At 72.4% G+C, this 54,495-nt stretch carries 56 protein-coding genes and 2 pseudogenes (1 of these 58 only partly in view); 29 read left to right on the top strand and 29 right to left on the bottom strand.

The annotated features are described in order from the left end of the window. Positions 1–335: the beginning of an ArsR/SmtB family transcription factor gene (locus tag BLV96_RS46290; RefSeq protein WP_086679851.1), read on the bottom strand. Its footprint begins 625 nt before the window's first position; only the first 335 of its 960 coding nucleotides appear in the window; its start codon is at positions 333–335; its stop codon lies beyond the left edge, outside the window. Between the two features lie 406 nt (positions 336–741). Between BLV96_RS46290 and BLV96_RS46285 the strand changes: the two genes are divergently transcribed. Genes BLV96_RS46285 through BLV96_RS46265 form a run of 5 tightly spaced genes read left to right on the top strand, consistent with a single transcriptional unit; the run spans position 742 to position 5,100 of the window. Beyond that, entirely contained in the window at positions 742–2,952 is a 2,211-nt protein-coding gene (locus BLV96_RS46285; RefSeq protein ID WP_244180973.1) for a HAMP domain-containing sensor histidine kinase, read from the top strand. Positions 2,953–2,957: 5 nt separating this feature from the next. Further along, entirely contained in the window at positions 2,958–3,380 is a 423-nt protein-coding gene (locus BLV96_RS46280) for a roadblock/LC7 domain-containing protein (RefSeq protein WP_167379962.1), read from the top strand. Then, positions 3,377–3,754 carry a DUF742 domain-containing protein gene (locus BLV96_RS46275; protein ID WP_086679849.1) on the top strand — a complete coding sequence of 126 codons (378 nt, stop codon included), beginning with the start codon at positions 3,377–3,379 and terminating at the stop codon, positions 3,752–3,754. The genes BLV96_RS46280 and BLV96_RS46275 overlap by 4 nt, the downstream gene beginning before the upstream one ends. Next, on the top strand, positions 3,735–4,322 hold the full coding sequence (locus tag BLV96_RS46270) for a GTP-binding protein (RefSeq protein ID WP_167379957.1): 588 nt from the start codon (positions 3,735–3,737) through the stop codon (positions 4,320–4,322). Before BLV96_RS46275 ends, BLV96_RS46270 begins: the two co-directional genes overlap by 20 nt. 19 nt (positions 4,323–4,341) lie before the next feature. Then, on the top strand, positions 4,342–5,100 hold the full coding sequence (locus BLV96_RS46265) for an MHYT domain-containing protein (protein ID WP_167379961.1): 759 nt from the start codon (positions 4,342–4,344) through the stop codon (positions 5,098–5,100). Here BLV96_RS46265 and BLV96_RS46260 read toward each other — a convergent pair. Beyond that, positions 5,097–5,705 (bottom strand): PaaI family thioesterase, encoded by a 609-nt coding sequence (locus tag BLV96_RS46260; RefSeq protein WP_086679845.1) that lies wholly within the window; start codon positions 5,703–5,705, stop codon positions 5,097–5,099. The genes BLV96_RS46265 and BLV96_RS46260 overlap by 4 nt on opposite strands. 30 nt (positions 5,706–5,735) lie before the next feature. Continuing rightward, entirely contained in the window at positions 5,736–6,497 is a 762-nt protein-coding gene (locus BLV96_RS46255; RefSeq protein WP_086679843.1) for an SDR family NAD(P)-dependent oxidoreductase, read from the bottom strand. A 69-nt stretch (positions 6,498–6,566) separates the two neighbouring features. Here BLV96_RS46255 and BLV96_RS50175 point away from each other — a divergent pair, with 69 nt between their 5' ends. The 3 genes from BLV96_RS50175 to BLV96_RS46240 all read left to right on the top strand — a co-directional run bounded on the left by BLV96_RS50175 (position 6,567) and on the right by BLV96_RS46240 (position 8,301). Continuing rightward, complete coding sequence (locus tag BLV96_RS50175) at positions 6,567–7,082, top strand: hypothetical protein (RefSeq protein WP_086679841.1); 516 nt, start codon at positions 6,567–6,569, stop codon at positions 7,080–7,082. Between the two features lie 23 nt (positions 7,083–7,105). Continuing rightward, positions 7,106–7,648: a ferritin gene (locus tag BLV96_RS46245; RefSeq protein WP_086679840.1), complete on the top strand. Its 543-nt coding sequence runs from the start codon at positions 7,106–7,108 to the stop codon at positions 7,646–7,648. Positions 7,649–7,746: 98 nt separating this feature from the next. Next, positions 7,747–8,301 (top strand): TetR/AcrR family transcriptional regulator, encoded by a 555-nt coding sequence (locus tag BLV96_RS46240; protein WP_086679838.1) that lies wholly within the window; start codon positions 7,747–7,749, stop codon positions 8,299–8,301. Between the two features lie 65 nt (positions 8,302–8,366). Here the strand turns inward: BLV96_RS46240 and BLV96_RS46235 are convergent, their stop codons facing one another. From BLV96_RS46235 to BLV96_RS46215, 5 genes are all read right to left on the bottom strand, one after another. Further along, positions 8,367–9,479, bottom strand: coding sequence for an alpha/beta hydrolase family protein (locus BLV96_RS46235; protein WP_086679836.1), 1,113 nt, complete (start codon positions 9,477–9,479; stop codon positions 8,367–8,369). Continuing rightward, positions 9,476–10,456: an alpha/beta hydrolase family protein gene (locus BLV96_RS46230; RefSeq protein ID WP_482746383.1), complete on the bottom strand. Its 981-nt coding sequence runs from the start codon at positions 10,454–10,456 to the stop codon at positions 9,476–9,478. The genes BLV96_RS46235 and BLV96_RS46230 overlap by 4 nt, the downstream gene beginning before the upstream one ends. A 151-nt stretch (positions 10,457–10,607) precedes the next feature. Further along, positions 10,608–11,591 (bottom strand): transporter, encoded by a 984-nt coding sequence (locus BLV96_RS46225; RefSeq protein WP_086679832.1) that lies wholly within the window; start codon positions 11,589–11,591, stop codon positions 10,608–10,610. Then, positions 11,588–12,469 carry an ABC transporter ATP-binding protein gene (locus BLV96_RS46220; RefSeq protein WP_086679830.1) on the bottom strand — a complete coding sequence of 294 codons (882 nt, stop codon included), beginning with the start codon at positions 12,467–12,469 and terminating at the stop codon, positions 11,588–11,590. Before BLV96_RS46220 ends, BLV96_RS46225 begins: the two co-directional genes overlap by 4 nt. Next, positions 12,466–12,858, bottom strand: coding sequence for a GntR family transcriptional regulator (locus tag BLV96_RS46215; protein WP_167379956.1), 393 nt, complete (start codon positions 12,856–12,858; stop codon positions 12,466–12,468). The genes BLV96_RS46220 and BLV96_RS46215 overlap by 4 nt, the downstream gene beginning before the upstream one ends. A 279-nt stretch (positions 12,859–13,137) precedes the next feature. Here BLV96_RS46215 and BLV96_RS46210 point away from each other — a divergent pair, with 279 nt between their 5' ends. Both BLV96_RS46210 and BLV96_RS51100 read left to right on the top strand, forming a co-directional pair. Beyond that, positions 13,138–14,355 (top strand): alpha/beta fold hydrolase, encoded by a 1,218-nt coding sequence (locus BLV96_RS46210; RefSeq protein ID WP_244180972.1) that lies wholly within the window; start codon positions 13,138–13,140, stop codon positions 14,353–14,355. Beyond that, positions 14,355–14,660 (top strand): alpha/beta hydrolase, encoded by a 306-nt coding sequence (locus BLV96_RS51100; RefSeq protein WP_244180971.1) that lies wholly within the window; start codon positions 14,355–14,357, stop codon positions 14,658–14,660. The genes BLV96_RS46210 and BLV96_RS51100 overlap by 1 nt, the downstream gene beginning before the upstream one ends. Positions 14,661–14,704: 44 nt before the next feature. Here BLV96_RS51100 and BLV96_RS46205 read toward each other — a convergent pair whose 3' ends face one another. The 4 genes from BLV96_RS46205 to BLV96_RS46190 all read right to left on the bottom strand — a co-directional run bounded on the left by BLV96_RS46205 (position 14,705) and on the right by BLV96_RS46190 (position 19,685). Beyond that, on the bottom strand, positions 14,705–15,910 hold the full coding sequence (locus tag BLV96_RS46205; RefSeq protein ID WP_086679826.1) for a glycosyltransferase: 1,206 nt from the start codon (positions 15,908–15,910) through the stop codon (positions 14,705–14,707). An 87-nt stretch (positions 15,911–15,997) separates the two neighbouring features. After that, the gene (locus tag BLV96_RS46200; protein ID WP_086679824.1) at positions 15,998–17,338 is read right to left on the bottom strand and encodes an NAD(P)/FAD-dependent oxidoreductase; all 1,341 of its coding nucleotides are present in this window, start codon (positions 17,336–17,338) and stop codon (positions 15,998–16,000) included. Positions 17,339–17,357: 19 nt separating this feature from the next. Next, entirely contained in the window at positions 17,358–19,022 is a 1,665-nt protein-coding gene (locus tag BLV96_RS46195; RefSeq protein ID WP_086679821.1) for a chloride channel protein, read from the bottom strand. A gap of 171 nt (positions 19,023–19,193) precedes the next feature. Then, entirely contained in the window at positions 19,194–19,685 is a 492-nt protein-coding gene (locus tag BLV96_RS46190) for a MarR family winged helix-turn-helix transcriptional regulator (protein ID WP_086679868.1), read from the bottom strand. 153 nt (positions 19,686–19,838) lie between these two features. Between BLV96_RS46190 and BLV96_RS46185 the strand changes: the two genes are divergently transcribed. The 7 genes and pseudogenes from BLV96_RS46185 (at position 19,839) to BLV96_RS46150 (ending at position 26,635) form a co-directional block, all read left to right on the top strand. Then, a complete protein-coding gene (locus BLV96_RS46185) occupies positions 19,839–20,519 on the top strand; it encodes a hypothetical protein (RefSeq protein ID WP_086679866.1) in 681 nt (226 codons plus the stop codon). Between the two features lie 152 nt (positions 20,520–20,671). After that, positions 20,672–22,243: a DNA polymerase Y family protein gene (locus tag BLV96_RS46180; RefSeq protein ID WP_167379955.1), complete on the top strand. Its 1,572-nt coding sequence runs from the start codon at positions 20,672–20,674 to the stop codon at positions 22,241–22,243. Between the two features lie 420 nt (positions 22,244–22,663). Then, positions 22,664–23,116, top strand: a pseudogene (locus BLV96_RS46170) (cytochrome P450); the annotation flags it as partial. Positions 23,117–23,121: 5 nt separating this feature from the next. Further along, positions 23,122–23,769 (top strand): TetR/AcrR family transcriptional regulator, encoded by a 648-nt coding sequence (locus BLV96_RS46165; RefSeq protein WP_086679863.1) that lies wholly within the window; start codon positions 23,122–23,124, stop codon positions 23,767–23,769. After that, on the top strand, positions 23,766–23,966 hold the full coding sequence (locus BLV96_RS46160) for a ferredoxin (RefSeq protein WP_086679819.1): 201 nt from the start codon (positions 23,766–23,768) through the stop codon (positions 23,964–23,966). The genes BLV96_RS46165 and BLV96_RS46160 overlap by 4 nt, the downstream gene beginning before the upstream one ends. After that, entirely contained in the window at positions 23,963–25,135 is a 1,173-nt protein-coding gene (locus BLV96_RS46155) for an NAD(P)/FAD-dependent oxidoreductase (RefSeq protein WP_086679817.1), read from the top strand. The genes BLV96_RS46160 and BLV96_RS46155 overlap by 4 nt, the downstream gene beginning before the upstream one ends. Before the next feature lie 81 nt (positions 25,136–25,216). Next, a complete protein-coding gene (locus tag BLV96_RS46150) occupies positions 25,217–26,635 on the top strand; it encodes a BNR repeat-containing protein (protein WP_086679815.1) in 1,419 nt (472 codons plus the stop codon). Here the strand turns inward: BLV96_RS46150 and glmS are convergent. Together glmS and BLV96_RS46140 are read right to left on the bottom strand one after the other, a co-directional pair. Continuing rightward, positions 26,622–28,445 carry a glutamine--fructose-6-phosphate transaminase (isomerizing) gene (gene glmS / locus BLV96_RS46145; RefSeq protein ID WP_086679813.1) on the bottom strand — a complete coding sequence of 608 codons (1,824 nt, stop codon included), beginning with the start codon at positions 28,443–28,445 and terminating at the stop codon, positions 26,622–26,624. The two genes, BLV96_RS46150 and glmS, sit on opposite strands and share 14 nt — an antisense overlap. A gap of 13 nt (positions 28,446–28,458) precedes the next feature. Further along, positions 28,459–28,731, bottom strand: a complete 273-nt coding sequence (locus BLV96_RS46140) for a hypothetical protein (protein WP_086679811.1) — start codon at positions 28,729–28,731, stop codon at positions 28,459–28,461. Positions 28,732–28,887: 156 nt separating this feature from the next. Between BLV96_RS46140 and BLV96_RS46135 the strand changes: the two genes are divergently transcribed. Beyond that, positions 28,888–29,556, top strand: a complete 669-nt coding sequence (locus BLV96_RS46135) for a class I SAM-dependent DNA methyltransferase (protein ID WP_086679861.1) — start codon at positions 28,888–28,890, stop codon at positions 29,554–29,556. Here the strand turns inward: BLV96_RS46135 and dapA are convergent. Further along, a complete protein-coding gene (dapA, locus tag BLV96_RS46130) occupies positions 29,504–30,379 on the bottom strand; it encodes a 4-hydroxy-tetrahydrodipicolinate synthase (RefSeq protein ID WP_086679809.1) in 876 nt (291 codons plus the stop codon). The two genes, BLV96_RS46135 and dapA, sit on opposite strands and share 53 nt — an antisense overlap. Before the next feature lie 73 nt (positions 30,380–30,452). Here dapA and BLV96_RS46125 point away from each other — a divergent pair, with 73 nt between their 5' ends. After that, entirely contained in the window at positions 30,453–31,340 is an 888-nt protein-coding gene (locus tag BLV96_RS46125) for a LysR family transcriptional regulator (protein WP_086679807.1), read from the top strand. Here the strand turns inward: BLV96_RS46125 and BLV96_RS46120 are convergent. The 4 genes from BLV96_RS46120 to BLV96_RS46105 form a co-directional block, all read right to left on the bottom strand. Continuing rightward, a complete protein-coding gene (locus BLV96_RS46120; protein WP_086679805.1) occupies positions 31,324–31,902 on the bottom strand; it encodes a UbiX family flavin prenyltransferase in 579 nt (192 codons plus the stop codon). The two genes, BLV96_RS46125 and BLV96_RS46120, sit on opposite strands and share 17 nt — an antisense overlap. Next, positions 31,899–33,209 (bottom strand): MFS transporter, encoded by a 1,311-nt coding sequence (locus BLV96_RS46115; RefSeq protein ID WP_086679803.1) that lies wholly within the window; start codon positions 33,207–33,209, stop codon positions 31,899–31,901. The genes BLV96_RS46120 and BLV96_RS46115 overlap by 4 nt, the downstream gene beginning before the upstream one ends. Before the next feature lie 21 nt (positions 33,210–33,230). Then, entirely contained in the window at positions 33,231–34,553 is a 1,323-nt protein-coding gene (locus BLV96_RS46110; protein ID WP_244180970.1) for an MFS transporter, read from the bottom strand. A 341-nt stretch (positions 34,554–34,894) separates the two neighbouring features. Continuing rightward, complete coding sequence (locus tag BLV96_RS46105) at positions 34,895–35,659, bottom strand: IclR family transcriptional regulator (RefSeq protein WP_086679799.1); 765 nt, start codon at positions 35,657–35,659, stop codon at positions 34,895–34,897. A gap of 111 nt (positions 35,660–35,770) precedes the next feature. Here BLV96_RS46105 and BLV96_RS46100 point away from each other — a divergent pair, with 111 nt between their 5' ends. From BLV96_RS46100 to BLV96_RS46075, 6 genes are read left to right on the top strand one after another with little or no spacing between them, the layout of a single operon-like run. Continuing rightward, positions 35,771–36,346, top strand: a complete 576-nt coding sequence (locus BLV96_RS46100; protein WP_086679796.1) for an SRPBCC family protein — start codon at positions 35,771–35,773, stop codon at positions 36,344–36,346. Beyond that, complete coding sequence (locus tag BLV96_RS46095; protein ID WP_091390419.1) at positions 36,346–37,230, top strand: FAD binding domain-containing protein; 885 nt, start codon at positions 36,346–36,348, stop codon at positions 37,228–37,230. Before BLV96_RS46100 ends, BLV96_RS46095 begins: the two co-directional genes overlap by 1 nt. Further along, positions 37,187–39,511, top strand: coding sequence for a xanthine dehydrogenase family protein molybdopterin-binding subunit (locus BLV96_RS46090; RefSeq protein ID WP_086683766.1), 2,325 nt, complete (start codon positions 37,187–37,189; stop codon positions 39,509–39,511). Before BLV96_RS46095 ends, BLV96_RS46090 begins: the two co-directional genes overlap by 44 nt. Then, positions 39,508–39,987, top strand: a complete 480-nt coding sequence (locus tag BLV96_RS46085; RefSeq protein ID WP_086683763.1) for a (2Fe-2S)-binding protein — start codon at positions 39,508–39,510, stop codon at positions 39,985–39,987. The genes BLV96_RS46090 and BLV96_RS46085 overlap by 4 nt, the downstream gene beginning before the upstream one ends. Beyond that, the gene (locus BLV96_RS46080; RefSeq protein ID WP_086683761.1) at positions 39,984–40,754 is read left to right on the top strand and encodes an alpha/beta fold hydrolase; all 771 of its coding nucleotides are present in this window, start codon (positions 39,984–39,986) and stop codon (positions 40,752–40,754) included. The genes BLV96_RS46085 and BLV96_RS46080 overlap by 4 nt, the downstream gene beginning before the upstream one ends. Continuing rightward, positions 40,751–42,199 (top strand): UbiD family decarboxylase, encoded by a 1,449-nt coding sequence (locus BLV96_RS46075; RefSeq protein WP_086683759.1) that lies wholly within the window; start codon positions 40,751–40,753, stop codon positions 42,197–42,199. The genes BLV96_RS46080 and BLV96_RS46075 overlap by 4 nt, the downstream gene beginning before the upstream one ends. Here the strand turns inward: BLV96_RS46075 and infA are convergent. From infA to BLV96_RS46055, 4 genes are all read right to left on the bottom strand, one after another. Continuing rightward, positions 42,196–42,417 (bottom strand): translation initiation factor IF-1, encoded by a 222-nt coding sequence (gene infA / locus BLV96_RS46070; protein ID WP_086683757.1) that lies wholly within the window; start codon positions 42,415–42,417, stop codon positions 42,196–42,198. The two genes, BLV96_RS46075 and infA, sit on opposite strands and share 4 nt — an antisense overlap. Next, positions 42,407–43,189: a GNAT family N-acetyltransferase gene (locus BLV96_RS46065; RefSeq protein WP_086683754.1), complete on the bottom strand. Its 783-nt coding sequence runs from the start codon at positions 43,187–43,189 to the stop codon at positions 42,407–42,409. Before BLV96_RS46065 ends, infA begins: the two co-directional genes overlap by 11 nt. Positions 43,190–43,364: 175 nt before the next feature. Beyond that, positions 43,365–43,976: a TMEM175 family protein gene (locus BLV96_RS46060; protein WP_086683752.1), complete on the bottom strand. Its 612-nt coding sequence runs from the start codon at positions 43,974–43,976 to the stop codon at positions 43,365–43,367. 84 nt (positions 43,977–44,060) lie between these two features. Continuing rightward, positions 44,061–45,566 carry a phosphodiester glycosidase family protein gene (locus tag BLV96_RS46055; RefSeq protein ID WP_244180969.1) on the bottom strand — a complete coding sequence of 502 codons (1,506 nt, stop codon included), beginning with the start codon at positions 45,564–45,566 and terminating at the stop codon, positions 44,061–44,063. Positions 45,567–45,810: 244 nt separating this feature from the next. Here BLV96_RS46055 and BLV96_RS46050 point away from each other — a divergent pair, with 244 nt between their 5' ends. Then, positions 45,811–46,476, top strand: a complete 666-nt coding sequence (locus tag BLV96_RS46050; RefSeq protein WP_143051141.1) for a hypothetical protein — start codon at positions 45,811–45,813, stop codon at positions 46,474–46,476. A 13-nt stretch (positions 46,477–46,489) separates the two neighbouring features. Further along, positions 46,490–48,262, top strand: a complete 1,773-nt coding sequence (locus BLV96_RS46045) for a GMC family oxidoreductase N-terminal domain-containing protein (protein ID WP_086683743.1) — start codon at positions 46,490–46,492, stop codon at positions 48,260–48,262. A 66-nt stretch (positions 48,263–48,328) separates the two neighbouring features. Here BLV96_RS46045 and BLV96_RS46040 read toward each other — a convergent pair whose 3' ends face one another. The 3 genes from BLV96_RS46040 to BLV96_RS46030 are packed head-to-tail and all read right to left on the bottom strand — an operon-like array spanning position 48,329 to position 50,150. Continuing rightward, positions 48,329–48,934 carry a DUF3618 domain-containing protein gene (locus tag BLV96_RS46040; protein WP_086683740.1) on the bottom strand — a complete coding sequence of 202 codons (606 nt, stop codon included), beginning with the start codon at positions 48,932–48,934 and terminating at the stop codon, positions 48,329–48,331. Continuing rightward, positions 48,931–49,359: a phage holin family protein gene (locus BLV96_RS46035; RefSeq protein WP_091390416.1), complete on the bottom strand. Its 429-nt coding sequence runs from the start codon at positions 49,357–49,359 to the stop codon at positions 48,931–48,933. The genes BLV96_RS46040 and BLV96_RS46035 overlap by 4 nt, the downstream gene beginning before the upstream one ends. Next, positions 49,359–50,150 carry a hypothetical protein gene (locus tag BLV96_RS46030; RefSeq protein ID WP_086679500.1) on the bottom strand — a complete coding sequence of 264 codons (792 nt, stop codon included), beginning with the start codon at positions 50,148–50,150 and terminating at the stop codon, positions 49,359–49,361. The genes BLV96_RS46035 and BLV96_RS46030 overlap by 1 nt, the downstream gene beginning before the upstream one ends. A gap of 135 nt (positions 50,151–50,285) precedes the next feature. Between BLV96_RS46030 and BLV96_RS46025 the strand changes: the two genes are divergently transcribed. Beyond that, on the top strand, positions 50,286–50,729 hold the full coding sequence (locus BLV96_RS46025; RefSeq protein ID WP_208608516.1) for a DUF2243 domain-containing protein: 444 nt from the start codon (positions 50,286–50,288) through the stop codon (positions 50,727–50,729). Continuing rightward, complete coding sequence (locus BLV96_RS46020) at positions 50,726–51,505, top strand: cytochrome c oxidase assembly protein (protein ID WP_086679496.1); 780 nt, start codon at positions 50,726–50,728, stop codon at positions 51,503–51,505. The genes BLV96_RS46025 and BLV96_RS46020 overlap by 4 nt, the downstream gene beginning before the upstream one ends. On the opposite strand, the gene BLV96_RS46015 is transcribed toward BLV96_RS46020, so the two are convergent. From BLV96_RS46015 to BLV96_RS51095, 3 genes and pseudogenes are all read right to left on the bottom strand, one after another. Continuing rightward, positions 51,447–53,429 carry an APC family permease gene (locus BLV96_RS46015; RefSeq protein ID WP_086679494.1) on the bottom strand — a complete coding sequence of 661 codons (1,983 nt, stop codon included), beginning with the start codon at positions 53,427–53,429 and terminating at the stop codon, positions 51,447–51,449. The genes BLV96_RS46020 and BLV96_RS46015 overlap by 59 nt on opposite strands. Before the next feature lie 108 nt (positions 53,430–53,537). After that, on the bottom strand, positions 53,538–54,362 hold the full coding sequence (locus BLV96_RS46010) for a MerR family transcriptional regulator (protein WP_086679492.1): 825 nt from the start codon (positions 54,360–54,362) through the stop codon (positions 53,538–53,540). Continuing rightward, positions 54,340–54,495: pseudogene (locus BLV96_RS51095) on the bottom strand (SRPBCC family protein); the annotation flags it as partial. The gene BLV96_RS46010 and the pseudogene BLV96_RS51095, both read right to left, overlap by 23 nt.

Genomic DNA, 54,495 nt, shown 5'->3' with positions numbered 1-54,495 from the left:
GTGACGCGCGTGCCCTGCGCCGCCAGCTCCGCGACGTCCCCGGCCAGCGCCTTCGCCGGGGTCGCGAGCACCGACGAGACACCGTCACCGATCGTGGCGTGCCCGGCCGGGGTGAGGAAGTCCGGGCAGTACCCGTACGGCGGGACGGCCGACATCAGCAGCCGGCCGGACTCGGGGACGGCGGTGCGCGACCCCTTGCGCCACCGGCCGAAGAACGGCTCGCCCTCGGGCCGGCGGATCCGGTAACTGCTCATCAGCAGCTCCCACATCGGGTCCGCGTCCTCGGCGATGGTCACCTTCGCCAGGTCCGCGTCCGTGAAGTGGATCTTCAGCATGCCCGCACCGCTCCTTTCCCGGCCGAGAATAGCCGTGGTGACGCGGAGTGACGTTTCACCCAGGCGCGAAAGGTTCGTACGGCTGTTGACGCTGCTCACGCGCCCCTGAGACCGTCGTGCTCGCCTCTCGCCGGATTTCACGGCGAGTGGTGCGGGCCGGCTGGGGGTCGGCCCGGCCCGCGACCGTCCGAAGCGGACGGCCCGGCGGACGGAAATTCACGCACTTCGCGAAGCCGGAATACCGCGTCGCCGACCATTACCCTCCGTAGCTGATGCGTACGGGGGAAACGGCCGCCTTTCCTTGACAGCACCGTGGCCCGCGGAGTTATGTCTCCGGTCTGAATTCCGGAAAAAAGTTCCCGGAAATCGTTCTCGGGTCACCGGTACGAATCGAGCCACGCCACCGATGAAAGAAGATGAACCGCTTCGCCGTCGTTCCGCCGCGTCGTGGAATCCCGGCAGCTGGCGGCTGCGCACCAAGATCTCCGTCGTGTTGCTGCTGCCCGTCCTGGTCGCGCTGCTGCTGGCGGGTGGGCGCGTGCAGGCCGAGCTCGCCCAGGCCGGCGCGCTGAGCGCCGTGCGCGACCAAATGCCGGTCGTGCAAGGGATCGCCGAGCTCACCGGCCTCGTCGACGAGGAGGTGATCCACGACGGCGCGGCCGCGCAGACCGCCGCGGTCGACGCGAAAACCGCCTCGATCCGCCACGACGCCGAATTCGCGCAGCTCGGCCCGGATCTTTCCGGCACGCTGGAAGATCGATTGGGGAAATTGGCCGGACTGCGCCAGCAGGACGGGCCGGCCGGGGACAGAACCGCCGCCTACCACGACTTCGTCGTCGGCTTGAGCGAGCTGATCCCCGCTATCGTCGCCCAAGCCGGGAATGTCGATCTCGACCGGCCGGCCGATATCACGAAAGCATTGACGCAGCTGAGGACGTCGCTGGCCGGTCAGGAAGTGCCGGCCGGGAGATCCGCGGACTCGCTCGCGGCCGCCGTCGCCGAAGAGACGGTGCTCACCGGGCAGATCCGCCGCGCGCTGCCGTCCGGTGCGGTGGCGGCGCGGTTCGCCGCCGCGACCATCCCCGGCGCCGGCGGGCCCGCGGCCAAGCGCGCGGCGCTCGGGACCATCCTCGACGACCAGGTGAAGACGCTTTCGGACGCCGTCGGCGCCCGGACCAACCTCACCCGGTCCGACGCCCTGCGCGACGCCGCGCTCGTGATCGCGTCCCTGCTCGGCGCCCTCGCCATCGCGCTCGCCGTGGCCCGCTCGGTGGTCGCCCCGATCCGGCGGCTGCACGCGGCCGCGCTCGACACCGCGCGCCGCCGGCTGCCCGCCACCATCGAGCGGATCCGGGAGGGCGAGGACGTCGACTGGCAGTCGACCGAGCGGCTGCCCGTCGAGTCCGAGGAGGAGGTCGGCGAGCTGGCCCGCGCCTTCGACGACATGCACCGGCAGGCGGTGCGGCTGGCCGTCGGCGAGCAGGCCGAGATGCGGATCCAGGTCAGCGAGATGTTCATGACACTCTCGCGGCGCAGCCAGTCGCTGGTGGAGCTGCAACTGTCGGTGATCGAGGACCTCGAAGCCGACGAGCAGGACCCGCAGCGGCTGGCCGAGCTCTTCCAGATCGACCACATCGCCACCCGGCTGCGGCGCAACGGCGAGAACCTGCAGGTCCTCGCAGGCGGGCGGCCGGTGCGCCGCGAGGTCGGGCCGGTCGCGACGGTCGAGCTGCTGCGCGCGGCGACGTCGGAGGTCAAGGACTACCAGCGCGTCACGCTCGGCAACGCGCCCCGCGGGTCGGTGCAGTCCGAGGCCGCGGCCGACGTCGTGCACATCCTCGCCGAGCTGCTGGAGAACGCGATCCGCTCGTCCCCGCCCGACGAGCAGGTCGTGCTCACCGCCGACCGCGGCTTCGACGGCGGCGTGCTGATCGAGGTCGTCGACACCGGCCTCGGCATGACCCGCGAGGACCTCGAAGCGGCGAACGCCCGGCTCGCCGCCGGCGCGTCGGTGAGCCCGGAGACCACCCGCCGGATGGGCTTGTTCGTGGTCAGCAGGCTCGCCGCGTCGCACGGGATCACCGTGCGGCTGCGGCCGACGACCACGCGGACCGCGAGCGCCGGGATCACCGCCAGCGTGCACGTGCCCGGGGTGCTGATCCTGGTCGACCTGCCGCCGCGGCCCGGGCTGCCGCCGGCCCTGAACGGCAGCGCGCGGCACGAGCCGGAACCCCGGTGGCCCGTCGAGGAACCCCCGGCCGTCGCGGATCCCGTGCCGCTGCCGACGCCGATCTTCGACCAGATGCTGTCGCACTGGTTCGCCGACCCGCCCGCGCAACCGGCGCGTCCCGGCGAGTGGGCGACCCCGGCCGACGACGTCCGCCACGCCGCCGAGGCCGCGGTCGGCACGCTGGACGACCTCGAGTTCACCGAGTCGGGCCTGCCGACCCGCCAACCCGGCGCCCAGCTCGCCCCCGGCTCGGTCACCCCGCGCAAGCCGCAGCCCGCCGACTCGTCGTTCCGGGACCCGGCCGCGGTGCGGAGCAACCTTTCCCGGCACTACAGCGGCATGCGCGCGGCCCGCCACCGGGTCGCGACCGACCCGAAGGGCCCCTGATGACCATGAGCACCCGGCAGGAAGGAGCGGAAGTGGTCGACCAGTCCCGCAACTGGCTGGTGTCGGCGTTCACGCAGGAGGTGCCCGGCGTCGCGCACGCCGCGCTCGTCTCGGCGGACGGCCTGCTCGTGGCGGCGAACGACGCGATGCCGCGCGACCGGGCGGACCAGCTCTCCGCGATCGCGTCCGGGCTCGCAAGCCTCGCGCTCGGCACCGCGGACCTGTTCACCGCCGGCCGGGTCGTGCAGTCGGTCATCGAAATGGAGCAGGGCTTCCTGCTGCTGATGAACGTCGGCGACGGCTCGAACCTGGTGGTCCTGGCCAACCCGGGCTGCGACATCGGCCTGGTCGGCTACGAGATGACGCTGCTGGTCGACCGGGTCGGGAAGATGGTCGAGACGCCCGCGCGGCCCGGGGCGGCCCGGTGACCGAAGGCCGGCGACGCGAGGGCCGGCGGCACGCGGCGTCGCTGGCCCGCCCGTACGCGTGGACCGCCGGGCGCACCCGGCCGACGGTCGATCTGGCGGTGGAGGCCCTCGTCGAGACGACGGCCGAGGGGCGGACGGCGCCCTACAGCCCGACCAACCCGCTGGCCGCGGTGACGCAGCTGTGCCTGAACCAGCGCTCGGTGGCCGAGGTCGCGCTGCACCTGGGCGTGCCGCTGGGCGTGGCCCGGGTGCTCATCGGCGACCTGCTGGTCGCCGGCCAGGTGTCGATCCGCGACACGCTCACCGCGGACGCCTCCTTCGACGAACGCAACGACCTGCTCGAAAGGGTCCTCAGTGGACTACGCGCACTCTGACAAGCGGATCACCTCGGCCAAGATCGTCGTGGCCGGCGGGTTCGGGGCCGGCAAGACGACGTTCGTCGGCGCCGTCTCCGAGATCGACCCGCTGCGCACCGAAGCCGTGATGACGGCCGCGGCCGTCGGCGTCGACCGGACCGAAGCGGTGCCCGGGAAGTTCGCCACCACGGTGGCGATGGACTTCGGCCGGCTCACGCTGGCCGACGACCTGATCCTCTACGTGTTCGGCACGCCGGGCCAGCACCGGTTCTGGTTCATGTGGGACGACCTCGTCTGCGGCGCGGTCGCGGCGATCGTCCTGGTCGACACGCGCCGGCTGGCGGACAGCTTCGCCTCGATCGACTTCTTCGAGTCGCGCGGGCTGCCGTTCCTGATCGCGGTCAACCAGTTCCAGGACACGCGCCAGCACCCGCCGGAGCAGGTGCGCGAAGCGCTGAAGATCCCGGCGGAGGTCCAGATCACCACCTGCGACGCGCGGTCGCCGGAGTCGACGAAACAGACCCTCATCGCCGCGGCGGAGTACGCACTCGCCGCGTTGCACGCGCCGCGGCAGCGGCAGGCCTGACAGGAGCCCGGACATGCACATGGACCACGACGACTTCGCGATGGGCCACTGGCTCGTGGTGCTCGCGTACCTCACTTCGGTGGTGGGCTGCGCCCTCGGGCTCGCGTGCACGCTGCAGGCGCGCACGACCGACAACGCGCGCACCCGGCTGACCTGGCTCGGGCTCGCCGCGCTGTCGATCGGCGGTGTCGGCATCTGGGTCATGCACTTCATCGCGATGCTCGGGTTTTCGACGCCGGGGCTGCCGGTGCGCTACGACATCCTGCGCACGGCGCTGTCGGCGGTCCTTTCGGTGGCGGCGGTGTTCTGCGGCCTGCTGGTGTTCGGCGTCCGCAACCGGTTCGCCTGGCGGCGGCTGCTGCTCGGCGGGCTGCTGACCGGGCTCGCGGTGAACGTCATGCACTACACGGGGATGTGGGCGGTCGAGATCAAGGGCACGATCGGCTACGACCCGGTGCTGGTGGCGCTGTCGATGGTGATCGCGGTGGTGGCGGCGACGGCGGCGCTGTGGTTCACGGTCGGGCTGGACAAGCTCCTGCCGCGCCTGGCGGCGGGCCTGGTGATGGCGGCGGCGGTGACGGGCATGCACTACACGGGCATGGCGGCGGTCCGGCTGCACCTCGACCCGGGGGCCCCGGACCCGTCGGGCGCGGAGGTGTTCTCGTTCCTGTTCCCGGTGTTCGTGCTGGCGGCGCTGGCGATGGCGGTGCCGATCTGCGCGGTGCTGATGGCGTCGTCCAGTTCGGACGCTCCCCGCCACACGTCGGTCGCGCGCTAGTCCGAAGTGGACACCGGAAAGCGGAAGCGGACCAGGATCGCCTGGGCCGTCGCGCAAACCTCCTCGCCCGCGCGGAGGGTGCCGGTGGCGTGCAGCTTCCGCCCGTCCCGGCGCTCGAGCCGTCCTTCGACGCTCAGCGGGACGGCATAGGGCGTGCCCCGGTGGTAGTCGACCGTCAGCGACGCCGTCATGCCGGGGAAACCGGCCGCGGCGGTGGCGCGGCCGAGCACGTGGTCCAGGACCGCCGCCACCCAGCCGCCGTGGACCCGGCCCGGCGGACCTTCGTGCGCCGCGCCGAGGAGGACCTCCGCGCGGACCTCGTCCGGCCCGACGTGCGTCCACGAAAGCGGTGGGGCCAGCGGGTTCCCCGGTCCTTCCACGGGGTTGTTGACGCTCAGGTGACCGCCGCCTTCCAGGGCCGCCAGGAGCAGTGGTGGCGCGCCGCCGGTCGCCCGCAGCGCGGCGGTGACCGCTTCGACCCGCGTCGCGGCGGCGGCCAGGTCGGCGTCCTCGCCCGCGCACACGGAAGCTTCGATCAGCTCGCGGATCCGGGACCCCAGCAGCGCGCGCCCGGGCGGCACGCCGTCGACGGTCGGGAAGGTCATCGCGCCCCCAGAACTAGAACGTGTTCCAGGCTACCAGGTCGGCCGGGCCGTGACCCCGCCGTCGACGACGAGGTCGTGCCCGGTGATCCAGGAAGCCAGCGGGGAGGCCAGGAAGACGCACGCGTTGCCGACGTCTTCGGGGGTGCCGAGCCGGCCCAGCGGCGCGGCGCGGTGCCAGCGTTCGACGCCCTCGGGCCAGTCCCGCTCGAGCCCGGCGCGCGCGATCAGCCCGGGGGACACGGTGTTGACGCGGATCCCGCGCGGCCCGTACTCCAGCGCGGCGCCGCGGGCGTGCATGACGAGCGCCGCCTTGGCCGCGCTGTAGTGGACGTGCCCGGGCGCGGGCTGCCGGGCTTCGATCGACGCGACGTGCGTGACGCTGCCGCCGTCGCCCAGCAGCCGCGCGGCGGCCTGGGTGCAGGAGAAGGCGCTGGTCAACGTCGCGTCGAACAGGGAACGCCAGTCTTCGACGGTCAGGTCCGCGAGTGGTTCGACCGGCTGGACACCGGCGTTGTTGACGAGCGCGTCGAGCCGGCCACCCCAGTCCGCGACGGCGGCCAGGAGCGCGTGGCAGGCGTCGTCGTCGGTGAGATCGGCGGCGAAGGCGCGGGCCCGGCCGCCCGCGGCTTCGACGGCGGCGACGAGATCGTCAGCCGCGCCGGGACGTCGGTGGTGCACGGCGACCGAGCTGCCGGCTTCGGCGAACCTCAGGGCGATTCCGCGGCCGAGGGTGCCGGACGCGCCGGTGACGCAGGTGACGGTCCCGGAGAGATCGGGAAGGTGGCTCGGCACGCGGGTGATCGTAGCTTCCGGCGGAATTCTTCCGGCGGATTTGCCGCCTTTCCCCGGTATCGTGCCCGCATGCTGCCGCCGGTGCCCGCCGCCCTCGCCCCCGCCGCACCGGGTTCCGCGCCGTGGTGGGGTGTTCCCGCGGTCGCCGGGGGCTTCCTGCTCGCGGGCGCGGTGATCGCGTTCCTCGCGACCTGGCTGAGCGATCGCCGGCGGCTGAACCACGAGGACCGGCGCCAGTGGGACCGCGACCTCCGCGAGTCCTACCTGGAGATCACGCGGTACTTCGGGCGGATCACGGCGTTCCGGTACCAGGTGCTCACCGACGAGGGTGACCGCCGGTCGCGCTACCAGGCCGGCGCCGAGGCGCTCGCGGGCCTGCGGGAGCAGGTCGCGATGCTGGAGGTGATCGGGACGCCGGCGGTGATCGCCCGGGCGCACGAGCTGGAAGACCGCAGCGCCGCCGTCGTTTCCCTGTGGCACGAGCTGATCAACCCCGGCAAGCCCGAGTACCGGGCCCTGAACGCGGCCCGCAACGAGCTGCTCGACGCCGTCAAGGACAGCGTCCGGGGCGCCCGCCGTCCGTAGCCCGCGCGCGTACCTTGTGGGGCATGGCCGATACCCAGCGTTCGAAGTTCTCCGAGCTCCTGCAGGCGCAGATCCGGCACGAGTTCACCGCCGCGCAGCAGTACATCGCCCTCGCCGTCTGGTTCGACGCCCGCGACCTGCCGAGGCTGGCGAAACGCTTCTACCGGCAGTCGATCGAGGAGCGCAACCACGCGCTCGCCATGGTCCAGTACCTGCTCGACCGGGACCAGCCGGTGGCCGTCCCGGGCAGCGGCGACGTCCGGAACGACTTCTCCAGCGCCCACGAGGCCATCGAGCTCGCCCTCGACCAGGAACGCGCGGTGACCGCCGACATCGAGGCCATGGCGAAGGCCGCGCGGCTGGAGGAGGACTACCTCGGCGAGCAGTTCGTGGCCTGGTTCCTCAAGGAGCAGGTCGAAGAGGTGGCCCAGATGTCCACGCTGCTCACGGTCGTCGAGCGCGCCGCGGACAACCTCTTCGAGGTCGAAAACCACCTCTACCGCGAGGCGGCGACGGACGCCGGGGACGCGCCGGACATGCCGCCGGTCGCGGGCGGCAAGCTCTGACGGTTCGCCCGGCCGGTGAAGTGCCCGAACTCGTCTCCCACGGTCAGGAGTACGATCAGGGCAGTCGTACAGGACGACTGCCCTGATCGGAGGTCTCCATGACTTCACCGGCCGCCGCGCGCGGCGAAGCGGTCCGGCAGCGGCTGCTGGCCGCCGCGGCCGAGCTCGTCCCCGAACGCGGCTGGCCCGCGGTCAGCACCCGGGTCATCGCCGACCGCGCGGGCGTCACGCCCAGCGTCGTGCACTACCACTTCGCCTCGGTCCAGGCGCTGCTCGCCGAGGCCGTGCTGGCCGTGATGCGCGCGATGGCCGGCGAAGTCGAACCGGTGCTGGAGCAGGCGCGCACCGCCGAAGAGGTCGTCGACGCGCTGGCCGGCTCGGTCGAGCGGTACACCGGCGCCGATCCCGCGTCGCTGCTCTTCGTCGAGGCCTACCTCGCCGCGACGCGCGACGACGCACTGCGCCGGGGGATCGCGGAAATCCTCGACGGTCTGCGGACGCTGCTGGGCGGCCGGCTGCGCGCCCTCGGTGTCCCGGACGCCGACGCGACCGCGGCCGTGCTCGCCGCCACCGTCGACGGCTTGCTGCTGCACCGGCCGCTGAGCCCGGCACCGGCGCCCACGGCGGTGCTGCGCCGGCTGGTCCGGTCGTGACGGAGGCGCGGCCCGGACGGAACAGCGGAAGCGGCACACCCCCACGGGTGCCGCTTCCGCCGTTCTCAACGGCAGAACGAGACTTCCGGATAAGCCGGCGCGTCGAGCTCCGGCCGTGCCTCACCCCGCAAGTGCCGGTCGAAGAACGCGTTCACGTACGTCCGCGTGATCTCCTGCGCCCCCGCGGCGCTCGTCGTGCCCAGGTCGACGCCGAGCTGTTCCCCGATCAGGCCGACGTCGGTGAAGGACGCGTGCTGCGTGCCCGCCACCTCGACCCAGCGCTTCCAGCCGGTCAGCTGCGCCCAGTCCCGTTCCCAGTCCACGTTCCCCGGACCGCACTTCGGCGTCTGCTCGTGGTTGACGAACATGAACGGCCGCGAGAGCCCCGGTGCGGTGAGCGGGACGTGCGTCGACCCGTCGATGTCGATCCCGGCCCGGATCCGCGTGTCGGCGACCATCGCGGGGATGGCGCTCGCGCCGCCCACGGAATGCCCGGCCATGCCGATCCGGGACGCGTCGACGAGCGGGCCCCACTTCTTCGAGCGGGTCAGGGAATCCAGCACGAACGACACGTCCGCGGCCCGGCCCAGTTCCAGCTTCGTCCAGAACGCGTCGTCGTGCGGCACCTCGCAGGACGCGCACCCGGCGAAGTGCCCGTCGGGGAAGCTCGTGCCGGTGTTCTCGTAGGTGTGGCCGGCGAGCGCGACGACGTACCCGTGGCTCGCCAGGTCCTCGGCCAGCGCGGTGAGCGTGGCGCGGGGCTTGGTGTAGCCGGGCGAGAGCACCACCAGGGGCAGGTGGTGCCCGGCCGGCCGGGCACCGGCCACCGAGCTGGTCACCACGCCGGTCAGCAGGTCCGGCGGCACGTCCAGGCCGCTGTCCTGCAGCAGTGCCGCGGATTCGGCCGACGTCAGGTACTGCGCCTTCGGCCCGTGCGCGGACGCCGCCGGATAGAAGAGCGTGACCATCAGCTCCCGGTAGGGCACCGACGGCACCCACGGGTCCGGCCGCGAAGTGTCCTTCAGGTACACCGGCGTGCTGCCCACCGGCCGGTTCCCGGTCGGCGCGGGCAGGGAGAGCGTCATGGCGGGATCGACCTCCGGAGAGTGCGGCTGAGCCGGAGCCACGGGTGAAGCCAAGGCTAGCGCGGTGACCGCGGTGAGGATCGTCGTTTTCATCCGATGAACGTCACTTCCGGGTAGGCGGGCGACGGCGCGGCCAGCAGCGGCTGGGGCCGGCACCGCAGGTTCCGGTCGAAGAAAGCGCTTACGTAGTTCCGCGTGATCGTCAGCGCCCGGCTCCCGTCGAGCGACGCGCCGATGTCGACACCCAGCTGGTCGGCCAGCACGCCGAGATCGGTGAACGAGCTGTGCACCGTGCCGGACACCATGAGCCAGCGCTTCCACCCGGTGAGGTGCGTCCAGTCCGCTTCCCAGTCGTCGTACGGACCTTGCTGACCCGGCACGTAGTTGTCCATGCTGCCCAGGAACAGGAACGGCCGCGACAGCCCGGAAGCCGGCAGCGGGACGTGGATGCTGCCGTCCATGTCGGCGCCGGCCCGGATGCGCGGGTCGGCCAGCATCGCCTGCGTCGTGATCGCGCCGCCCGCCGAGTGGCCGGTCATGCCGATCCGCGCCGGGTCGATCAGGGTGCCCCACTTCTTCGAGCGCAGGAGTTCGTCGAGCACGAACGACGTGTCCTTGGTGCGGACCTGCGCGAACTTCTCCCAGAACCCGGGCTGGTCGTCGACTTCGCAGGCGGCGCAGCCGGTGACGTGCCCGTCGGGGAAGGTCGTCGCGCGGTTTTCGTAGGTGTGGTCGATCGCCGCGACGGCGTACCCGCGGCTGGCGAGCTCCTCGGCCAGCGCGGTGAGCGTGGCGCGCGGCTGCGTCCAGCCCGGCGACAGCACGACCAGCGGCAGGCCGTGCCACCGCCCGGCCGGTTTCGCGTCGACGACGGCGTTCGTCCGGACGGTGCTCAGGACGTCCAGGGGCAGCCCCGGGATGTTCTCCCGTTCGAGGTTGCGCTCGGACTCCAGCGGTGTCATGTACTGCTTCGTGGGCCCGTGCGCCGAGGTCGCCGGGTAGAAGACGGAGACCATCAGCTCCCGGTAGGGCACGGTCGCCACCCAGGGATCGGGGCGCGATCTGTCCACAAGGGACAGTGTGCTGACACCGACGGGCTCGTGGCCGGTCGGGCGGGACAGGTGGGGTGTCGTGGCCGCCGAAGCGGCCGGCGACGCGGACAGGGTGAGTGTCAATGCGGTGGCTACCGCGAGAGTGCGCATGATTCCCCCAGGAATCGGCTCAGGAAAGGTGACGGACGCGGCGGAAGGAGAACCAGGTGAGCAGGGCGGTCAGTGCGAGGTAGAGCGCGAGCTCGAGCCACTGCAGCGGCCAGAACCGGGAGCCGGGCTGGTAGGTCAGGCGCTGCTGGTAGCCGTGGGCGCCCAGCTGTGCCATGCACTGCTCGAGGCTGCCGCGTTCCGGCGGTCCCTGGCCCGGCCGCGGCAGGCAGTTCTGCACGAAGTCCGGCAGCGGGGAGGCCACGTTCCCGGCCGGGTCGATGGTTTCGTTCGCCAGCACCCACGCGCCGGCCGGGTTCCGCACGCCGATCTCCTGCACGGTGCCGGTTTCGTCGCCGGTGATGTTCGTGATGTCCTTGCTGACGATCGGGACCGTCATGGTCTGCGGCGGCAGCAGGTACGGCCGTACGAAAGTCGTCACCACGAGCAGCACGGCGAGGAGCGCGACGAGCGTGACGGCCATGGCGGCCACGGTCCGCTTCAGCAGCATCCCGACCGCGACGCCGAGCGCGAGCGCGAACGCCGCGTAGCCGATCGGGACGATGCCGCGCGCGCCGAACACCACCGGCATGATGCGCGAAAGCATCCCGCGATCGGTCTGCTGCGCCGCGAGCGCGTCGATCGGGCTCGCCCACCACGACACCGCGACGCTCAGCAGCCCGCCCGCGGCCATCGCGACGAGGAGCCCGAACCCGAGCTTGGTGGTGAGCCACCGCTTGCGCGTGACGGTCTGGTTCCAGACCAGGCTGTGCGTCCCGGTCTCCAGCTCGCGCGTGATCATCGGGACGCCCCAGAAGACGCCGATCACCGCGGGCAGCACGTAGAGCGCCAGGATCGTCCCGCCGAACATCGTGTCCTGGTCGGAGAAACTGGTGCGCCCGACCAGCTCCGGCCCGGTGATCGCGAGGACGACGCAGATCACGATCAGGGCGGCGAACACGGACAACGCGGGAGTGCGGAACTGGCGCCAGGTCAGCCAGGTCATTTCAAGACCTCCAGGGCGGGGCGGGCGGCGGCGGGGTTGCTCATGTACTCGAGGACGAGGTCCTCCAAGCCGATCTGAGCGACCGTCCACGCGGGATCGAGGATCGGCGCTTCGGTGCGCACGAGCACGGTGGTCTGGCGGTCGGTGTGGGTCTCGGAGACGACGAGCTGGTCCGCCGGCAGCGTCCCGACGTCGCGGCGTGGCCCCGACAGCCGGTGGTGCGTGGCGAGCAGCTGTTCGACCTCGCCGATCACCCGGACCTGAGAGTCCACCAGCACGACGAGGTGGTCGCAGACGCGTTCCAGGTCGTTCACGAGGTGCGAGGACATGACGACGGACAGCCCGTGCTCGGCGACGGCTTCCATGAGGTCCTGCAGGAATTCCCGGCGCGCCAACGGGTCCAGCGCGGCGACGGGCTCGTCGAGCAGCAGCAGTTCGGGGCGCTTGGCGATGCCGAGGGTGAGCGCGAGCTGCGCGCGCTGGCCACCGGAGAGCTTCCCGGCGTGCTGCTTCGGGTCGAGCCCCAGCCGTTCGATCCGCTTCGCGGCGAGGGTGGCGTCCCAGCGGGGGTTGAGGTGCGCGCCGAGCCGCAGGTGCTCTTCGATGGTGAGCCCGGTGTAGACGGGCGTGCTCTGGGCGACGTACCCGACTTTCGCCAGCTGGTCCGGCCCGCTGCCGGGCGTGCCACCGCAGACCTCGACGGTGCCGGTGGTCGGCTCCAGCATGCCGGACGCGATGTTCAGCAGGGTGGACTTCCCGGCCCCGTTGGGGCCGACGAGCCCGGTCACGTGGCCGGCTTCGATCTCGAGCGTGCAGCCGGTCAGCGCCCACTTGCGCTTGTACTTCTTGCCCAGTCCCCGGGCGGTCAGGACGGTCACGCTATGTCCTCTCTGGCGGAGTCGCGAAACGTGGACATCAGCAGGGCCTCGATGCTCTCTTCGTCGAGACCGGCCTTGCGGGCTTTGCCGAGCCATCGGCGCAGGTCCTGCCGCAGCGACCCGAGCACGGCGAAGGAGGCGCCGTTGAGGGTGGCGGTGACGAAGGTGCCGACGCCGGGACGGGCCGAGACGAGGCCGTCGTGCTCCAGTTCGCGGTAGGCCTTGAGCACGGTGTTGGGGTTGATCGCGAGCGAGGCGACCACGTCCTTGACCTTCGGGAGCTGGTCCCCTTCGGAGAGCAGGCCCAGGCGGAGGGCGTGCCGCACCTGCTGGACGAGCTGCTGGTACGGCGAGAGACCCGACCGGGCGTCGAGGTGGAATTCGATCATCGGCAACTCCATTTATCTAGTTGCCTAGTACTGTAGCTAAGTGGCGCAAGTGTGCGCCAGTGCCTCCTGCGCGGGTGGCCGGCCGGGATGGTGGCCGGCGGCGCCGAGCCGCGCCGCCGCCGAGCCGGCGCGCCGCCGACAGTCCCACTCGGGAACCCTTTCCGGGCTTCGCGCGAACAACCCCCAAGCGGCCGCGATCTTTTCCCGCGCGGCTGCCAACCCGATCACCCCCTCACCCGTCTGAGGAGGTGATCGTTTCCTCCGACGAAAGGGTTCTTCGTGCGTCGATTTCCTGGGGGAGGCATCGTCCGCGGCGTCGTCGTCGCGCTCGGTGTCTCAATGGCCGTCGTGGCCGGGCCGGCGGTGGCTTCCGCTTCCGTCGACAGCATTCCCGCACCGAAGCTGAGCTGGACCGGCTGTTCAGACGGCTTCCAGTGCGCCACCGCTTCCGTGCCGCTGGACTACGACCGGCCCGCCGGCGCGAAGATCGACCTCGCGCTCATCAAGCTGCCCGCCACCGATCCCACGCACAAGATCGGCACGCTGTTCGTCAACTTCGGCGGCCCCGGCGCGTCCGGCCTGCAACGCCTGCGCGAACGCGGGAAGTGGCCGTGGCTGTTCTCCGACCAGCTGCGCGCGCGGTTCGACGTCGTCTCGTGGGACCCGCGCGGGATCGGCAACAGCACCGCCGTCCGGTGCTTCGACACCCTCGCCGAGCAGGAGTCGTTCTTCGGCTCCTTCCCGGAAATGCCCGGCGACCCGAGCGGCAACGCCGCCTTCTACGCCAAGTCCAAGGAACTGGCCGACCGCTGCCAAGCGAAGGCCGGCCCGATCCTCGAGCACGTCTCGACGGCCAACACCGCGCGGGACCTCGAACTGCTGCGTCGCGCGGTCGGCGACGCGAAGCTGACCTACCACGGCATTTCCTACGGGACCCAGCTCGGCGCCACCTACGCCAACCTGTTCCCGAACCGCATCCGCGCCATGGTGTTCGACGGCACGATGGACTTCGCGGGCAACGCCACCGGCCACGACGGCGCCGGGAAGACCGTCCCGCTGGACACCCGCCAGGACGTCGCCACCGGCATCTCGCAGACGTTCGACCAGTTCCTGCGCCTGTGCACCGAAGCCGGCCCGAAGTGCGCGTTCTCCTCGGGCGACCCGACGGCGAAGTGGACGGCGATCACCGCCCGCGCGAAGCAGGCGCCGATCACCGTGGACGGCGAAACCTGGACCTACTCCGGGATCATCAACGCCGCCGCGGACCTGTCCGACTCCCGCGGCTGGCCGGACATCGCGTCCCTGCTGCAGCGGCTTTACGAGGCCCCGCAGGCGTTCAAGGCCGGTGAGCCCTACACCGCCAACCGCACCGAGGCGTTCAACGCGATCCAGTGCAGCGACAGCGATGTCCCGACCGACCCGGCGATCTACAGCCGGTACGCCGAATCCGAAGACCGGCGCGTGCCGTACTTCGGCCGGATCGCCGTGCTGACATGATGAGCTGCGCGTTCTGGCGGGCGAAGGACACCGACCGCTACACGGGCCCGTGGAACCGTCCGACGTCGGCGGAAATCCTGGTGCTGAACAACCGCTACGACCCGTCGACGCCGCTGGCGGGCGCCCGTGACGGCGCCGCGGAACTGGCGCGGGCCCGGGTGTTCGTCACCGAGGGGTACGGCCACTCGTCGATGTACGTGCCGAGCACCTGCACCGAGCAGGTGAAGCGGGACTACCTGATTTCCGGGGCGTTCCCGGCGGCGGGCAAGACCTGTGCGATCGACGCGAGCCCGTTCGCGGGCTGAGGCGAAGGGGCGGCACTTTCGTAGGGAAAGTGCCGCCCCGGTGCTCACCCGGCCAGTTCGACGAGCTGTTTCGCGGCCACCATCGCGCCATCGGGACGGATTTCGCCGCCCACGGCCTTCGCCCGGCTCTGCGCGGCGAGCGCCGTGTCCAGCGCGGCGGACAGGGACTCGACCGTCGGTACCGGATCCAGGTGGGCCGCGCCGATGCCCAGCTCGGCGACCCGGGCCGCCCAGTGCGGCTGGTCGGCGATCCGCGGCACGACCAGCTGTGCCGCGCCGGCCCGGGCCGCCGTCGTGGTGGTGCCGGCACCGCCGTGGTGCACCACCGCCGCCACCCGGCGGAACAGCGCCTGCTGGTTCACTTCGCCGACGGCGAAGCAGTCGGCACCCTCGTCGATCGGGGCCAGTCCCGCCCAACCGGCGGCCAGCACGATCCGGCGGCCCCGTGAACGGACCGCTTCGATGGCGATCCGCGCGATGCCGTCGGGCGCGTAGGCGGCCATGCTGCCGAAGCCGACGTACACCGGCGGCTCGCCGTCGTCGAGGAACTCCTCGAGCCCGTCCGGCAGCGGCCGGTCGTCGGGCATGATCCACGCGCCCGTCTGCACGATGTCGAGGTCGGTCCGGCCCTCCGACGGGCACAGCAGCGGGTCCGCGGCCAGCCACGGCCGCTCGGTGAAGACGTAGTCGCGGAGGTTGCCCACCGGCGGCAGACCCAGCGCTTCGCGGTGGTTCCGCACGGCCGGCCCGTAGAGGGCGTCGACCCGCTCGGCGTCCTGCTGCCACAGCACCCGGTTGTCGGTCTCGTCCGGCGAGGACGGCGTGCCCGGCCGCGCCCCCGGCGGGAAGTGCCGCGACGGCAGCCCCAGCAGGTGGAAGCACGCGAACACGTACGGCAGGCCCAGGTGGTCGGCCACGTCTCGCGCGCCGGCCGGCATCAGGCCCGTCGCCAGCAGCGCGTCAGCTCCCTCGGCCGCCGCCGCGAGCGTCTCGAACCGCGCGTCGACCAGCTGGGGCGCGAGCTTGAACGCGTCTTCGGCCGTCGGCGGCTTCGGACCGGCCACGACCGAGCGGACCGTCGGGCCCAGCGGCACCAGCGGCACCCCCGCCCGCGCCAGCAACCGGCCGAAGTCGTCGTCCGGCGGCGCGCACACCACCGCGTCCGCGCCCAGTTCCCGCAGGGCCACCGCGAGCCCGGCCAGCGGCTCGACGTCCCCTCGTGAGCCCCACGTCGTCAACACAACACGCATTCCGCAGTCCCCTGTTTTCCCCGGTGATGGCTTACGGCGGGCCATTGTGGGTGATCACCCCGGCCTTGCCGCAAGCCCCGGGTTCGGCTATACCTTGAAGGGGGCGGGGAGTTCTTCCGTCCTTTCCGGACGCGCACCGCCGCTGACGAACGCGTCGCGCGGGTGCTGCACCGAAGCCAGCGACAGGATGTCGCGCCCGAACAGCGCCGCGGTCAGCCACACCGCGAGCACCCGGACCTTGCGTTCCCAGCTCGGCACCGCCAGCACGTGGTAGCCGCGGTGCATGAGCCACGCCGGCCGGCCGGTGAGCACCAGCCGCCGGTACTGGAAGATGCCGCGGCCGAGCCCGAGCGTCGCGATCGACCCGAGGCTGTGGTGGACGTACGGCTTCGGTTCGCGACCGCGCAAGGTGGCGATGATGTTGCGGGCCAACAGCTTTCCCTGCCGGTAGGCGTGCTGCGCGTTGGGCACCGTGCGCGCGCCCGGCACCGGCGAGGCGAGGTCGGGCACCGCGGCGTCGTCGCCGGCCGCCCAGGCGTCGGGCACGCCCTCGACGCGCAGATCCGGCCGCACGACGACCAGGCCGCGCTCGTCCACCGGCAGGTCGGTGTGCTTGCCGATGACGGGGTTCGCGCCGTTGCCGGCGGTCCAGACGATCAGCTCCGAGTCGAACTCTTCGCTGGTCGAGAGCGTCACGTGCCCGCCGGTCGCCGACGTCACCAGCGTGTCGAGGTGGACGTGCGCGCCCCGCCGTTCCAGCTCGCGCACGACCCAGCGCCCGGGCCGGTCGGTGACCTCGGGCAGGATGCGGCCCGACGCCTCGACCAGGTGGAACTCCAGTTCGTCGCGACGCAGTTCGGGGTAGCGCTTGAGCAGCGCGGTGGCCAGCGACAGCAGCTCGCCGAAGCCTTCGACACCCGAGAAGCCGCCGCCGACGAAGGTGACGGTGAGCAGCTTCCGCCGTTGCGGGCCCGCGGGGAGCACGGCGGCGCGGTCGAACGAGGTGAGCAGCCGGTCCCGGATCGCGACCGCCTCTTCGACGTGCTTGAGACCGATCGCCTCCTCGGCGACGCCGGGCACGGGGAGCCTGCGGGTGACGGCCCCGGCCGTCACGACGATGAGGTCGTAGCCGAGCTCGAACGCGTCCCCGTCGGCCGGCCGCACGGTGACGACGCGGTGCGCGTGGTCGACGGCGGTGACGGTCCCGGCGACGATCCGGGTCCGGCGCAGGTGCCGCCGCAGCGACACGGCGGCGTGCCGCGCTTCGACGGCCCCGGCGACGACTTCGGGAAGGAACGGCTGGTAGGTCAGGTAAGGCCGCGGGTCGACGAGGGTGACCTCGGCCTCGTTCCGGCGGAGTTTCTTCTCCAGCTTCCAGGCGGCGTAGAACCCGGCGTAGCCACCGCCGACGATCAGGATCCGGCGCATTTCGTCCTCTTTTCTCGCTTCACCCCCTGGACGAGGTGGCGGGCGAGGACGTGACGGGGACCCGCGTCACAGCGAGCACCCGTTCCCGGTGGTGCTCCTCGTGCAGGTCGCGGCGCCGGGCGTGCAGCAGCTGGGCGAGCGTGATGACCCCGTGGACGTGCGCCGGTTCGGCCCGGTCGACGACCACGGCCTGCGTGACGTCGCCGATCGCCAGCTTGTTCGCCACTTCGCGGAGCGTGTCGTCGGGGTGGCAGATCGCGGGGACCGTCCCGCCGGCGCACGCCAGCAGCGCGTGACCGACTTCCGGGTCCGCCGTCATCACCTCGTGCGCGAAGAACGTCTCCAGCGGGTCGGTCGTGTACTCGCGGGTCAGGTGCAGCCGGCGGCGGGCGATCTTCTCCGTCAGCACCGAGCGCTTGAGCAGCAGCACGGACACCGCGTACGCCGACACCGACGCCACCACCAGGGGCAGCAGGTAGTTCCACGCGTGGGTCAGCTCGAGCGTGAACACGATGCCCGTCAACGGCGAGCGCATGACGCCGCCGACCACCGCGGCCAGGCCGCACACCGCCCAGAACCCGGCCGCCACGTGGGGGAGCAGGCCGCCTTCGGCCGCCCCGAGCGCGGCGCCGATCATGAATACCGGCGCCAGCACCCCGCCGGACGTGCCCGAGCCGAGTGACAGCGACCAGATGAGCGTCTTGACCACCAGGACGCCGATGATCAGCGACGTCGTCGCCTGCCCGGTGAGCAGCTGGTCGATGACGTCGTAGCCGACGCCGAGCGCGCGCGGCTCGACGAGCCCGCCGACGCCGATGACCAGCCCGCCGATCGCCGGCCACCACATCCAGTGGATCGGCAGCCGCGCGAAGCCGTCTTCGGCGAGGTAGACCAGCGCCGTCGCGGCGATCGCGAGCAGGCCGCCGGTGATGCCGGGCACGAGCGCGAGCACGTCGGCGCCCGCGCCCGGCGCCGGCGCGGCGGGCAGGCCGAAGACGGGGTCGGTGCCGAGGAGGAAGCCGCGGCAGAGCGTGCTGGTCAGGACGGCGGCGGCGACCGGGACGAAGCTGCGCGGCCGCCACTCGAACAGCAGCAGCTCGACCGCCAGCAGGATCGACGCCAGCGGGGCGTTGAACGTCGCGGCCATGCCGCCCGCGGCGCCGGCGACCAGCAACGTCTTGCGCTCGTCGGCGGACAGGCGCAGCAGCTGCGCGAGGATCGACCCGACGGCGCCGCCGGTCATGATGATCGGGCCTTCGGCGCCGAACGGCCCGCCGGTGCCGATGCTGACCGCGGCCGACACGGGCTTCAGCACGGCGACGTGCGGCGCGACCTTGCTCTCGCCGGTCAGGATGGCCTCGATCGCCTCCGGCATGCCGTGGCCGCGGATCTTCTCGGACCCGAACCGGGCCATCAGGCCGATCACGAGCGCCCCGGCGACGGGCGCGGTCAGCACCAGCCACCACGGGTGCGCGGTGGCACCGGGCGCGACGAGCGCGGTGTCGAACCGTTGGTAGAACACGAGGTTCGTGATGAGGCCGATGAGTTTCAGCAACGCCAGCGCGGCGAGCGCGGCGGCGCCCCCGACGGGCACGGCGAGCAGGGCGATCAGCAGCATTCGCGGCCGCACCTGGAAGTCGCCCAGGTGCGCGGCGCGGGGCTGCGCTGGGGTGCCGCCGCTCATCGGGCCTCCGTTCCTATGTATTGCAGTTGGCAATACTTGTAGTGGCAAACGGTCGGGGTCAAGTTGAGCCGCGGTGGAGTGGCCGGGTTCACGGCGCGCTGAAGGGCACCTTCCTCGCGTCCGATGTGAGGAAGGTGCCCTTCAGCGCGTCAGATGTGTCGAAGGTGCCCGTCAGCCCCAGATGGCTTCGGGTGCCGCGTCGGCGGGCGGTTCGCCACCGGCCTCGGCGAAGGCCGTCAGCGCGTCGACGAGCCCCTGCCGGCTCTCCGCCGGCATCCGGGCGACGATCTTGGCGATCTCGCGGCGCCGCCGGGTCGTCACCTGCCGGACGATCCGGGCCCCCTCCCGGGTGATGTCCAGCACGATCTCGCGGCGCGAAACCGGGCTGTGCCGCCGGTCGACGAGCCCGGCGGCGACCAGCCGGTCGACCATCCGGCTGGCCGTGGACGGCGTGACGCCGAGGTGTTCGGCGAGTGTCGCGTGCTTGAGCGGCCCGCGGGTGTGCAGCACCACGAGGAGCCGGAACTGCGGCAGGGTGAGGCCGTCTTCGGCCGCGGCGATCGACCGGACGGACACGGCCACGAGCAGCCGTGACGCGGTGAGGACGGCGTCGGTCAGCGTGTCGACGCCGGCGGCGTCCATGCCCGGGTGCGTGCGGGTCATGCCGTCCAGTGTGCCGGAACACCGGTGCCCCACCGGGGTGACCCCCGGCTTGACAGCGGGCCGCTCGTCTCGCACTATGCGAACAAGTGTTCGATAACTTTCTCCTGGGTACGCCTACCCGGTGCGAGTACGTGGTGCTGGAGGTGAGCGGTGGTGGCGGTGCCGGACGCGCTGGCCGGGCTCGCGGCGATCCCGGGTGTCCGCACGGCGGCGCAGTTGGATTCTTCCCCGGCTTCCGACTTGCTGGCCGTGCTGCCACCGTTGGCGGGCTTGCTGCCGGGCGGCGGCTTGAAGCGTGGCAGCACGATCTCGGTGCGCGGCGCGACATCGCTGGCACTGGCCCTGCTGGCGGCGGCCACCCGCGAGGGCTCCTGGGCGGCGGTGACGGGCCTGCCCGAGCTCGGCCTGGCCGCGGCGGCGGAGCTCGGCGTCGACCTGGAGCGGATCGCGCTGGTACCGCACCCGGGCGCGGAGCTGACGGGGGTGTTGTCGGCGCTGGTGGACGGGTTCGACCTGGTGGTGCTGGGTCCGGTGGGCGTCCAGCCCCAGCTCGCGCGCCGGTTGGCGGGCCGGGTCCGCAACCGCGGCACGGTGCTGTTGGCGATGGGCCCGTGGCCGGGGGCGGACGTGGAGCTGAGGGTGTCGAACCGCCGGTGGCGCGGGTTGACCGCGGACGGGTACGGCCATTTGCGGACGCGCGAGGTGGCGGTGACGAGCGTGGGGCGCGGCGCGGCGGTGCGGCCGTCGTCGGTGCCGCTGCAGCTGCCGGGACCGGGTGGAGCGGTCGCGGCGGGCGAACCCCGGAAGCGGCGGCTGGCCGAGGTGGCCGGGTGAGCCGTGGTGCCGGAGAGAGCGAAGACCGGCCGGGGCCGGGGTTCGCGCGGCCGGCCGCGCACCTCGTTCCGCGCGCTCGCTGACGGTCGCGTCATGCCTGTTCGTGCCACCCGAAGTCCGGTGACGGCTCCGGATCCACCGCAGTCCGCGGGATGAACGGTTCACCACGGCTGCTGGTGCTGTGGTGCCCGGACTGGCCGGTCGTCGCCGCCGGGGCCGTGGCCGGTACTCCGCCCCTCTCGCCTGCCGCCGTCTTCTCCGGCAACCGTGTCGTCGCTTGCTCCGCCTCCGCCCGCCGGGATGGTGTCGGGCGCGGCATGCGCCGGCGGGATGCCCAGTCCCGGTGTCCCGATCTCGTCGTCCACCAGCACGATCCCGACCGCGACGCCCGCCTCTTCGAACCCGTCGCCGCCGCCGTCGAACGGCAGGCCGTCGGGGTCGAGGTCGTGCGGCCGGGGATCGTCGCCGTCCCGGTCACCGGCGCCGCCCGGTACTTCGGCGGCGAGGAAGCGCTTGCCGAGCTCCTCATCAACGAGGTCGAAGCCGGCGCCGGCGTCGAATGCCAGGTCGGGATCGCCGACGGCCTCTTCGCCGCGACCCTCGCCGCCCGCCGCGCGGCGCTCGTCCCGCCCGGCGCCACCCAGGACTTCCTCGCGCCCCTCCCGATCACCGAGCTGAACCAGCCGGGCGACGACCGCGGCGAGCTCGTCGGCCTGCTGCGGCGCCTGGGCCTGCGCACCCTCGGCGCGTTCGCCGCGCTGGCCGAACGCGACGTCGCCGGCCGCTTCCCGAAGGACGCCATCACCGCCCACCGCCTCGCCCGCGGCCTCGCCGAACGCCCGCCGCTGCGCCGCGCCCTCCCGCCGGACCTGACCGTCACCGAGGAGTTCGACCACCCCCTCAGCCGCGTCGACGAAGCCGCGTTCATCGCGAAGACCCTCGGCGAACGCTTCTTCGCCGGCCTCGCGAACCACGGCCTGGCCTGTACGCGCCTGGCGATCGTCGCGGTCACCGAAGCGGGCGAAGAACGCGTACGCGTCTGGCGCTGCGCCGAACCCCTGACCGCCCGCGCGACGGCGGACCGCGTGCGCTGGCAGTGTGAAGGCTGGCTCACCGCGCGCGACCGGCCCACCGCGGGGATCGTCCGCCTGCGCCTCGACCCCGAAGAGGTCGTCGGCGGCCAGGCGTTGCAGCTGCAGCTCGGTTCGCTGGGCCGCGACGCGGACGCGGCCGAACGCGCGGGCCGCGCCTTGGTGCGCATCCAGGGCCTCCTCGGCCCGGACGCGGTGGTGACGCCGTTGCTGGACGGCGGCCGCGGCCCGGCGGAGCGCGTCCGCCTGATCCCCTGGGGCGAGCCGCGAAAGCCGGCGGTCGAGGACCGCCCGTGGCCCGGCCGCCTCCCGGCGCCGTCCCCGGCACACGTGCCACCGGAGGCCCCACCGGCGAGCGTGCTGGACGCGGTGGGCGACCCGGTCGCGTGCACGGACCGCGGCGAGCTGACGTACCCCCCGGCGACGATCGCGATAGCCGATGGCCCGGTGCGCCGTGTGCTGGGCTCGGCGGGGCCGTGGGTGGTGCACCCACCACTGCCCGCGAAGCGGGGCGACCGCCCGCTGGCCCGGATGCAGGTGGTGCTGGAGGGGGAGCACGACGACCTCGCGCTGCTGCTGAGGGTCACCGTGGGCAGGGATCCACAATGGACGGTCGAGGGTGTCTACGACTGACCGTCCTTTGTGATCGACGCGACTGCCGAGTTGACACCGGGCCCCGACCGGCTCAGGATCGAACCACGATATTCGTACGTGTGTTCGAACGGTAGTCGCTGGCTTCCCCACAGCGAACTCCTTGTGGGGAGCGGAATTTGGCGTTCAACAACCCGAGCGTGCCGTGGTCCGAAGTGGAACGGATCGCCTCCGGGCGACCCCCGGTCCCCGGTGACGGCAACGATGCCCCCGCGTGGTCGCGCAAACGCGAAGGGTACGCCGGTGCGCCCGAGGACCTGCGGAACCGCCGGGCCCGGGACGACGGCGGCGACCGGATCCGCGCCCCCTACGCCGAGCTGCACGTGCACTCCAACTTCAGCTTCCTCGACGGCGCCTCCCACCCCGAGGCGCTCGTCGAGGAGGCCGCGCGGCTCGAGCTCGGTCGCGATGCTGCTCGCCGACCGGACCCGCTGGGAGCGGCTGCTGGCCGACCCGGCGCTCGTGCGCACCGCGGTCGAGGAGTCCCTGCGCTTCGACGCGAACGCCGGCGTCGGCATGTCCCGCTACCTCTCCGACGACTTCGAGCTGGCCGGCACCGTCCTGCCCGGCGGCACCACCGCGATGTGCAGCATGGCCGCCGCGAACCGCGACGAGACCGCGTTCGAGAACGCGTCCGAAATGGACCTCGGCCGCAGCCCGAACCCGCACCTCGCGTTCGGCGCCGGCGCGCACGCCTGCCTCGGTCAGCCCCTCGCCCGCACGGAACTGCAGGTGACGCTGGAAGTCCTGCTGCGCAAGCTGCCCTCGCTCGAGCTCGCCGTCCCCGCGGACGAACTGCGCCGCATCGAGGGGCTCGCGGTCGGCGGACTTCGGGAACTGCCCGTCCGGTGGTGACGTCGGTGGACCGGGCGTTCGCGACGCGGGAGGCGATCCTGACGGCGGCGGAACGGCTCTACGCCGAGCACGGCGTGCTCGCGGTGTCCAACCGGCAGATCAGCGAGGCCGCCGGGCAGGGCAACAACACCGCCGTCGGCTACCACTTCGGCACCCGCGCCGACCTCGTCCGGGCCATCGCCCGCCGCCACTCCGCGGCGGTGGAAGAGCTGCGGGCGGGCATGCTCGCCGGGCTCGGCCCGGGCGCCGGCCTGCGCGACTGGGTCCGGTGCCTGGTCCACCCCTCGACCGAATACCTCGCGCGGGCGGGCACGCCGAGCTGGTTCGCCCGGTTCACCGCGCAGGTGATGACCGAGCCGTCGCTGCGGTCGGCCGTCGCCGTCGAGACGCTCTCCGCGCCGTCGCTGGCACGGACCGTGGAGGGGCTGAGCCGGTGCCTGCCCGAGCTGCCCGCCGACGTCCGCGCCGAGCGCAGCGCGATGACCCGCCAGCTGCTGATCCACACGATGGCCGAGCGCGAACGAGCGCTCGCCGAAGGCGGCGATACCCCGCGAGCCGACTGGCGTGCGGCCGCCGTCGGCCTGGTCGACGCTCTCGTCGGCCTCTGGCTCGCCCCCGTCACACCCCGCAACCCAGGAGAGGAACAGGCATGAAGGTCACTGTGGACGAAGGAAAGTGCTGCGGCGCCGGCACCTGCGTGATGCTCGCGCCGGACGTGTTCGACCAGCGCGACGACGACGGCATCGTCATCCTGCTCGACGAGACCCCGGGCGAAGAGCTGCACGCGACCGTCCGGGAGGCGGCGAGCGTCTGCCCGGGCGTCGCGATCGCGGTCAGCGAGGACGCGTGAACGTCCTCGTCGTCGGTGCTTCGGCGGCCGGCCTCGCCACCGTGGAAGCACTGCGCCGCAAGGGATACGACGGTGGCGTGGCCGTGCTGGGTGCCGAGGCGCACCTCCCGTACGACCGGCCGCCGCTGTCCAAACAGGTCCTCGCGGGCAGCTGGACACCTTCGCAAACCAGCTTGCGCACGCCCGACGCACTGTCCGCATTGGACGCCGAGTTCGTGCTCGGCGATCCGGCGGTGCGGCTCGACGCCCGCGCGCGGACCGTCCACACGGCACAGGGGCGGGCGCTGACCGCGGACGCCGTCGTGCTCGCCACCGGACTGCGGCCGCGCACGCTGCCGGGACAGGACGGCCTCGCCGGCGTCCACGTGCTGCGGGCCCTCGACGACGCGCTGGCCCTGCGCGCGGACCTGGCGCCGGGCAAGCGGGTCGTGGTCGTCGGCGACGGCGTCCTCGGCGCGGAGATCGCGGCGACCGTGTGCGGCCTCGGCGTGCCGGTCACCCTGGCCGGCCCGCAGCCCGCACCGCTCGCGTACCAGTTCGGACCGCTGGCCGCGGGCCTGCTCGCCGAGCTGCACGCCGGGCGCGGCGTCGGGCTGCGGCTCGGGAACGCCGTCACCGGACTGTCCTCGGAGGACGGACGGGTCACCGGCGTCCGCTTGGAGACCGGTGACGTGCTGCCCGCCGACGTCGTCGTGGTGGCGTTCGGCGCCGCGCCGGCGACGGACTGGCTGGCGGGCAGCGGAGTGCTGTGCGACAACGGCGTCGTGTGCGACTCCCGCTGCCGGGCGGCGGACGGGATCTACGCGGCCGGCGACGTGGCCCGCTGGCACCACGAAGGCCTCGACGTCCTGCTGCGCCTGGAGAACCGGACGAACGCGACCGAGCAAGCGGCCGCCGTCGCGGGGAACATCCTCGGCGAGGACCGCTCGTACACGCCGGTGCCGTACTTCTGGACCAACCAGTTCGACGCCCGGATCCACGTGCACGGCACGTTGTCCGCGGCCGCCGAGGTGTCCATTGTGGAAGGTGACGTGGCGGCGGGCCGGTTCGTGGCGCGGTACCGGCGGGGTCGTGAGGTGGTCGGCGTGCTCGGCTGGAACATGCCCAAGCAGGCCCGGCAGCGTCGCCAGGAGATCCCCGGGGCGGCGGTCTTCGCGGGGAGGCCGTGACCGCGATACCCCCGTTCGTCGGTTGACGGCGGCCGGACGGAGGGTGACCCTGTTCACGTTAACATCCTGGAAGGGGCGGCCATGGCGAAGCGTTCCCGGATCCTCGGCGTGCTGGCGGCCGTTGTGCTCTCCCTGGCGCCCACCGTGCCCGCGTCCGCGGCACCGGCCGTGTCCGCGACGAAGATCGGGGACACCCTTCTCGACGCCACCGCGCTGTACTTCGTCTCCTACGACGGGCTGGTGAACAACGACTCCTTCCAGCAGAGCGGGATCTTCGGCTACGCCGGCTACCAGTACGCGGCCTGGTACACCGCCGACCGCGGCGCCGTGCTCGCCCGGCGGGCCGGCACCGGCGCGTGGCAGACCGCCGTGCTGCCGCACAAGCTGACCGTCGACGACTCGCACAACGTGATCTCGATGGGTGTCTCGCCGGAAGACGGCCGGCTGCACGTGGCCATGGACACCCACGGCAACCAGGTGTTCTACGTCGAGTCGGTCGCGGGCCTGCTCTCCGCGCCCGCCTCGCACGCCTGGACGCCGGCCGCGTTCGGCCCGGTGCAGCGGACGCTGAACGGCGTCGACGTCGGCGCGATCACCTACCCGCAGTTCGTGGTCACGCCGGAACGGCGGCTGCAGCTGAGCTACCGGACCGGCGTGTCCGGCAACGGCACCGACGAACTGGCCGAATACAGCGGCGGCAGCTGGCACAAGCTCGGGAAGTGGACGTCGGCGACCGGCTCGTGGACTTCCGGCAACGGCGTCACCAGCACGACCCGGAACATGTACCTGCACGGCATCACCTACGGTCCCGGCGGCCGGCTGCACGCCGCGTTCACCTGGCGTGAAGGCAATTCCGGCGTGCTCTGCGACGCGGGTGGCCTGGCCAACCACGACACCGGGTACGTCTACAGCGACGACCGCGGCCGCACCTGGCGGAACAACGCGGGCACGGTCGTCGCGACGACGGGCGGCACGCCGGTGGCGGTGGGTTCGCCGGGCACCGTCGTCGATCCCCTCGGCGTCGACCACGGCCTGATGAACCAGGAAAGCCAGGCCGTCGACTCCGCGGGGCAACCGCACGTCGTGGTCAGCTACGTGCCCGGCCGGTTCACCCAGTGCGTCACGAACTACTCCGCGCAGCGTAAGCAGTACGGCCGGACGTTCTTCCTCAGCCGGGCCGCCGACGGCGGCTGGACCAAGCGCGAAGTACCGGTCGCGCCCGGATCCACCCAGCGGACGAAACTGGTGTTCGACCGCGCCGACAACGCCTATCTCGTGATGCCGTACGGCCGAATCGTGGCGGCGTCCAAGGCGAGCGGGTGGACCGACTGGACGACGGTGTACACCCCGGACCTGAACGCCTTCGGCGAGGTCGACGTCGACGACTCACGCCTCGCCGCCACGGGCGTGCTTTCCGTGCTGTACCAGCAGGTCTCCACCGGAACGACGCCCTCGCCGATCCGGGTGGCCGACTTCCGCCTGGGCCTCACTCGACGGTGACGGACTTGGCGAGGTTGCGCGGCTTGTCGATGTCGTAGCCCAGCGTCAGCGCGGCGTGGTAGGCCAGCAGCTGCAACGGGATGGTCAGCAGGATCGGGTCGAGCTCCGGCTCGGTTCGCGGCACGACGATCCGCGGGACGTCCAGTTCGCCGAAGTCGACGTCTTCGTGCGTCACGGCCAGGACGGACCCGCCGCGGGCCCGGATCTGCTGCAGCGCGGCCAGGTTGCGGCCGGCGAGCTCGTCGGCGGGCACGATCGCGACCGTCGGGAGCGAGTCGTCGATCAGGGCCAGCGGGCCGTGCTTCAGCTCCGACGTCTGGTACGCCTCGGCGTGCCGGTAGGAGATCTCCTTGAACTTCTGCGCGCCCTCGCGAGCCACCGGGAAGCCGCGGACGCGGCCGATGAAGAACAGGCTCTTCGCGGTGGCCGCGGCCTTCGCGTGCTCGGCGATCTCCGGCTCGGCGTCCAGGATGGACTTGATCTGGCCCGGCAACGCGCGGATCGCGTCGATGATCCGCTGACCGTCCGCATTGGACAGATCGCGGACCCGGCCCAGCGCCAGCGCGATCAACGCGAAGCCGACGGCCATGTTCGTCAGCGCCTTGGTCGAGGCGACCGCGATCTCCGGGCCGGCGTGGAGGTAGACGCCGCCGTCGCAGGCGCGGGCGATGGTCGAGCCGACGACGTTGACCAAGCCGACCACCCGGCCGCCCTTGCGCTTGATCTCCTCGACGGCGAACGCGGTGTCGATCGTCTCGCCGGACTGGCTGACCGCGATGTAGAGCGTGTCCGCTTCGATGATCGGGTTGCGGTAGCGGAACTCCGACGCGGCTTCGGCGTCGGCCGGGATCCGGGCCAGCTCCTCGATCATCGTCGCGCCGATCTGGCCGACGTAGTAGGCCGAGCCGCAGCCGAGGATCTTCACGCGGCTGAACCCGCGCAGCTCCCGCGGCGTCAGGTTGAGGCCGTCGAGCCGGGCGACGCCGAACCGGTCGTCGAGCCGGCCGCGGATGATCCGCTCGACCGATTCGGGCTGCTCCTGGATCTCCTTGGCCATGTAGTGCGGGAAGCCGCCGAGGTCGAGGTCTTCGGCGGCGATGTCGATCTCGGTGGCCGGCTTGGTGGTGTCGCTCTCGTCGACGGTGAAGGTGCGGTAGCCGGTGGCGAAGACCGTGGCGAACTCGCCGTCGTCGAGGTGCGCGACCTGCGAGGTGTGCCGGACGAGCGCGGCGAGGTCGCTGGCGACGAACATCTCGCGCTCGCCGACGCCGATGATGAGCGGGGAGCCGTTGCGCGCGATGACGAGCCGGTCGGGGTGTTCGCTGTCGGTGACGGCGATCGCGTACGTGCCGGTGATCCGCGAGACGGCCTCGACCACGGCGTCTTCGAGCGTTTCGGCGCCGGCGCGCGCGATCAGGTGGGCGAGGACCTCGGTGTCGGTCTCGGAGGTGAGGGTGACGCCGGCGTCGGCGAGCTGGGCGCGCAAGGTGTCGGCGTTGTCGATGATGCCGTTGTGGACGACGCTGATCCGGCCGTCTTCGGAGGTGTGCGGGTGCGCGTTGGCCTCCGACGCCGGCCCGTGCGTCGCCCAGCGCGTGTGGCCGATGCCGACCTTGCCGGTCAGGCGCTTGGGCAGCGCGGCGGCGAGGTTGCGGACCCGGCCGACGACCCGGTGGACCTGCGGGGCGCCCTTGGCGCCGAGGACGGCGATGCCCGCGGAGTCGTACCCGCGGTACTCGAGCCGGGTCAGGCCCTCGAGGAGGATGGGGGCGGCGTTCTGGCCGCCGATGTAGCCGACGATCCCGCACATGGCGAACCTTCTTTCAGCCGTAGACGATGCGCCGCAGCTGGCGCTCGGACAGGACGGGCGCGGCCACCAGCCGGCCGCGGAGCTCGGCGGCGATGAGCGGGAAGATCTCGGCGTTCTTCCGGCCCTCGGCCTGCAGCTCGGCGTGCCGGCGGCGGACGTGGTCCTCCGTGGGTGTCCGGTAGTAGGCGAGGACGTCGTCGACGACGCGGGCGGCGATCCCCGGCGGGAGACCGGTGGACGCGGCCACGCGCTCGACGATGTCGGTCTCTGCCACGTCGGCCATCATGCCCCGATCGTGTCGCAGACTTCAAATTCTTGCCCGAAATCGGGCAAGCTTTAATGGTTGGACAGTTTCAGGGGTGGCGGCGAGGCTGGCGGTGTGCGTCAAGAAGACATCTGGGACGTCGAGGCCGCCGACCGCTACGACACGCCGGGCCGGGGGATGTTCGCCCCGGAGGTCGTGGACCCGGCGGTCGACCGCCTCGCCGCGCTGGCCGAGGGCGGGCGCGCGCTGGAGTTCGCGATCGGCACCGGCCGGGTGGCCGTCCCGCTCGCCGCGCGAGGCGTGTCCGTCACGGGCATCGAGCTGTCCGAACCCATGCTCGCCAAGCTGGCCGAGAAGGCGGCTATTCCGGTGGTCGTCGGCGACATGGCCACGGCGACCGCGCCGGGCGAGTTTTCGCTCGTCTACCTGGTCTTCAACACGATCGGCAACCTGCTGACCCAGGACGAGCAGATCGCGTGCTTCCGCAACGCGGCCCGTCACCTGGGCCCGGGCGGCCGGTTCGTGATCGAGCTGGGCGTCCCGGAGCTTCGCCGGCTGCCGCCGGGGCAGGACGCGCTGGTGTTCACCGCGGAGTCCGGGTACGTCGGCGTGGACACCTACGACACGGTGCGCCAGCACCTGGAGTCGCACCACTTCACGTTCGGCGAGGGGCGGCAGGCGCGGGTCAGCCGCTGCCCGCAGCGCTACATCTGGCCGGCCGAGCTGGACCTGATGGGCCGGCTGGCCGGGTTCGAGCTGGAGTCCCGGCACGCGGACTGGACCGGGGCGGAGTTCACGACGCGGTCGCCGTCGCACGTGTCGGTGTACCGGCTGCCGTCGAGCTGACCTCGACCAGCGGGAGCCGGACGCTCGCGTGCGGGATGACGCCGAGTTCGGCCAGCATCGCCTTGGCCGCCGTCGCCCCCGGACCAGAGCGCATGATGGCCTCCACCAGGGGGATCAGTGACCGGTTGATCGCCCGAGCCGACTCCAGGTCGCCGCGGTGGACGGCATCGATCAGGGCCGCGGTGCGGTCCGCCGCCACGTTGCCCACGACGCTGACCACGCCCGCCGCGCCGGACGCGAGGTACGGCAGGTTCAGCTCGTCGATGCCGCAGTAGTACGCGAGTCCCGTCGCCGCCATGACCGTCATCGCCTCGAACAGGTCGCCCTTCGCGTCCTTGACCGCCCGGATCCGGGGGTGCGCGGCGAGTTCGGCGAGCGTCGCGGGTGTCATCGGGATGCCGGCCCGCGCCGGGACGTCGTAGAGCATCACCGGCAGCTCGGTCGCGTCGGCCACCGCGAGGCAGTGGGCCACGACGCCGGCCTGCGTCGGCCGGGAGTAGTAGGGGCAGACGAGCAGGAGCCCGTCCGCGCCGGCCGCCTCGGCGTCGCGGGCCCGGCGGACGCTCGCGGCGGTGTCGTACGTGCCGACGCCGGCGATCACCCGGGCCCGGCCGGCGGTCCGTTCCACCACGCTCCGGACCAGCCCGGCGGCTTCGGGCTCGGTCAGGGTGGGGGACTCGCCGGTCGTCCCGCCGGCGACGAGGCTGTCGCAGCCGGTGGCGAGCAGGTGGTCGACGAGGCCCGCGAGGCCGGGTTCGCTGATCGCCCCGCCGGGCTCCATGGGGGTCACCATCGCGACGAGGTTGGTGCCGAAGTCGGTCATGACGTCGAGCTTGCCGGTGACGACTGATGCGGTCCAGCGATGCTTTTTTGGCAATATTGCGTAGCCTGGCTTGATGATCGAAGTCGGAGCGCTGCGAGCGTTGCGGTCGGTGGCGGCGCTCGGCACCCTGGCGCGCGCGGCCGACGAACTGGGGTTCACGGCGTCGGCGGTGTCGCAGCAGCTCAAGCGGCTGGAACGGCAGGTCGGAGTGCCGGTGCTGGCGCCGTCGGGCCGCGGGGTGGTGCTGACCCCGGCCGGTCAGGCGATCGCCGACGCGGCGCCGTCGGTGTTCCAGGCGCTGGAGCGCTGCGCGGAAGCGGCCCAGTCGGTGTCGGAAGGAGCGCCGCGCGGCACGCTCCGGGTGGTGGCGTTCTCGACCGCGATCCGCGGCCTGCTGGCCCCGGTGCTGCGCGGGCTGTCGGAGCGCTGTCCGGACCTGCGCGTGCAGATCACCGAGCAGGATCCGGACGAGGCTTTGCGCAGCGTCGACGCGGGAACGGCCGACCTGGCGCTGGTCCACGACGCCGACGGGCTGCCGGCCCCGGCACCGGCGTCGTTGACGCAGCGGCTGGTGCACACCGACGTCGGCGACGTGGTGCTGAGCCGCACGCACCCGCTGGCGTCGGCCACCGCGCCCCTGGACCGCGTCGACCTCGCGGGCCACGCGTGGGTGACCAGCCCGCCGGGAACCGTGTGCCACCAATGGTTCCGCCGCCTGTTCGCGGACGCGCCGGAGGAGCCGGACGTGCGTCACCTGGTCGACGACTTCGCGACGCAGCTGGCGTTGGTTGCGTCCGGGGAGGTGATCGCGTTGATCCCGCGGCTGGCGCGGCCGCCGTTGGGGGAGGACTTGGTGGCCCGGCCGTTGCGCCGCCAGCCGAAGCGGGAGGTCCACGCGGCGTGGCGGCGCAGCGCCGATGACAGCCCGGCGATCCGGGCGCTGCTCACCGAGCTCGGTTGAGGTTCCCCTCCCACGCCGGTGGGGCCAGGTCGGTCACCCCGACGCGGGCCAATGCCCGCCGGGCCGTGTGGTCCACGATGTCGTCCACTGTGGACGGGTGGGGGTAGAACGCCGGGACCGGTGGGGCGATGATCGCGCCCGCTTCGGCCGCCGCCGTCATCGCGCGCAAATGCCCCACGTGCAACGGGGTTTCGCGTACCATCAGCAGCAGCGGGCGGCCCTCCTTGAGGCACACGTCCGCCGCGCGGCTGACCAGGTCGTCGGTGTAGCTCCAGGCGATCGCCGACAACGTCTTGATCGAACACGGGGCCACCAGCATCGCGTCCACCGGGAACGAGCCCGACGCGATGGACGCCCCGATCTCGCCCGGCCGGTGGTGCACCGTCGCGAGTTTTCCCAAGTCCGACGGCGAAAGCCCGCACTCGTGGCGCACGGTCACCGCGCCCGCCTTCGACAGGATCAGGTGGACCTCGACGTCCGGGCGGTAGGCCAGCAGCTCCAGGATCCGCACGCCGTAGCCCGCGCCGCTGGCCCCCGTGATGGCGACGACCAGCGTGGTCATTCGATCGCCTCGATGCGCCGGCCGGTCTTGTCCGGCGCCGCGATCGCGAGCACCGCCGCGGCGACCGGGCCGACGATGCCGAGCGCCAGGGCAAGCGGCACCGTGCCCGCCAGCGACAGCGCGACCAGCGGGAACAGGCCCGCGCCGAACCCGCGGCCGGCGTAGTAGGACAGGTTCGACCCGCTCGAGCGCACGCGCGTCGGGAAGAACTCCGCCATCCAGATGCCCAGCACGCCGAACCCGCCGCTGCCGCCGGCGCACATCATCAGCGCCCAGAACGTCGGGTACGCCCAGAAGTCCGTGCCGATCTTGGCCGAGCCGCTCACGACGAGGCTGAGGAACCAGCCGAACCCGAGCACGCCGAACACCGCCGACGCGAACATCGCCCACTTGCGCTTGAGGACGTCGGACAGGATTCCGGTGAGGGGGTAGGTGATCCCGGTGACGACCAGTCCCAAGAGGACGATCAGGCTCGCGGTGCCCAGCGGCACCTTCTCCACCTTGATCAGGAACGTCGAGAGGTAGGAGATGAGCGAGTTCGTCGTCAGGAACAACGCCGTCGCCAGCGCCATGAACAGGATCGTACCCAGCGCGTAGCCGCCGCGGAACACGTCGAACAACGGGACCTTGGTGCGCCGCAGCTCTTCCGGCACCCGCCCGGCCTTCAGCTCGCGCTGGTAGAGCAGCCACTGCTCGGACTCGGGCAGCAGCACCGCCGACGCCACGCCGATCACCAGCGTCGCGACGCCGATCAGGACGTACCCGGTGCGCCAGCCGCGGTCCTCGCCGAACGCGACGAGGCACGCGTACACCACGCCCTCGGTCAGGATCTGGCCGACGAAGTACATCGCCTGGATCGAGCCGCCCATCATGCCGCGCTTGCGCGTCTTCCAGCACTCGGCGAACATCGAGAACGACAGCCCGAAGAGGCCGCCCATCCCGACGCCCGCGAGCAACCGCGTCAGCAGGAACACGAAGTAGTTCGGGGCGAGCCCGCCGAGCAGCGCGGCGACGCCGAACGCGAGCACGGACCCCGTGTAGGTCCACCGCCGGCCGTAGAGGTCGCCGAGCCAGCCGCACAGGATGCCGCCCGCGATCGAGGCGAACCCCTGCAGCGTCGCGACCTGCACGATCTGGATGGTGCTGACGTGGAAGCTGTCGGCCAAATAGGACAGTGGGTAGCCGACGAGGTTGAGCTCGGCGCCGTCGAAGAGCGTGCCGAGGAAGGCGAAGAAGAGGATGCGGCCGGTCAGCGGGCGTGCCGAAGTGAGCCCACCGGCACCGGTGGGCGTGCGCAGGGTCGACAAGGAGGTTCCCCTTTCCGGGGATCAGTCGGGCAGCTTTTGGCCCCGGGTCTCGGGGCAGAACGGGGCGACGACGAGACCGAGCACGTAGATCGAGCCGACGGCGGTCGCGGCGACGCCGTACCCGCCGAGCTTCGAGATGATCGCTCCGGCGGTCAGCGGGCCGAGGAAGGCGATGAACCGCGCGGCGTTGAACACGAACGCCGCGCCGGTCGCGCGCAGGTGGGTGGGGTAGAACTCGGGCAGCCACACCGGCATCCAGGTGTACTGGCCGAGCGTGAAGAAGCCGTTGACGACGAGCACGACCACGATCAGGCCGAGGCTGTGCGTCCACAGGAACAGCACCGGGGTCAGGACGAGCGAAGCGGCGAAGTACAGCAGCACCGCGGGTTTCCGGCCGACCCGGTCGGCGATGAAGCCGAAGGCGATGTACCCGGCGATCGCGCCGGCGTTGTAGATCATCCCGGCGCCGCTCGCCCACGCGGTCGCGGACTGCCCGGAGCCGGCGGCGCGCGAGGCGACGTAGGCCGGGACCCAGGTCGAGATGCCCCACCAGCCGAGGGTGGTGACCAGGGACATCAGCGAGCCGAGGATGGTCAGCCTGCGCAGCTTGGGGTCGACCAGGATCTGGCGCAGGGTGAGGCGGGTGAACGACTTCTCGTGCGCGGTCAGCTCGCCGTCCCGCTGCTTCAGCTCGCGGCGGCGGCGGTGCGCGCTGGTCCACGACTCGGACTCGGGCACCTTGCGGCGCAACCACAACGCGAACAGCGCGGGCAGCACGCCGATGAGGAACATGTACCGCCACGAACTCGGCCCGAGCGGCGCGATGAAGTACCAGCACGCCGAAGCGACGAAGAACCCGAGCCCGAGCCCGCACTGCATGAGGCCGGCGGCCTTGGCGCGCGCGTGCGCGGGCCAGGTTTCGGCGACCAGCGAGGTGCCGGTGCCCCACTCCGAACCGAGCGCGAAGCCGGTGATGAACCGCAGGACGAGGAACGACGTCCACGACCAGGAGACCGCGGTGAGGCCGGTGAAGGCGGCGTACAGCACCATCGACGTCAGCAGGGCCTTGCGCCGGCCGAAGTAGTCGGCGAACACGCCGCCGGCGATCCCGCCGAAGCCCCAGCCGAGCAGGGTGACGGCGATCGTGGCGCCGGTCAGGAACGACACCTGCGTCGCCGGGGCGCCGGGCTCGAGTGTCCTCAGGACGAGACTGGCGGTCAGGATGAGCGCGTACGTCTCGAAGCCGTCGAAGAGCCAGCCGAGGTTCGCGGCGAGCAGGGACCGCCACTGGGTGCGGTCCAGGGTCTTGGCCCAGGGTTTCCGGGCGAGCGCGACCTCGGACACGGGATCTCCTTTCCGGGCCGCCATGGGCCGGATCTTGTCCTCCATCGAGGACATCGAGTCCTGCTGGCGGGAACGGTAGGCCAGCCGAAGTCGCAGGTCAAGGCGCGGCGGGAGTGGTTGGCGCGCTTTGAAACCGCAAATGCGGAGCGAAGTTAAGATCGGCTCCGCATTTGCGGTTGCTTCGAGGCTGAAGGGCCACAATAGCGGGTGCGCGTCGGTCGGCTGGGCGGTGACTCCCGTGGTCGCGGCGGCTGGGCGATCCCGTGGCCGGCTGGACGGTTCCGCGGCTGGGCGGTGACCGCCGCGGCCGCTGCCGGCCGGACGATTCCGCGGCCGGTGGCCTACTCCGCGGTCTTCGCCGCGCCGCCGGTGCGCTCGGTGATCCGCAGCCCGCATTCGCGGATCAGGGCGCCGTAGTGATCCACAGTGGACTCGTTGAGTTCCGAGGCGAACGCGAGCGAGCACACGACCAGGCAGACGCGGCCCTGGGCGTCGAAGACCGGCGCCGCCACGCCGGACTGGCCGAGGTCGTACTCGCGGATGCTCTCGGCGTACCCGCGCTCGCGGGTGTCGTCCAGGACCTCGCGCAGCTCGTCGGGGGTCGCGACCGTGTCGGGGGTGAACTCCTCGACACCGAACCGCGCGACCAGCCGATCCACCTCGGCCGGCTCGGACCAGGCGTGGAACGCGCGCATGATGGCCGGCGCGGAGAACGGGAACGTGTCGCCGACGCCGACGGTGATCCGCACGCCCTTGCCGCGGTCGCCCTTGGCCAGCACCGAGTACTCGCCCGTCCCGTGCGGCTGCACGGCGAAGACGACGAAGTTGATCCGCTGGTTGAGGTCGTCGACCTCCTGCTGGACGATCTCCGTCAGCCAGTCCTCGGACAGCCGCGCCATCGCGAGCAGGCGCGGGCCGAGCGACCAGCCGTCGCGGCTGGTGGTCCAGCCGGCGCGCTGCAGGGTGCCGAGGATGTTGTAGCAGGTGCTGCGGTTGAGCCCCAGCTCCTCGATCAGCACCCCGGAGGCCACCGGTTCCGGCCAGTCCCGGGCGATCCGCTCCAGGAGCCGCACGGCGCTGAGCACCGCTGGTACGTCGCTCGTCATCCTCGCCCCTCGTCGTTCTTCCTTCGCGCACGGTAGCCGAGCGGGTTTGCGTGTCGCCAGGACCGTGTTAGTGTCCTCTATATTAGACACCTAGTCCTCTCTGGTGGTCACATGAAGCTCGGATCTTCCTTCCTCGTCCCCGCCGGGCACGATCGCGTGTTCGCGCACTTCCTCGACCCCGACTCGATGCGGGTCAGCGTGCCCGGCTGCACCGAGCTCGACCGGGCGGATGCGAAGCACTACCGCGGCCGGCTCGTCAACGAAATCGCGCACGTGCGCTTCAGCGCCGGGTTCTCCGCGGAGATCACCGAACTGACCGAGCCGGAGCTGGTGCGCGCGCTGCTCAAGGGCGAGGACCACAAGCTCGGCAGCTCCATCAAGATCGACGCGCGGCTCGGCGTGCAACCCGACGGCCCGGACGCGTCCAAAGTGGACTACAGCCTCGACGTCGCGATCTGGGGCCGGATCGGCCGGCTCGGCGAGTCGCTCGTGCGCCGCCGCTCGCAGGAGGTCGAGAAGGAGTTCGTCGCCGCCTTCTCGGAGATCTGCGCGGCCGGTCCGCCGGGGCCGGACAACCCGGGCCTGCGCAGCGTCCTCGAACGCCGGAACGGGCCCGCGCCGGTCACGGAAGCGCCGGTCTCCTGGTGGCGCCGCCTGCTCGCGCGCCTGTTCGGGAAGAAGAGCTGATGCCCGTCTACCACTACCCGGACACGCTCGGGGAAGCGTGTTCGATCATGGCGGCCGGCGAAGACGCCATGGTCTACGGCGGCGGCACCGCCGTCCAGATCCTGCTCAAGCAGGGCGTGCTCTTCGCGTCCGACCTGGTCGACATCGGCGCGGTCCCGGGCCTGGGCGAACTCACCCGCACCAAGGACGGCCTGCGCGCCGGCCCGCTGGTCACGTTGCGGCAGATGGAAACCAGCCCGCTCGTGCGAGAGCTCGCGCCGCTGGCCGCCGAGGTCTACGGCCGGGTCGCCAACCCGCGCGTCCGCAACACCGCCAGCGTCGGCGGCAACCTCGCGCACGGCGACTACCGGCTCGACCCGCCGACCGCGCTGATGGTGCTCGACGCCCGCGTCGAGCTGACGTCGGCGCGCGGCAAGCGGAGCGTGCCCGCGCGCGAGTTCTTCGTCGACTTCCAGCAGACGGCGCTCGAACCCGGCGAGATCATCACCGCGGTCGAAATCCCGCGCCAGCCCGAAGACGCTGGTGCGCACTTCGCCAAGCTGTCCAGCCTGGCGGTCAACGACTGGCCCGCCGCGTCCGCCGCCGCGCTGGTCGTGCCGGCTTCGCGTGGCCGCCGCCAGCTCCGGCTCGGGCTCGGCGCGCTGGCCCACGTGCCGGTGTTCACCCAGTTCGAGCTGGCCGGCGACACCCCGGTCGGCGAGGTCGTGGCGACGGCGAAGGAAGTCGCCCGGCCGCTGATCGACCCCCTGCCGGACGTGCGCGGGGGAAGCGCTTACAAGACGCGGCTCGGCCTGGTGGCCGTCGAAGAAGCCGTGCGAGGTTCCTGGAAGGAGCGAGACGATGAGCGACGGATCCCGTTCCTCGGCCGGCGCCGCCGTCGGTGAGCGGTGGGCCCGCACCGACGGGCGCGCCAAGGTCCGCGGCGAATTCCGGTACGCCGCCGAAGAACCCGTCCGGCCGTGCCTCGATGTCGCCGTCCACCGCGGCACCCGGCCGCACGCGAAGATCGTCGCGGTCGACACCTCCCGCGCGCTCGCGGTCGAGGGCGTCGTCGCGGTCGTCACCGGGGCGGATCTGTTCGCCCTGCTCGGCGACCGGATGATGACCGGGCCCGCGTTCTCCGACCAGCCGTGCCTGGCCGTGGGCAAGGTGCGGTACGTCGGCGAGCCGGTCGCGGCCGTGCTGGCGCACAGTGTCGCGGCGGCCCGCCGGGCGGCCGAGGAGATCCAGGTCGACTACGACGAGCTGGAGCCGGTGCACGACGTCGACGCCGCGATCACCGGAAGTTCGTTCGTGCACGAGGAACTCCGGCCGTCGGCGGTGTTCGGCGACCTCAAGCACCTGCGCGGGAAGCGCGACACGAACGTCAACTACGAGTTCACCCTGCGCCGGGGTGATCCGGACGCGGCGGACGGGACGACCGTGAGCGCCGAGTTCTGGGCACCACCGACCCACCACGTGCCGATCGAGCTGCCGTACGCGGCCGCGTGGCCCGAAGGCGACCGCGTCGAGCTGCTGGCCACGACGCAGACGCCGTCGTACGTCCGCCAGAGCCTCGCCGACCTGCTCGACCTGCCGCTCAACCGGGTCCGGGTGCGGACCGCGCCGCTCGGCGGCAGCTTCGGCGCCAAGATGTACGACCGGCTCGAACCACTGGTCGCGGCGCTGGCGTGGACGCAACGCAAGGCCGTGCGGATCACCGCCACCCGCGAAGAGGCGTTCCTGCTCACCACGCGCCACGGCGCCGCCGTCTCCGGCAGCATGACCGCGGACGAGGACGGCCGGATCGTCGCCGCCACCGCCGACGTCCGGTACGACACCGGCGCCTACGCCGACGTCGGCCCGCGCATCACCGCCAAGTCCGGCATGGTCGCCACCGGCCCGTACAAAGTGGACAACGTGCGCGTGCGGTCCCGGTGCGTCTACACGAACAAGCCGTCCGCCGGGCCGTTCCGCGGCTTCGGCGTGCCGCAGGTGACGTGGTCGCACGAGTCCCTTGTGGACGAACTGGCGCGCGCACGCGGCGAGGACCCCGCCGAGTTCCGGCGGCGCAACCTGCTGCGGGAAGGCGACATCGCCCCCGTCGGCACGCCGATGCACAGCGCGGACTTCGTCGGCTGCCTCGACGCCGTCACCGAAGCCATCGGCTGGGCCGAGCCGCTGCCGCCCGCGGAGGGCCGGTTCGTTCGTGGCCGCGGGGTCGCGGTCGGGATCAAGGCCGTGCTGACCCCGACGATCTCCAACGCGACCGTGCAGCTCAACCAGGACGGCTCGGCGACCGTGCTGATCAGCACCGTCGACATGGGCCAGGGCAGTGACACGATCATGGCGCAGATCGCCGCCGAGGTGCTCTGCCTCGGCGAGGGCCGGGTGCGGGTCATCGGCGCCGACACCGACGTCACGCCGTACGACACGATCACCGCCGGCTCGCGGTCGACCTACCACACCGGCAACGCCGTCCGGCTCGCCGCGGAGTCCATGCGGGACAAGCTGATCGCGCTGGCGGCGAAGCACTTCGACGTCGAGGAGACCGACCTCAAGATCACCGGCGACGGGCTCGTCAGCGCCCAGAACCAAGCCACCGTCAGCATTCCCGACCTGCTGCTCGCGCACTTCGGCGCCCGGGGGACCACGCTCACCGCCGAGGCGAACTTCAGCACGACGTGGCAGCCCTACGACCACGAGACCGGGCAGTCGCCGCAGGTCACCGAGCACTGGTTCGCCGGCGCGGCCGCCGTCCAGCTCACCGTGGACACCGCGACCGGGCGCGTGCACGTCGAGCACCTCGCGGTCGCCGGCGACGTCGGCCGCGCGATCAACCCGGCCCTGGTCGAGCAGCAGCTCTCCGGCGCGGCGATCATGGGCCTCGGGCACGCGCTGTTCGACCAGCTCGTCTTCGACGAGGGCCAGATCGTCAACGGCACCCTGCTGGACTACCAGCTGCCGTCCATCAAGGACATGCCGGACAAGCTGACGCCGATCGTCATCGAAAGTCCCCATCGGACCGGGCCGTTCGGCGCCAAGGGCGTCGGGGAGACCGCGATCATCCCGCTCGCCCCGGCGATCGCCAACGCCGTGCGCGACGCGACCGGCATCCGGATCACCGAGCTGCCGCTCACCCCCGAGCGGATCCTCACCGCGATCACCGAGCAGGAGCAGTCATGAGGGAGATCCAGCTGACCGTCAACGGCCGGCGCCGCCGCCTCGCCGTCGCGGACGACGAGCTGCTGCTCGACGTGCTGCGCCGCGAGTTCGGCGTGACGAGCGCGCGCGAAGGCTGCGGTGTCGGCGCGTGTGGGGCCTGCACTGTCCTGGTGAGCGGACGCAGTGTCTCCAGCTGCCTGACCCGCGCCGCGCGGTACGACGACGCCCGGATCACCACGGCCGACGGGCTCCCGGAGGGCGACGAGGTGGTCGCGGAGTTCGTCGCGGCGCGGGCGATGCAGTGCGGCTACTGCATCCCCGGGTTCGTGCTGATGGCGCACGAACTCCTCGAAGAGAACCCGCGCCCGACCGACGACGACGTCACCGAGCACCTGGAAGGCAACATCTGCCGCTGCGGCACCTACGGCGAGATCCGCACCGCGATCAAGGCCGCGGCCGCCCGTCGCGAAGCCCGCGAAGGAAGGAAGAGCGCGTGAAAGAGCTGCACGTCCACCGCACCGGGACCCGCGGCCGGCCCGTCGTGCTCCTGCACCCGCTCGCGCTCAGCGGCGCGGTCTGGGACCCGGTCGCGGAGTACCTCGGGCAGCGGCACCAGGTCCTCGCCCTCGACGCGCGCGGGCACGGCGAGTCCTCGTGGGACGGCGCGGAGTTCTCGGTGGAGGACATGGCCGCCGACGCGGCCGCCGTCATCGAGGACTTCGGCGCCGGACCCGCGGACGTCATCGGGCTGTCCATGGGCGGCAGCACGGCGCTGGTGCTCGCCGCGAGCCGGCCGGACCTCGTGCACCGGCTCGTCCTCGCCGACGCGACCGCGTGGTACGGCCCGGACAGCGCCGCCGAGTGGGCCCAGCGGGCCGAACGCGCGCTCGGCCTGGACCGCCGCGCCCAGCTGGAGTTCCAGCGGGACCGCTGGTTCGCCGACGCGTTCCGCGCGTCGCGCCCCGACGAGGTCGAGCGCGTGTGCGACATCTTCGTCGCGACGGATTCGAAGGCGCACGCGGCCGCGTGCCGGGCCCTCGGCACCTTGGACGCGCGGGACCGGCTCGGCGACGTCCGGGCCGAAACCCTGGTGCTGGTCGGCGCGGAGGACTACGCGACACCGCCGGCGATGTCCCGCGAGCTGGCGGCCGGGATCGCGGGCGCGCGGCTGGAGGTGCTCGACCGCGCACGGCACCTGAGCCTGCTGGAACGGCCCGACCGGTGGCCGGTCGTCGCCGCGCACTTCGCCGGGGAGCCGTCGTGACGGAACCGCTGCTGAGCCTGCGTTCGCACCTCGACGCCGTCGCCGGCTTCGGGGAGTTGCGGACCGTGCGGGGCGCGCACTGGGACCTCGAACTCGGCGGGATCGCCGAGCTGAGCTACCGGCTGCCCGGGACGCCCGCGGTGCTGTTCGACGAGATCGCCGGCTACCCGGCGGGGCTGCGCGTGCTCACCGGCAGCACCGGCTCGCCGCGGCGGTTCGGGCGGTCGCTGCGCCTGGGCGACGACCTCGACGACGTCGGCGTGGTCGAAGCGCTGCGCGGCAAGCCGTCCCGCTGGGCGGCGTCGGCCCGCGACTTCCCGGTCCGGCCGGTCGAAGACGCGCCGCTGCTGGCCAACGAGGTGCCCGGCGACGAAGTCGACTTGTTGACGTTCCCGGTGCCGCGCTGGCACGAGCACGACGGCGGCCGGTTCATCGGGACCGGCTGCTTCGTCGTCACCAGCGATCCCGATACCGGCGTCCACAATGGAGGCTGCTACCGGATGGAGGTGGCCGACGAAGGCCGCAGTGTCACCCTCGCGGTGGTCCCGGGCAAGCACGGCGACCAGAACATCCGGCGCTGGTTCGAGCGCGAAGGCCGCGCGCCGGTGACCGTCTCCTTCGGACACGACCCGCTGCTGCTGGTGCTCGGGGGAACCGAGGTACCGCACGGGATTTCCGAACTGGAGTACGCCGGCGCCGTGCTCGGCGAGCGCGTCCCGGTCGTCACCGGGCCGGACACCGGGCTGCCGATCCCGGCGGGCAGCGAGCTCGCGATCGAGGGCTGGCTGCGGCCGGACCACCTGCGCGAGGAGGGCCCGTTCGGCGAGTGGACCGGGTACTACACGGGCCTGCGCCGGCCGAACCTCGCGGTGGAGATCACGCGGCTGTACCACCGCGACGACCCGATCCTGCTCGGCGCCCCACCGGGCAAGCCACCGCACGACTACTCGTACATGCGCACGGTGATGAAGTCGGCGATGATCCAGGACGAGCTGGCCGCGTCGGGTGTCCCGGGCGTGGTCAAGGCGTGGGCCCACGAATCGGGCGGCGGCCGGCTGTTCATCGCGGTCTCGCTGAAGCAGCGGTACGCGGGTCACGCGCGCCAGGTGGCGTACCTGACCGCCCAGTGCCCGGCGGCGGCGTACATGAACCGGTACGTCGTGGTGGTCGACGACGACATCGACCCGGCCGACCTCGACCAGGTCGTCTGGGCGATGTCGACGCGCAGCGACCCGGCCGGGGACATCGAGGTGATGAACCGGACGTGGGGCAGCAAACTGGACCCGCTGTCCGTGCCGGGCGAGCCGCCGTTCAGCAGCCGCGCGATCATCGACGCCTGCCGCCCCTACGAGCGGCTGGAGAGCTTTCCGCGGGTGGCGGAAAGCTCCCCGGCCTTCTTGCGGGAGCTCGAACGCAAGTGGCGCGCGGACCTGGCGGGCGACTAGGTGCGGTAGCGGAACAGGATGCGGCCGCGGGCGAGGTCGTACGGGCTCAGCTCCACCAGGACCCGGTCGAACGGCAGGATCTTGATGTAGTTCTTCCGGATCTTCCCGCTGATGTGGGCCAGGACGTGGTGCCCGTTCGGCAGTTCCACCTTGAAGGTGGCGTTGCGCAGGCACTCGATCACGGTGCCCTCGACTTCGATGCCGCCCTTATCCGCCATGGCGCACCAGCTCCAGGGTGCTGCTCGCCCGCCGGGCGCCGACGCTCTCGAACAGCGCCGTGGCCGCCGGGTTGGCCTCGTTCACCTCGGCGGACGCCGTGGGGATTCCCGCCGCGTGCAACGAGCCCAGGACTTCGGCCAGGAGCGCGCGGGCGATGCCGCGGCGCTGCCGGTCCGCGCGGACCGCGATCAGCCCGATCCGCGGCAGCCGCGTCACCTGGACGACCCGGACCAGGCCGACGTACGCCCCGCCCGACACCGCGGCCGCGTAGAGCCCCGGGTCCACGACGGTGTCGCCGGCCGCCCGGGGCAGCACCTCGGCCGGCATCTCCTGCCAGCCGACGCTCGCCTCGACCTCGGCCCGGACCACGCGGTCCAGCTCGCGCAGCGGGCCTTCCGAAGCCGAGCCGCGCGGCACCAGCGTCACACCTGGTGGCGGGACCGCGGTCGGCTGCCGGGTGGGCACCAGGTACTCCCACTCGCGACGGCGGATCGTGAAGCCGGCGCGTTCCCACCCCGCCGTCAGGTCGGTGTGGACCTCGTCGACGACCGTGTACACGGGAGTGGGCAGGTCCGCGAGCATCGCGTCGGCGAGCTGGTCGAAAACCGACCGGTGCCAGGCGTCGACGCTCAGGAAGACGCGCCCGTCGGGCCGCGTGGTGGCTTCGCCGCGGCCGATCACGACGTCGTCGTCCAAGGCGTGCCAATGGCGTGGCGCGACCCGCGTGATCACCACCGCGGGTTCGCCCGATGTGAAATGCGTGGTTTGCATGGGTCTGTACCTCTCGGGAGTGCTCGAAGCGCTCCCGGCGACCCCTACGTCAGTCGCCCGACCGTGACGACGAGGGGAGCACCCACATCGAAACAGCGTTCATGGGGCTCACCTCCCGGCGTCGAGTCACGGTCAACCGGCACGATAGCGGCCCGGCGCCGCCCTGCCCACCGATTTACCGGGCGGTGCGGCGCGCCCGCAGCCACCGGGCGATCCGCCCCGGGAACACCAGCAACAGCAGCACGTAGTAGCCGAGGCCGGGCTGGATCAGCGCCACCACGACCGCGAGCGCGAACACGACCGCGCTCAGCACGTGGTTCCAGTACGTCTCGTCCGACACGGGATCGGCGTCCCCGCGGATCTGCGGGCTGCGGCGGATGATGGTGACCATCGTCGTGTGGCACAGGCTGCTGGCCAGCAACGTCCCCAGGTAGAAGAGCACGGTGAAGCGCTCGGTCCGGTACGCGCCGATCAGCTCGGTGGGGAAGGGCAGCACGACGATCGTCAGCAGCCAGGCGAAGTTGGCGCGCACGAGCGCCGTGCTGTAGTGGCGGACGTGCTCGAAGATGCCGTGGTGGACCGACCAGAACCGGCCGATGACGGCGAAGCTCAGCACGAAGCTGAAGATCTTCGACCAGTTCCCGGTGATGGCGTCCACCGCGGGCTTGTGCTCCGTGACCAGCTCCGGCACCAGGTCCGCGAGCGGCAGGATCAGCAACGTCAACGCGATCGCGACCACGGCGTCGGTGAAGAACACCAGGCGCTCGGATGATTTCTTCTGCTCCACGCGGCCATCCAACACCACAGTTCCGCGTCCCGGGTCTACACCGGACTCGAAGTGCTCAAGGCGGCCGCGCCGGCCTGGCCTGAGTCACCGCCGCGGCAGCACCAGCAGCGCGTCGCCGACCGGGCGCTCGCCCGTCGCGTCGGACGGTGAGCTGACCAGCTTGCCGTCGATCGCCATCGCGGTCGAGCCGCCGCCGTCGAGGTTGATCGCCGTCACCGCGCCCAGCCGCGCCATCAGCTTCGCGCCCTCGATCAGGGAAAGCCCTTCCGCGAAGCCCGGCTGACGCCCGTCGGCGGTGACGACCAGCAGCCGTCCCCGCCGGTCGAGACCGACCATCGTGCGCGGGTTGCGCTTCACGCCCCAGCCGTACACGAAGGACGGGTCGCCCGGGTGCACGATGCCGTCCGAAGCCGCGTCGACCGCGATCCGGCCGTCGCGGACGAGCCACGGGCCGCCGTTGACGACGCCGGCGGGGTGGACCGGGTGGCCGGCCTCGAACATGCGCGTCGTCACCGGCAGTTTCGTGCCGGGCCGCGCGTGCCCGGTCAGCCACGTCGCCGCCGCGCCGATGCCCTGCACGGTGTGCCCGCCGGCGGGCACGTCGCCACCGGCCGGCCGCACCGCCGTGACGACGTCCCGGGCGTCCAGCACGGCCTCGACGCCGTCGCCGGCCGGGGTCGGCGTGCCGAGCTGCGGGGTGAAGAGCACGAGCTCGTCGGCGTGGGTGCACGTCGTGTCGTGCAGCGGCCGGTCCGTCGGGACGTCGCCGGGCTCGCCGCAGTTGCGGACCAGGCCGGGCTTGCGGTTGACGCCGTCGACCTCGCGGCCACCGATGGTGAGCGAGGTCCGCGGGACGCCGATCGACGGCCGGTCGCCGAGCAGCAGCGCGGGCCGTCCGCTGGTGGCCTCGCTCTGCAGGAGGCCCTGGTAGACGCCGATGCCGGCCGGTTCGCCGGGGATGCCGTCGCGCGGGTCGATGACGAAGAAGCCGCCGTTGGTCCCGACCAGTGCGCCCGCGGCCGCCGCGAGCGCCGACGTCGTGCGTCGGCCCGCGACCGACTCGCCGTGCGAGGCCACGACGTCACCGCGGAACCGCCGCGGATCGACGACGGCGACGCGGACGCGTTGCGGCCCTCGCGCTTCCGGTCCGTCCTGGCCGGTCCACTCGACGGCGCCGGTGAAGCCGTGGGCGGTCATGGCGCTCGCGGTGGCGGCGGCCTGCGCGCGGTCGGCGAAGGAGCCGACCCGCACGCGCCAGCCGAGCGGACCCCGGGGGGTGTCGGCGAAGGCGGGCCAGTCGACTTCTTCGGCGCGCGCGGCGAAACCCTTGCCACGTAGGGCGGTCACGAGCGCGTCGGCGTGCTCACGGCTCCCGAGTGCGGACGGCGGCGCGTCCGGGTCGGGGCTCGACCCGCCGGGCACCTGCGTGGTGATGGTCCAGGAGTTGTGGCCGGTCCCTTCGCCGGTGACCGTGGTGGAGACGGTCAGCCCCGGCGCGAGCACGTCCTCGCCGTGAGCTTGGGCCGGGGAGCTCAGCGCGAGGGTGAGCGCGGCGGACAGGGCCAGGGCGAGCGGCATCCTCGTCTTCACGTGAGGCACCGTACCCGGACGGAGTGGCTTGCGCACGAACTTCCGATGTACTCCGGTTGCCGCGTTCATCCGGCGGATTTGTCACGGCACGACGGGCGAAGCGGGGCGGACTCCGTCAGCGGCCACAACCGCGCGGCGGCCGATCGGGTGGTCCGCCCGGAATGACCGGCGAGGCCGCCGGATCCTCCTAGAGTCGTTGTCCACGAACGCAATCGGCGCAGGTACGCGAGACGCGGTGGTGATCATGGCGGTGCCCGGAGAACGGTTCCCGATCGGACGGCGCGCGGTGCTGGGCGGGGCGGCGGCGGTTCCGCTGCTGCTCGCTTTCCGTGCGGCGCCGGCCGAAGCGGCGAGCCTGCCGCCGATCAAGGACGCCTTCGACGGGCTCGTCGCCTTCCTCGTGCCGGGCCGGGACCGGTTCTCCGTCCACCAGGGACGAACCTCCACTTCGGACGGTGGGGTCGCCGCGGGCGCCGGACCCGCGCTGGAGTACGTCTACGACCAGGCGATCCCGTACCCGCTGGTGGGCCGGCCGTTCGACCTGAACCTGCCCGGCGCGGCGGCCGTCGCGGCGATCCTGAACCTCGTCGCGGCCGAGGTCGCGCCGGCCTCCGTGCTGGGGCCGTTCGCCGCGGCGTTCGCCAACCTTTCCTTCGCGGACAAGGTCGAGGTCTTCCGCCGGCTGGAGGAACCGGGACTCGCCGACGGCACTCCCGTGCGCTTCATCCTCGACACCGTCCCGACTCTGGCGGCGTTCATCGCCTACTCCGAGGCGCCGGTGTTCGACCGCGCCACGAACCGGCTGACCGCGGTGCCGCTGGGCTGGCAGCTCAGCGCGTACCAGGGGGTCGGCGAGGGCTGGCCCGAATTCCAGGGCTACTACCGGGGAATCGACCGGGTACCGGACTGAGGAGGACGTCGTCATGCGCGACATCGTGGTCGTCGGGGCCGGCGGCGGCGGGCCCGTCGTGGCCAAAGAGCTGGCCGCCCGCGGGCTCGACGTGCTCGTGCTCGAAGCCGGGGCGCGGCACCTGCGTCCGGAACAGGAGTGGACGCGGCTGGAGGACGACACCAACGACCCCATCACCGGGCGGTTCCGGGTCGGGCCGTCGCGGCGCGAGGAAGCACCGTGGCTGCGGGACTTCCCGCAGAACTCGTTCGTCTGGCAGATCGCCGGCGTCGGCGGGACGACGCTGCACTACTTCGGCAACAACCCGCGGCCGGCCGCCGGCGCGTTCGCCGGGTACGAAGGCGCCGACCGGGCCGAGTACGACACCGCGCACGTTTTCCCGTTCCCCTACGCCGAACTCCGGCCGTACTACGAGTGGTGCGAGGAGACGCTGCCGGTGCGGACGGCGCCCATGGGCACCAAGGAAGCCGTCTTCTTCCGCGGCGCCGAACGCATGGGGCTGACGCACCAGACGTGGAAGGACGTCCGCGGCCCGTCCTACCGGGCGCAGGAGAACGCGATCCTGCAGCCCCAGGGCACCGCGGGCCGCACCGCCGACCCCGCGCGGCTGCTGTTCCCGGAAGCGCGGGGCTGCACCTTCTGCGGGCACTGCTTCCAGGGCTGCCTCGAACCGCGGCGCGCACCGCGCAACCTCAAGGCCAAGCGGTCGACCGACAACTCCTACGTCCCGATGATGCTGACCGCCGACGCGTGGGCACCGGGCGGCCGCGCGGCGGAACTCGTCACCGACGCTTACGTCGTGCGGGTGCTCTCGGAGCGGGCCGGCTCGCGCACGGCGGCCCGCGGGGTCGTCTACCGCACGCCGGACGGCGCCTTGCACACCGTGGAGGCGCGCGTGGTCGTGCTGGCCGGCGGCTGCATCGAGAATCCGCGGCTGTGGCTGAACAGCGGGCTGCCCAACCCCAACGACTGGGTCGGGCGCGGGCTGACCGAGCACCACCTCGACTGGGTCGTCGGCACCTTCGACGAGTACACCGGGGAGTCGAAGGGCGCCGGGTCGAACGCCCGCCTCGACTTCCCCGGCTACGGCGGGGTGGAGAACGTCTGCCTGCCGCCGGCGTTGCAGGCCTTCGCCGTCGCCTACAGCGACGCCGGGATGTCCGGCTACTACGACAACGGCGCGGGCGTCGGCCCCCAGGGCGCGGACACGCTCGGCCGGCTGGTGGGCAACGACCTCAAGGCGGCACTCACCGACGTCAACAAGCTGCTGACCGCGCTGGTCGTCACCGACGACGACGTCCAGGCCGAGAACCGGGTGACGCGGTCGGCGATCATCCCGCCGGACGAGCACGGCCCGGTGCCGCGCGTCGAGATCCGCCACCGCGCCCGCACGGCGCGGACCCGGCGCAACCGCGAGTTCCTCGCCGCGCGGTCGGCCGAGCTGATGCGGCTCGCGGGCGCGCGGAGCGTGCACCGCCTCGACTGGGCGCCGCTGCTGCTCCACGTGCAGTCCAGCATGCGGATGGGGCTCGACGCGGCAGATTCGGTACTGGACGCGACGGCCGAAGCTCGCTGGGTCGACCGCCTGTTCATCGCGGACAACTCGGCGCTGGCCAACGCGGCGGGCGGCGCCAACCCGACGTTGACGACGCAGGCGGTCGCCACCCGGACGGCGGAGAACATCTTCCGGCGCTACTTCGGCGGCGACCCGTGGGTGGGCCGGGAGGCACCGACGTCGTCGATCGACGACCGGGTCACCCAGGCGGTTCTGGCCCGCGGTCTCTAGCGCCCCGATGTGGCCTTCGGTGGGGCCTGACGCAACCGAGGCCACATCGGGGCGCTCGGGGCCGGGTCAGCTCCGGACGTTGTGCTGGGCTTCCTGCGCCCGGTCGGTGACGTCGCCGGTGGCCGACTGGGCTTCCTCCTTCACCGTGGACGCGCTGTCCGCGGCTTCGGACTTCACCGACTCGACCGCCTGCTGCGCCGGCTCGCGCAGGTTCTCCTTGAGCTCCTCCGCCGCGTGCTGCGCGACCGGGGCCAGCTGCTCGCGGGCCAGGTCGGTCGCCTGGCTCGCCAGCTTGCGCTCCGGCTCGCTCGCCGGCAGCAGGGACGACACCAGCCAGCCCGCGCCGAACGCGATCAGGCCGGCCGCCAGTGGGTTGCCCTGCGTGCCGCGGCGGATCTGCTGCGGCGCCTCGGACACCGCGTCGGCCGCGGAGCTCACCTTGTCCTGCGCGGTCGAGGCGACCGAGCCCACCTTGTCCCCGGCGACCGACGCGTGGTGGTCCGCGGTGCCCATCACTCGCTCCTTCGCGTTGCCGAACGCCGTCCGCACGCGGCCGACCCGGCGTTCGACGATGCGGCCGGGGCTGACCTTCTCGGTCAGCGCGTTGACGTCAGTGCTCAGGTTCCGTTGCGTGCCTTCGATTTCCCGGCGGATCCGGTCCGGTTCGGTCATGGTCGTTCGCCTTTCAGTGCGTCCGGGACCTGCTGCAGGGTCTCGACGGTGCGTTCGGGTTTCGGGTTGATGCGGCGGAATTCGCTGCGCCCGGTGGCGTACAGGACCGCGCCGGCGATCGCCCAGACCGCGGCCACGATCAGCGCGGCCCAGCCCCCGTCCATCACGTTCTCGAGGCCCTGCCACAGCGCGACGGACAGGAACAGCAGGACCATGTAGCCGGCGAACCCGGCGCCGCCGAACATGCCGGCGCCCTTGGCCGCCTTCGTGGCTTCGGCCTTCGTCTCGGCCTTCGCCAGCTCGACTTCCTGGCGCACCAGGGTGGAGAGGTCCTTCATCACGTTGGACAGCAGTTCGCCGACCGAGCTGTCGGCGACGTCGACGGGCGGGCTCGCCTGCGGCGGGGGCCCGGGTGGCTGGGTCATCACGGCACCTGCCCGGGCGCGGTCGGGCGGCTGGGCTGCGGGAGGGGCGGCTGCGGCGCGGCGAACCCGCCGGGCGTGGTCGGCGGCGCGTCGAGCCGATCGGCGCCGGGCTGGGGCGCGATGAGGCCGTCGGGACCGACCGGCCCGCCCGGCTGCGGGGCGTTGTACCCGCCGGGCGCGACCGGCGGCGGGTAGCCCGTCCCGCCTGGGCCGGGAGCCGGCGGCACCGGCGGAACCCCGGCGGGGCCCGCGTGCGGCGCCGGGGCGGCGGCCGCCTGCCCGTTCGGCGAGCTGTTTTCCTGCTGCTGGGCGACGACGCCGCGGGTGAGCCGTCCGACGAGGGCGCCGGCCACGGCCGCGCCCACCAGGAACGTCCCGGGACGACGGCGGGCGAAGCGCCGGACCTCGTCGAGCAGGTCACCGGGTTCGCGGTGCTCCAGCCAGTCGGCGACCGACCGCGTCCGGTCCGAAACCTGCCGCGCGACGTCCGCGGCGACGCCGGGGGAGTCGGTCTGCTCGGCCATCCGGTCCAGCTGGCCCGCCAGCTGGTGGAGGCTCTGGGCCGCCTTCCGCTGGCCGTCCTTGGCTTGGGACTCCAGCTGCGCGCGTCCTTCGCGGAGGAGGTCACGCGCCTCGTGCTGAGCGTGCTGGGCGACGTGTTTCGCTTCCTGCGCAGCGGTTTGCGCGACCTCACCGCCGCGGTCCGCGGCCGTCGAGGCCACCTCGCGGGCTTCGTTCTTGGCGGTTTCCGTCGTCGACGGCGGCGACTGGCCGCCGGATCCCTGTGTCATCCCTACCTCCTTGCGGGAGAGGCACTTCCGGTGCCCTCGGCTTCGTTGAGCGGCGGGCTACCCGGGCGGGATCGGCATAAACCGGCGTGCGTGTCCGCGCGAAACCGGGGTAGCCCGGTCACGGAGGTGGTGGGTGTGCCGGAACTCGTCGTCCGGAAGGCGCGTTCGGCGTGGGCGGGGGTGCTCGCCGGGGTCGGTGTCGCCGCCTTCATCGACGAAACGGTGTTCCACCAGCTGCTGCACTGGCACCACTTCTACGACGGCTCGACCACCGACGCCGGGCTGGTCTCCGACGGGCTCTTCCACGCGTTCGGCTGGTTCGCGCTCGTGTTCGGCCTCGTGCTCGTCGCCGACCTGCGGCGCGGCGACCGGCTCTCCGGCCGGGCCCTCGCGGGCGGCGTGCTCACCGGAGCCGGCGCGTTCCAGCTGTACGACGGCACGATCCAGCACAAGCTGCTCGGCCTGCACCAGATCCGCTACGCCGTGGACCTCACGCCGTACGACTGGACGTGGAACGTCGTGGCGGTGGTCCTGCTGGCCGCCGGCGTGTTCTTCCTGCGCCGCGCGAAGACGGCGTGACGGGGCACGGCGGCCCGGCCCCGGCGATCCTGGCCGTGCTGGTGTCGGCGGCCTACGAGCTGGGCGCGTGGTGCCTGCGCGGCCGCGGCGACCGGTGGCCACCGGCGCGCGACGCCGCTTTCGGCCTCGGCGTCGCCGCCGCGATCTTCCCCGCCGCACCCGGGTTCACCGGGCACGTGCTGCAGCACGTCGTGGCCGGCATGCTCGCGCCGCTCCTGTTGGTGCTCGCCCGCCCGGCGACGCTCTTGCTGAGGGCCGCCCCGGTCGCCGTGCGCGGCGGGCTCAAGCCGGTGCTGCGGTCGCGCCCGGCGGCGGTGCTGACGTACCCGCCGGTCGCGGCCGTCCTCGACGCCGGGAGCCTGTGGCTGCTCTACCGGACCAGTCTGTTCACGGCGGCCGGCCGCGACCCGTGGCTGCACGCCTTCGTCCACGTGCACGTCGTCCTGGCCGGCGTCCTGTTCACGACGTCGGTGTGCCGGCTCGACCCGCTGCGCCACCGGGTCGGCCTCGGTCCGCGCGCGGCCGCGCTGGTCGGTGCCGCGGCCGCGCACGCCGTGCTGGCCAAGTCGCTCTTCGCCACGCCGCCGCCGGGCACGGCCTTCACCGTCGCCGACCGCCAGGCCGGCGCCCAGCTCATGTACTACGGCGGCGACCTGGTCGAACTGGGTCTGGCCCTGGTCGTCGCGCGGAGCTGGTACGCCGCCCGCGGCCGGGCCGTCAGCCGCCGACGTGGATACCCGGGCGGCGGGCCGGGTCCTTCTCCGCGCTGCGGATGATCTCCCGGACCACCGGCGCCGTGTCGCCGCGGCCCAGGATCAGGTACCGGAACAAGTGCCCGAGCGGATTGCCCTCCGCCCACTCGAAGTGGCACTGCGGCCGGACGCCCGTCACGTCGCGCAGGGCCAGCAGGATCGCCGCGATCGCGTTCGGTGCCGCCGGGCTGTCCGCTCGCAGGATCCGGTACCCGTCGATGTCCACGCCGCGCACCTTGAGCACGTTCGCGAACTCCGAGGGGTCGACCACGTCGATCTCGAGGAAGAGCACGTCGGCCGCGCCGGGGACCGGGTTCATCGAGCGCTGCTCGGCCTCCTTCGCCGAGTACTCCGCCTCGTCGCCGCCCTGGCGGCGGTTGGCGATGATGTGCAGGTTTCCGTCGTGGGCCAGGGAATCCGTGATGAACCGGCGCGCTTCGGAGTCGAACTCGATGTGCTCGGCACGCAGCTCCGTCGTGCGCGAAACCCGCGACACCAGCGAAACGATGACGATGCCCAGGATGAACAGCGCCGAGATGGCGATGCCGTCCGGCTTCTCGATGACGTTCTCGACGAGCGCGTACAGCAGGACCAGCGTCAGCACGAGGAACCCGATCGCCGCGCCGCGGTGGTGCCGGCGGATCGCCGAAATGCTGACCGCGACCGAACCCGACACCATCATCGCGAGGATGCCGGTCGCGTACGCCCCGGCCTGCGCGTTGACGTCGGCGCCGAACGCGACCGTGATCAGGATGCTGATCACCGTGTAGACGATCACCACCGGCCGCACCGCGCGGCCCCACTCCGGGGCCATGCCGTAGGACGGCAGGTACCGCGGGACGATGTTGATCAGCCCGGCCATCGCCGACGCGCCCGCGAACCACAGGATCAGGACGCTCGAGATGTCGTACGCGGTGCCGAAGATCTCGCCCAGCTCGTGGTGGGCGAGGTAGGCCATGGCCCGGCCGTTGGCCTCGCCGCCGTCCTTGAACGCGTCCGCCGGGATCAGCACGGTCGTGACGAAGCTGGTCGCGATCAGGAACACCGACATGATCAGCGCGGCGACGGTCAGCAGCTTGCGCGTGTTGCGGATGCGCGACTCGAGCTTCTCCTCCGGCGTCTTCCCCTTCGCGGCGACCAGCGGCATCATGCTGACCCCGGTTTCGAACCCGGACAGGCCCAGCACCAGCAGCGGGAACGCGATCACGGCCGGTCCGACGACGCCGCCGAACCCGCCGCCGCCCGAGGTCAGCGCGTCGGTCCAGCGGGAGAGGTCCGCCGAGTCGCCGAGCAGGTCGAAGACGTTGACGACCGTGACGATCGCGTTCAGCAGCAGGAAGACCGCGACGAGCGGGATCGCGACGCCGACGGCCTCGCTGAAGCCCAGCAGGAAGACGCCGCCGAGGATCAGCAGCAGCACGACGGTGATGAGCACGGCGTGGCCGTGCAGGAAGCCCGGCAGGTACGGGTTCTCCAGCATGTGCACGGTGGCGTCCGCCGAGGACAGCGTGATCGTGATGATCCACGACGTCGCGACGAACCCGAGCAGCGTGAGCACGAACAGCTTCCCGCGCCAGAACGGCAGCAGGTCCTCCAGCATCGCGACCGAGCCCTGGCCGCGCGGGCTTTCGTGGGCGACCCGGCGGTACATCGGCAGCATGCCGAGCAGCGTGAGCGCGACGATCAGCAGGGTCGCCAGCGGCGAGAGCGCCCCGGCGGCGAGCGCGGCGATGCCGGGGAGGTAGGAGAGCGTGGAGAAGTAGTCGACGCCGGTCAGGCACATGACCTTCCACCAGGCCTGCGGGGTGCCGTGGTCCTCGCCGCCCTGCCGGCCGACGGGGGCGACGCGGTGCTCCAGCAGCCACCGGGCGAGCCCCGACGTCGGTGGCTTCGGCGGCACGGGGCTGTCGACGCTCGCCGGCACCGTCACCTCGGGTGAAGCACCCATCCTCGTCCCCTCATCGCCGGACAACTCCGGGCACAAGGATGCCCGACGAGCGATGGGCGGTCCGCGCAGGTGGGTGACGTGCGGCGCTTGAACGCCGTGCAAGCGCGATCAGCCTGGTCGCTCTTCGAGACAGCGCAATGCGTCGCCGAGAGTTGCCGGGCGCGCCGCTCTTCCGGTGCGACGCGGCCAGCCGGGCCCGGCCAAGACGAGCCGGGGGACGCGCAGCCGGCGAGGAGGTTCCGCCGCGCGGCTCGCCCACAGCACCACGGCTGCCGGGTGCGTGCGGGCCACCGCGTCCCGCAGCGCCGGGTCCGGAATGGACCCGCCCAGGAACAGCGCCGTGCGGCCGTGCTCGGCCAGTGCCGCGCGCAGCACTTCCAGCGGCAGCGTGTGCCGCTCGCCGTCCACGCAGGCCAGCAGGACCGTCGGCGACGCGCCGCCCGGCGTCGGGACGCGGTGCATTGCCGCGGCGATGGCCCACGAGAGCCCGTGCACCAGGTCGATGCACCGGTCGCCGTCGAGGGCATCCAGTGCGGGGCGGCAGAGCTGTTCCCACGTCCGTACGACGTCGTGGCCGCTCAGGTGGGCGTCCAGGAGCGCGGTCGCGGTGTCGATCTTCAGCTGCCGGACCGCGGTCAGCAGCGTCGCGATGTCGGTGCCGCCGGCGTGGAACGCGCGGGCGGCGGCGGATTCCGCGCCGAGCCCCTGGTCGATCAGGTGCTTCATGCGGAGCAGCGCGTCGACGTCGGCCCGGCCGTAGCGGCGGTGGCTTCCCGTCTGGGGGGTGCTGAGCCGCAGGTCGTAGCGGCGGTGCCACGCGCGCAGCGTCGACGGCGGCAGGCCGAGCATGCGCGCGACCGCCCCCGCCGTCCAGGTGACGGCGGGGGCGGTCGACGGGGAAGCCGCCGGCTCAGGTCCCGGGCCGCTCGACATCGCCGCGCCACGCGCCGGTTTCGCGGCCGCCGCGCTCCTCGATGAAGGTCTTGAAGCGGCCCAGGTCGCCCTTGACCCGGCGGTCGAGGACGCCGAGCTTGTCGGCCACGTTCTCGACGAAGCCCTCGGGGTC

Source organism: Amycolatopsis pretoriensis (assembly GCF_900107925.1).
Taxonomy (GTDB): Bacteria; Actinomycetota; Actinomycetes; order Mycobacteriales; family Pseudonocardiaceae; genus Amycolatopsis; species Amycolatopsis pretoriensis.
Note: the sequence above shows the minus strand (reverse complement) of the source record. Positions and strands in the feature narration are given on the sequence as shown.

Bases quoted from the DNA above. Each gene is read 5' to 3' on its own strand.
- BLV96_RS46285 (WP_244180973.1), top strand. From the start codon at position 742: ATGAAAGAAGATGAACCGCTTCGCCGTCGTTCCGCCGCGTCGTGGAAT.
- BLV96_RS46280 (WP_167379962.1), top strand. From the start codon at position 2,958: ATGAGCACCCGGCAGGAAGGAGCGGAAGTGGTCGACCAGTCCCGCAAC.
- BLV96_RS46265 (WP_167379961.1), top strand. From the start codon at position 4,342: ATGGACCACGACGACTTCGCGATGGGCCACTGGCTCGTGGTGCTCGCG.
- BLV96_RS46260 (WP_086679845.1), bottom strand. From the start codon at position 5,705: ATGACCTTCCCGACCGTCGACGGCGTGCCGCCCGGGCGCGCGCTGCTG.
- BLV96_RS50175 (WP_086679841.1), top strand. From the start codon at position 6,567: ATGCTGCCGCCGGTGCCCGCCGCCCTCGCCCCCGCCGCACCGGGTTCC.
- BLV96_RS46245 (WP_086679840.1), top strand. From the start codon at position 7,106: ATGGCCGATACCCAGCGTTCGAAGTTCTCCGAGCTCCTGCAGGCGCAG.
- BLV96_RS46240 (WP_086679838.1), top strand. From the start codon at position 7,747: ATGACTTCACCGGCCGCCGCGCGCGGCGAAGCGGTCCGGCAGCGGCTG.
- BLV96_RS46235 (WP_086679836.1), bottom strand. From the start codon at position 9,479: ATGAAAACGACGATCCTCACCGCGGTCACCGCGCTAGCCTTGGCTTCA.
- BLV96_RS46225 (WP_086679832.1), bottom strand. From the start codon at position 11,591: ATGACCTGGCTGACCTGGCGCCAGTTCCGCACTCCCGCGTTGTCCGTG.
- BLV96_RS46215 (WP_167379956.1), bottom strand. From the start codon at position 12,858: ATGATCGAATTCCACCTCGACGCCCGGTCGGGTCTCTCGCCGTACCAG.
- BLV96_RS51100 (WP_244180971.1), top strand. From the start codon at position 14,355: ATGAGCTGCGCGTTCTGGCGGGCGAAGGACACCGACCGCTACACGGGC.
- BLV96_RS46205 (WP_086679826.1), bottom strand. From the start codon at position 15,910: ATGCGTGTTGTGTTGACGACGTGGGGCTCACGAGGGGACGTCGAGCCG.
- BLV96_RS46200 (WP_086679824.1), bottom strand. From the start codon at position 17,338: ATGCGCCGGATCCTGATCGTCGGCGGTGGCTACGCCGGGTTCTACGCC.
- BLV96_RS46195 (WP_086679821.1), bottom strand. From the start codon at position 19,022: ATGAGCGGCGGCACCCCAGCGCAGCCCCGCGCCGCGCACCTGGGCGAC.
- BLV96_RS46190 (WP_086679868.1), bottom strand. From the start codon at position 19,685: ATGACCCGCACGCACCCGGGCATGGACGCCGCCGGCGTCGACACGCTG.
- BLV96_RS46180 (WP_167379955.1), top strand. From the start codon at position 20,672: ATGAACGGTTCACCACGGCTGCTGGTGCTGTGGTGCCCGGACTGGCCG.
- BLV96_RS46160 (WP_086679819.1), top strand. From the start codon at position 23,766: ATGAAGGTCACTGTGGACGAAGGAAAGTGCTGCGGCGCCGGCACCTGC.
- BLV96_RS46150 (WP_086679815.1), top strand. From the start codon at position 25,217: ATGGCGAAGCGTTCCCGGATCCTCGGCGTGCTGGCGGCCGTTGTGCTC.
- glmS (WP_086679813.1), bottom strand. From the start codon at position 28,445: ATGTGCGGGATCGTCGGCTACATCGGCGGCCAGAACGCCGCCCCCATC.
- BLV96_RS46140 (WP_086679811.1), bottom strand. From the start codon at position 28,731: ATGATGGCCGACGTGGCAGAGACCGACATCGTCGAGCGCGTGGCCGCG.
- BLV96_RS46135 (WP_086679861.1), top strand. From the start codon at position 28,888: ATGTTCGCCCCGGAGGTCGTGGACCCGGCGGTCGACCGCCTCGCCGCG.
- dapA (WP_086679809.1), bottom strand. From the start codon at position 30,379: ATGACCGACTTCGGCACCAACCTCGTCGCGATGGTGACCCCCATGGAG.
- BLV96_RS46125 (WP_086679807.1), top strand. From the start codon at position 30,453: ATGATCGAAGTCGGAGCGCTGCGAGCGTTGCGGTCGGTGGCGGCGCTC.
- BLV96_RS46120 (WP_086679805.1), bottom strand. From the start codon at position 31,902: ATGACCACGCTGGTCGTCGCCATCACGGGGGCCAGCGGCGCGGGCTAC.
- BLV96_RS46105 (WP_086679799.1), bottom strand. From the start codon at position 35,659: ATGACGAGCGACGTACCAGCGGTGCTCAGCGCCGTGCGGCTCCTGGAG.
- BLV96_RS46100 (WP_086679796.1), top strand. From the start codon at position 35,771: ATGAAGCTCGGATCTTCCTTCCTCGTCCCCGCCGGGCACGATCGCGTG.
- BLV96_RS46095 (WP_091390419.1), top strand. From the start codon at position 36,346: ATGCCCGTCTACCACTACCCGGACACGCTCGGGGAAGCGTGTTCGATC.
- BLV96_RS46090 (WP_086683766.1), top strand. From the start codon at position 37,187: ATGAGCGACGGATCCCGTTCCTCGGCCGGCGCCGCCGTCGGTGAGCGG.
- BLV96_RS46085 (WP_086683763.1), top strand. From the start codon at position 39,508: ATGAGGGAGATCCAGCTGACCGTCAACGGCCGGCGCCGCCGCCTCGCC.
- infA (WP_086683757.1), bottom strand. From the start codon at position 42,417: ATGGCGGATAAGGGCGGCATCGAAGTCGAGGGCACCGTGATCGAGTGC.
- BLV96_RS46065 (WP_086683754.1), bottom strand. From the start codon at position 43,189: ATGCAAACCACGCATTTCACATCGGGCGAACCCGCGGTGGTGATCACG.
- BLV96_RS46050 (WP_143051141.1), top strand. From the start codon at position 45,811: ATGGCGGTGCCCGGAGAACGGTTCCCGATCGGACGGCGCGCGGTGCTG.
- BLV96_RS46045 (WP_086683743.1), top strand. From the start codon at position 46,490: ATGCGCGACATCGTGGTCGTCGGGGCCGGCGGCGGCGGGCCCGTCGTG.
- BLV96_RS46040 (WP_086683740.1), bottom strand. From the start codon at position 48,934: ATGACCGAACCGGACCGGATCCGCCGGGAAATCGAAGGCACGCAACGG.
- BLV96_RS46035 (WP_091390416.1), bottom strand. From the start codon at position 49,359: ATGACCCAGCCACCCGGGCCCCCGCCGCAGGCGAGCCCGCCCGTCGAC.
- BLV96_RS46030 (WP_086679500.1), bottom strand. From the start codon at position 50,150: ATGACACAGGGATCCGGCGGCCAGTCGCCGCCGTCGACGACGGAAACC.
- BLV96_RS46015 (WP_086679494.1), bottom strand. From the start codon at position 53,429: ATGGGTGCTTCACCCGAGGTGACGGTGCCGGCGAGCGTCGACAGCCCC.
- BLV96_RS46010 (WP_086679492.1), bottom strand. From the start codon at position 54,362: ATGTCGAGCGGCCCGGGACCTGAGCCGGCGGCTTCCCCGTCGACCGCC.